Below are 57671 nucleotides of genomic sequence, written 5' to 3'. Positions count from 1 at the left end.
TGCGCCAATTGTTGAAAGACCGTAGAAGTTGTGCGCCCACAACCAGGACAAGCCGCAACAACAGGCAAAAATTGGCGAAACCCCATCACTTGCAAAAGTTCTTGCCCCACCTTTACTTCTCGTGTCCGATCACCACCAGGTTTTGGTGTTAAGGAAATTCGTATCGTATCGCCAATCCCTTGCTGTAATAAAATACCCAAAGCCACCGAAGAAGCAACAATGCCCTTTGTTCCCATCCCAGCTTCCGTTAATCCCAAATGAAGAGCATAATCACAACGCGCCGCCAAGGTGGTATAGACAGCAATAAGATCTTGGACATCACTCACTTTAGCAGAAAGAATAATTTTATCACGCCCCAATCCTAACTCTTCTGCTAAAGCAGCCGAAAGCAAAGCCGACTGAACAACAGTTTCCCGCATCACTTCAGCCACAGATAAGGGTTTTTCTTGCTGTGCATTTTCATCCATAAGCCGTGTTAACAACGCATTATCAAGAGAACCCCAATTCACGCCAATGCGAATAGGTTTATGATACCGACAAGCAATCTCTATAATTTCTGCAAATTGACGATCTTTTTTTGCGCCAAAACCAACATTTCCAGGATTGATGCGATATTTTGCAAGCGCCTCAGCACACGCAGGATGCTCAGATAAAAGCTTATGACCAATATAATGAAAATCCCCAACCAATGGTACAAAAAATCCTAACCTCTCCAATCGCTCCCGTATTTTTGGTACAGCCGCCGCCGCTTCATCGCGATCAACAGTAATTCGAACCAATTGTGAACCAGCTTGCCAAAGAGCAGCTACTTGAGAAACAGTTGCATCAACATCAGCGGTATCTGTATTAGTCATTGACTGTACAACTATCGGGCTCTGCCCCCCAATAATCACATCACCAACAACAACACCAACAGATCGACGACGCTCAAGTGGTTTAGATAAAAAATAGGTCGTACTCATCAAGTCCTCAAATTTTTAAAACCTGCGCTATCAATCATTATTTACATTGACTTCCTCCGCGCTTCAAAGGACGAAAATTACACCGCCCACCAATCTTAACAGATTGCTCTCAAAAGGTTCTACCTACTAACACTGATGCAATACAATTCATAGGTAGATTCATTCTATAGACGCACCGGATAAGTTCTACTACTTCTGTTCAAGTTTATACTTCTACACTTGGTTGCTTCAAAAAGAAACTGAAACAAAACAGAGACAATACTGTATTTTTAAGTTGCATGCCGATACCTTAATCAACGTCACCACAAAACAATGTTTTACAACACAACAGATAACGCCTATCAAAGCGCAATTTTTAAAAATGCATGAAAGACATCGCCAAATTAATCCAACATATTGATTTATAATAATCTATTTTTTACAAATTTGAATAGCAACCCCAAATATCGTAAGATTTCCTCATTTTAAATCTTCTTAATTGAATCAATCAATACCACTCCCTACAGCCACAAGAGAATAGATAGATAAAAACTCCTTATAAACTATTTCAAGTGCCAAAAGCTATCCCAACACTTTAAACAAACAAAAAAATGAAGACATCGCCCACCATCTTTATGAATGAATCTTACACCATTTTGTAAAAATTTTTACCTTACATCCTTAACAAACACCATCACGAAATGAACTCAAGTACATTAAGAAATGCCTCATTAAACCCAAACTTTTAATTCTCATCTCACCCACGCGCGGCATTATCAATGCAACCTTTCAATGTTCAAGCCGTTATAGCAAAACCCCAAACACCATCCCAACTGTCACACAACAATTTAACACATGAAGGAGTCAATAAATGTGTCTATTTTCACCCCATAGAAAAAATGCTAAAATTAAAAAACGTATAGCACAATTAAAAAGAGAGCTGGTCCCCGTAAATCATTGGAGTTTTCAAAATGATAGCTTTGAAAATATTTCTGAGCTGTTTAACACATGGAAACAAAAAGGCCGTCACGCACTTTATCACCTCAACGAACATGCTACAGAATTAAAGAAAAAAGCGAAAGAAAATCCTAAAAAAACCCTCGCATTAGCAGCAGGAGTCGTTTTAGTAAGCTTCTTACTGATCCGTAAAAATTAATAACACAACCAATAACCTTCCCTTTTAATGCCCGCCTTAAAACGGGCATTTTTATGGTTTACAAAATATAAACTTTACGTCTTCCTCCTAACTTTACGCCCTCACCCAAAAGGATAAGTTTCCCATCCGACCCAGTCTATAATCCAGTTTTTTATCTGGCATCCCCCCCTACCCCCATCTTCCAAACATGCGGTGACACCACACCTCAAAGGACAGTGTTGTGCAAAACCACAGGCAAAGCTTCCAATACTCCCCCCCCCTACTGAGTTAGTTCAAAAGAAATGGAAGTGAGTAAAGATGCATGCGCTTTAATATTCTAAGGAACATTATTTTACATCATGACATAAAAGTATAAGAAGCCTAAGAGCTTTAAAACATGTAGTATAGCAAACCAAACGAAATCTTCCAATGTAAACAACCACTTGCTATAAGTAAATGACGCAAAAATTAAACTGAAAAAACCCAAAATTTCATCCTCCAGAATCGACTCGCTGCGAAGTATCTACATAGGTAACTACGGACATGCCAGGAATGAGTTTTTCAATCCCTTCCTGCCCAGGATCTAAAGCAATCCGTACTGAAATACGTTGCGCAATTTTGATAAAATTACCAATTGTCGTATCCGTTTTTAACAATGAAAACTCTGAGCCTGTAGCAGGTGCAAAACGAACCACACGCCCTGTTAACTTTTTGTTGTTCAATGCATCAACAGAAAAAACAACCGGTTGTCCCACACGCATCTGAGAAAGTTGCGTTTCCTTATAATTAGCAATAATCCAAATATCATCAGAAATAACAGAGACCAATTGTGTCCCCGGCATAACATATTGCCCTACCCGCGCTCCAACTAATCCAATATAGCCTGTTCGAGGAGATAAAATCTTTGTGTGATCGAGATTAAGTTTTGCCAACTCAACACTCACCTTCGCTCCCGCAATTTCTGACTGTAAACTTTGCCGTTCAAGATCCAATTGTTTTTGCAATTGGCGTTTTGTTTCGAGAGCTGTCAAGAGTTGTGAAAGAGGACGAGAAACAGAACTTGCCGCATCACCAAAACCTAACTTTTTACTATCTGGAACAACATTGGAAAATGCTCGTGAACGCGCCAATTCCACCTCTGCTGTATTAATTTCGCCCTGCAAAAGCTGTGCTTGTAATTCAATACTTGCCAGTTTTGCATTTTTTGAATCGAGAACAGCCTGTGCCCGTGCAAGCTGCTGCCGAAAAAGAGAATCATCGAGCTCAAAAAGCAGCATTCCCTTTTCAACACGTTGATAATCTTGCACATAAATCCGTGCAATCACCCCAGAGATCTGTGAACTAACCAGAGTAACATTGCCCTTAATAGAAGCATTATCCGTTATTTGAATGTTACTCACAAAAGGAGGAAGCCTCCAAGCCCACAAAATCAGCAAAACACCCGTAATGCCCGATAGGAATGCAACAATCGTAGCTTTTGACCGTAATTTTTTTATCATTTTTTGCACCCCTCTTTCTATGACATTACTCTACTTTTCTAATGCACGCAAAGAGCATGACTTAACAATCATTGTGACAAGAAAAATAACGAATACAACCATTGAAATATAAAAATAAAGCCGAAAAACGTCATCATAAGCAAAAATATTTGCTGTTAACTTAAATTTCTCTATCAACATAGAAGTACCCTGCTCACTTCTCAAGCCATTGGGAACAGAAACACCATAAGAAGGCGAAAATAAAGTATTCATCTCACCAGAAATAAGCGGATCAGTAATAATAATATTTTGTGTTAAGGACTCAAAGTTCTTATGGGCAAAATAAAACTGAAGGCTGCCAAAAAAAGCCGACCCCATCAATCCCCCTGTCACTTGCGTTAGCAAAAAAACAGCAATAAAACTTAAAACGTAACGCGGTCCTCGCTCACCAGCGATCACAAACCCTTTGAAAAGAGCAGGAGGCAAAAAAAGTGCATAACTAAAACTCACCAACCCTTGGCTCAACATCATATCTTGTGGGCGCGTTAAATGGTTTACATGACTATCTAAATAAGCTCCTAACGCCAAACAACCCAAAGACAACAAATAAAAATAATCCTCACGCCCCGCCCGTAAAAAAAAGACACAAACAGCCCCCCCTAACAGAATCCCTAATGTCACCGCAAGATACATGGGCGCCATCTCACGATTGAGCAAACCAAAAAGATTAAAAAACCCTACGGGCAAATTTGACCGCTCCAATAAAAAAACATGAAAAATAAATAAAATAAAAACAGATTGGACCATTTCTTTACTGAAAATCCAACGGAGATCAATCAACGGTTTTTCTCTATTAAGCTCAATAATAATAGCAATAGCCAACGAGAAAATAGCAAGTGCGAGCCCCCAACCAATCCATGGTGCTTCATACCACCAATACAATATGCCAACAGACATGATCACAGCATTTAATCCAAGACCAAGAGCAATCAAACCATAGCTTATCCAATCTAATTTTTGAATAACCTTACTACGCACAACAGGAGTAAGAGGCAAAGTATAGATACAGACCAAGCTGATAAGAACCAACCCCATTTCCAGAGCGGAAAGACTGGAAAAACCACCATTTTCCAGCAAATCAGGAGAAATCAAACGTGATAAAGGTGCCGCTAAAGCCGCATTCATATAATTCAAACTAAGACCAACAGTAAACTTCTTTGCTGGAGCAAAAGCCTCCATCATATAAAGCAGCGCAAGCGAAGCCAAAGGAGCAGCAGCAATCCCAGCAAAAAAGCGAATAATCAATGCAGAACGCAAATCCGTAACAAAGAGCTGCAACACGCAAACCAAAACAAAGCCAAGAATTGATAATTCAGCAAAAGCGCGCAGCCCAAATTGATAGCGGATTTTGATCAACATAATCGCTACACTCACATTTGGCGCCATATAAGCCGCTACCAGCCATGTCGTCTCGGCCAAAGTTGCATGAAAATCACCCGTAAGATGGACAATGTTAGACTGAACAATATTAGCCCCTAAACCATAAGCCCATTGCAAAATAAGAGAAGCAAAAATATAAACAAAGCACTTTGGCAAAGGTCCCGCAAAGACACGACCAGGATGAGGAAAAGGTTTTGCACTCCTTTTAGCAGACACAACCGTACTCTTTTTTCCGCTCATGTCATCTTTTCCTGTATACTCTGCTACGCTTCTATCAACACAGCACCATCAGCTGACAACTGCTGGAAAAAAGCCTCTATTTTATGATTGTCCTCATCACTTGTCCCTCCTTCTAACGTCGCTTGAATCTGCAAAATCTGCTGTTCTAATACATCAAAAGAAAGATTCTCTACAGCCACAACGTGCTCTACCAATAAAGAGCAGCCTGAAAAGGTAATATTTGCAACACCCCCGCATACAGCAAATAATTTTTCACCCAAAGAGGTGCGAACACGAACACTGCCCAACACAATACTTGCCGCCAATGGCGCATGGTGCGCCATAACTGTCAAATAACCTGAGGCTGAAGGAAGAACAACAGACACTACCTGCTCTGAAAACACAATTTTTTCAGGCGATACAAGCTCAAATAAAAAATGCTCTTCTCTATTGTTTTCCACAAAAGTCTCCACAATACCCGATATAAGGACTCTCCGTTTTCTCCAACGACTCGTCCTTTTTAACGAAAAATACCCATGACAGTTTTCTCTTGAATAAGAAGCTTCTTACTAAGAAGCCTCTGCCATGAGACGCTTTCCTTTTTCAAGTGCTTCATCAATCGAACCAACCATATAAAAAGCAGCTTCTGGCAAATCATCATAATCGCCAGCACAAAGCCCCTTAAAGCCTTTGATTGTCTCTTCCAAAGGAACGAGTTTCCCCGGTGAACCAGTAAAGGCTTCCGCAACATGGAAAGGTTGCGAAAGGAAACGTTCAATTTTACGCGCCCGCCCCACCAGCAATTTGTCATCTTCAGAAAGTTCATCCATTCCAAGAATAGCAATAATATCCTGAAGCGCTCTATAACGTTGTAAAATGGTTTGCACTTGACAAGCAACAGTGTAATGCTCTTCCCCCACAATCAATGGATCCAACATACGCGAGAAAGAGTCAAGCGGATCAACCGCTGGATAAATCCCTTTTTCCGCAATAGAGCGCGAAAGAACAGTTGTTGCATCCAAATGAGCAAAAGACGCTGCCGGCGCCGGATCCGTCAAGTCATCTGCCGGAACATAAATTGCCTGAACGGAAGTAATAGAGCCTGTTTTTGTACTAGTAATACGTTCTTGCAACGCCCCCATATCTGTTGCCAAAGTTGGCTGATACCCCACAGCAGAAGGAATACGCCCTAAAAGAGCAGACACCTCAGCTCCTGCTTGCGTGAAACGGAAAATATTATCCACAAAGAAGAGAACATCTTGTCCTTCATCACGGAAACTTTCTGCAATTGTCAATCCTGAAAGAGCCACACGCGCACGCGCTCCTGGTGGTTCATTCATTTGCCCGTAAACAAGGGCACACTTTGACCCTTCCGTTGAACCATTATTCTCTTTTGGATTCACATTCACGCGGCTTTCGATCATTTCATAATAAAGATCATTTCCTTCACGTGTACGTTCTCCCACACCAGCAAATACAGAATAGCCACCATGTGCCTTTGCAATATTGTTTATAAGCTCCATAATGAGAACGGTTTTTCCAACACCAGCACCACCAAACAAGCCAATTTTACCTCCTTTAGAATAAGGGGCTAACAAATCCACGACTTTAATACCGGTGACAAGAATTTCCGAAACAGTCGATTGTTCAACATATTCAGGTGCCTCTTGGTGAATAGAACGTGTTTTGGTTGAAGCGATTGGTCCCACATTATCCACCGGTTCCCCAATCACATTCATAATACGTCCCAACGTTGCTTCTCCTACAGGAACGCTAATTTGTGTGCCTGTATCCACAACCTTTTGGCCCCGCATCAAACCATCAGTCGTATCCATAGCAATCGTACGCACAGTATTTTCACCCAAATGCTGCGCAACTTCTAATACTAAGCGATTACCTAAATTCTCTGTTTCCAAAGCGTTGAGAATATTTGGCAATTCACCTTCAAATTGCACATCAACGACAGCACCAATAATCTGCTTGATTTCACCAACAGCGCCTTTTGCACGCTCTTCTTTTTTTGCGGATGTATCTTTTTTTACAGGTGTATCTTTAGCTGCATCACGCGCAGGTACAGAGGAAGCCTTTACATCCACTTGAGATTTCGAAGCGGCTTTTTTCACGCTGGAACGAGCAGCTGGTTTCTTTTTTTCACCTTTTTCTGTTCCTTTGCTTGAGGTTACTGCTTTTACCATCAATCCTTACCTTCTCCATTTAAAGCGCTTCAGCGCCCGCAATAATTTCGATCAATTCTGTCGTAATCTGTGCTTGACGTTGACGATTATAAGCCACCGTCAATTTACTAATCATTTCACCCGCATTGCGCGATGCATTATCCATAGCTGTCATCTTGGCGCCCATTTCACCAGCAACATTTTCTAGCAAAGCCCGAAAGATTTGCACCGAAAGATTACGTGGTACAAGGGCCTCTAAAAGAGACGCAGCATCAGGTTCATATTCATAAACAATCGATTGTGAACCTTTGTTATGATCGGTTTGCTCCACAATATCTATTGCCCCAACAGCTGCTTTTGGAGCAACCATTGGAATCAAATCCAAAGCTGTTGGACGCTGATTAATTACGGAAACAAATTCAGAATAAAACAGCGTACAAACATCGAAAGCACCTTCATTGAATAAATCAACAATCCGTTGACTAATCATCACTGCTTCTGCAAAACCAATTCGCTTTACAGCATGCAAATCGATATGATCAATTATCAAGCCTTTGTAATCACGCGATAAAATATCCGCGCCTTTTTTACCCACAGTGATAATTTTTACTATTTTATCAGTCGCCAACAATGCCTTAATCTGTTCACGTGCGCGACGAGCAATTTGCACGTTAAAAGCACCACACAAACCGCGCTCAGCAGTACACACCACCAAAAGATGCACATCATCGCGCCCCGTACCACGCATAAGAGTAGGCGCATCAACACCATCTACATCAGCAGCAACACTGGTCAAAATATCAGCCATTCTCTTCGCATAAGGGCGTGCAGACTGCGCTGCCTCTTGAGCACGATGCAACCTTGCCGCTGCAACCATTTGCATAGCTTTGGTAATCTTTTGTGTTGCTTTAACCGAAGCGATACGGTCTCTAAGATCTTTTAGTGAAGCCATTCAAGCATTCCATCAATTCATCACGAGAAATTTTTCGCATAAGTATCAAGAACAGTTATCAACTTATCTTTCAGCTCATCTGTTATTTGCTTTTGCTCAGCAATTGCCTTTAAGAGATCTTGATAATCACTACGCAAAAGCACTAAAAGTCCCTGCTCAAACCGCGCAACATCAGAAACCGCCAAAGCATCAAGATAGCCATTCACACCCGCGAAAATAACCACCACCTGTTCTTCTGTTTTGAGCGGAGAAAATTGCGGCTGCTTCAACAGCTCTGTCAAGCGCGCACCCCGATTTAACAGACGCTGGGTTGACGCATCCAAATCAGAGCCAAACTGCGCAAAAGCTGCCATTTCACGATATTGCGCCAATTCACCTTTAATCGAGCCAGCAACTTGCTTCATTGCCTTAATTTGTGCAGCAGAACCAACACGCGATACAGAAAGACCAACATTTACAGCAGGACGAATTCCTTGATAAAACAAATTAGTCTCTAGAAAAATTTGCCCATCAGTAATCGAAATCACATTTGTAGGAATATAGGCAGAAACATCATTTGCTTGCGTTTCAATAACCGGCAAAGCTGTCAACGACCCAGATCCATTTTCCGCATTCAACTTCGCAGCCCGCTCTAAAAGACGCGAATGCAGATAGAAAACATCTCCCGGATAAGCTTCACGACCTGGAGGACGACGCAATAAAAGAGACATTTGACGATACGCCACCGCCTGTTTTGACAAGTCATCATAACCAATCAAAGCATGTTGCCCATTATCACGGAAATACTCACCCATAGCACACCCAGCAAGAGGTGCAATAAATTGCAGTGGTGCTGGATCAGAAGCAGTCGCTGCAACAATAATAGAATATTCCAGCGCTCCACGTTCTTCTAAAACTTTAACGAACTGTGCCACCGTCGAACGTTTTTGACCGATAGCCACATAAATACAATAAACTTTATCTTGCTCTCGTCCAGCCCCTTTTTCATGAAAAGGTTTTTGGTTTAAAAATGTATCGAGCAAAATTGCTGTTTTTCCTGTTTGGCGATCACCAATCACCAATTCACGCTGCCCCCGTCCAATAGGGATGAGTGCGTCAATCGCTTTCAATCCAGTCGACATCGGTTCATGGACAGACTGACGCGGAATAATTCCAGGAGCCTTAACATCGACACGACGACGCTCTGTTGCTTCAATGGGCCCCTTACCATCGATAGGGTTTCCCAACGCATCAACCACACGCCCAAGCAAAGCGGGACCCACAGGAACATCGACGATAGCACCTAACCGCTTTACACAATCACCTTCACGAATATCACGATCTGAGCCAAAAATGACCACACCAACATTATCAACTTCCAAATTGAGTGCCATACCACGCACACCGTTTGGAAAAGCGACCATTTCCCCTGCTTGGACATTATCCAAACCATAAACGCGAGCAATACCATCCCCTACAGAGAGAACCCAACCAATTTCTGAAACCTCAGCCTTTTGGTCAAAGTTTTTGATTTGCTCTTTTAGAATTTTTGAAATTTCAGATGGTCTAATATCCATCAGCTGACCTCTTTTTTCAATGCAAGCTTAAGTGAAGACAATTTTGTGAGAAGAGACGTATCAATTTGAGACGACCCCACACGAACGATTAATCCACCAAGAATTGTTGGATCCACAACGATGTGCAGCAAGACTTTTCCTCCAACAACACCTTCCAAAGCCTCACACAACTCTTGTCTTTGTTGAGAACTTAAGGGGCGCGCAGAAACAATTTGCGCAGTAACCTGCCTACGAGCGCGTGCAACACAATGCTGGAAAGCACGTAAAATACCAAATACAGCACTAAGCCTACGGTTTGTGGCAATAACGCGTAAAAAATTACCAATGACCTGCCCTGCATTTTTATCAGCAAATTTGATGTTTGCACAAACAGATTGCATCACCTTAATTTGCTCTTTAACTGAAAAGAATGGACTAAGCACAAAGCGTTTTAAATCCTTATGCTCCAAAACAAGCAAAAGATCCTCTACTGCCTTTTCAACCTTTTCAACGTTTCCGGCTTCTTGAACGCAATCAAAAAGCGCTTGCGCATAGCGTTGATCTACCAACGGCAGCGGTATGAGAGAAAATGAATCCGACACGAAATACCGCCTCTTTCCCTTGAGCGACTCTCTGATAGTTATCAGATGAAATGAAACAGACATTCTCAATCTTAAGAATCTTTTTCTTAAAACCTAGAACAAAAATCACTTGGTTTCTAGCATAGACATAGCCGACTCGCAACACCACAAATCGCTGCTTTTTAAAAATTTTAATAAAATATTCAAAATATTTTTGAAAAGCATTTTTTTTAGATATACAGGATGGCATCACAGTTTTTTTATGCCTCTTTTTGACATTCTCTGAGCGATTTTTTCACTCTCTTTGATTTTTCTTCAAATGCCCTTGCCACCATAATAAAATACTTCTTCTCCCAAAAACACTCCCTTTATCACCACAAGACCTTTAATGAGATGCAGCTGCGATTGAAAAAGTCTATTATTTCAAACTGATAAGAAAGAAAAAATAATGAATATCCTCCTAAAAATTAAAGAAAACATTGCTCTTTTTTCTTCAAATACCCACTCCTTTTAAAAAATTTCACCAAGTAATATTTTCTTGTAAGCACACTCTTTAAATATACAAAACATTGATTTATAATGATAATATATCATTTTTCATACCGGATAAGCTTCAAATATCGACAAATTCTCTCTTTTCAAATTTTTTTATCAAAATCACGCCCTTCATTAAGCCCGCGTAGCTTCACTTTATATGGCACTATATTGCACTGATTTTAGAAGAAACATAGATCAATATCAATTTGAACGCGAATAGAATTGGGTATTTTGGGTGTACAACTAAGCATTTTCAGCCCTTATAATCCGCCTATCAAAAGAATACTGTCCCTCATACAAAAAAGAAGTAAAAGCCGAAATGATAGTGCCCTCGAAGAAGAGAGGCCCTTCTGCTGGTTCTATAACAAAGATATTTTTTCCCGTGGCTCCACTTAATGCAATGGACATGTATCATATTTTGCTGCCTGGATGCTTATTCTGAATAATATAAGAGTTCAAGTAAAGCACCTTAAGCAAAGAGACCTTCACTTTATGCGATACTGGTTTTAGAAAAAACTTTGCGGATCAATATCAATTTGAACCCGAACGGAACTGGGCATTTTGGGTGTACCGCTAAGCATTGCACGTATAAACCCTTGTATATCAAAAGAACGCTGTCCTTGCAGCAAAAGCCGAAAACGATAACGCCCCCGAACCAAAGCCAAAGGCGCTTCTGCTGGTCCCATAACCGAGATATTTTTTTCCCGTGGCGCTGCCTGACGCAATGCGCGCGCATAATATTCTGCTGCTTGGCGCTGTTGTGCAGACACAATCAAAGAGGCAAGCCGCCCATAGGGGGGCAAATGATAATGCTGACGCGCTGCAATCTCACGTGTGTAAAAATCTTCTGGCTGGCATGCAAGTAAGGCTTTGATGACCGGATGATCTGGTTGATAAGTTTGCAATAATCCTAAACTTTTCAATCCCACACGCCCTGCTCTTCCGGTAACTTGAGAAAGCAGCTGATAGGTACGTTCACTTGCGCGTAAATCGCCATTGGCAAGACCAAGATCAGCATCAATAACACCAACCAGAGAGAGCTTGGGAAAATGATGTCCTTTAGCGACTAACTGTGTTCCAATAATAATGTCCACATCGCCATTTGCAATGGCTTGTAATTCGCTTCGCAACTTCCCAATCCCTCCTTTGAGATCTGTTGAAAGAATCAATGATCGCGCTTGAGGAAAAAGCATTTGTGTTTCTTCGGCAATTCTTTCCACACCCGGTCCGCAAGCCACAAGATGATCTAATGTCCCGCATTCAGGACAGGCTTCAGGAAGTGGTTCATGATATCCACAATGATGACATTTCAGTTGCCCTTGCGCACGATGTTCGACCAACCAACTTGAACAATCGGTACAATGAAAACGATGTCCGCAAATTCGGCATAAAGTCAAAGGTGCATAACCACGACGATTAAGAAAAAGAAGAGCTTGTTCGCCCTTATCAAGCGTTTGTTTTAAAGCCCTTTCAAGAGCAAAGGAAATAAAGCGCCCCTTTTGCACTCCTCCTTGGCGCATATCAATCACCCGCAACTGTGGAAGTGCAACTTCTTTAAAACGGGAAGGTAAATGCACCTTTTGATAACGCCCTTTTAAAACATTGGCTTGGCTTTCAATCGACGGTGTTGCTGAAGATAAAATAACAGGAAAATGCTCAAAAGAGCCCCGTGCAACAGCCATATCACGCGCATGATAAAAAATGCGCTCTTCTTGTTTATAAGCGCTATCGTGCTCTTCATCGACAACAATCAAGCCAAGCTCATGAAAGGGAAGAAAAAGTGCCGAACGAGCCCCCGCAACGACACGCACCCGCCCTTCTGCAACTTGCCGCCAGACGCGTTCTCTACGACGTGGCGTCAGATCAGAATGCCATTCTGCTGCCGCAGCGCCAAAACGTGCATAAAAACGATCTAAAAACTGCTGAGTTAAAGCAATTTCCGGCAATAAAATTAAAACCTGCTTGCCCCCTTTGAAAGCTTGAGCGACCGCTTCAAAATAAACTTCCGTCTTTCCTGATCCGGTAACACCATCAAGCAAAAAAACTTGAAACTGAGAAGATAAAACACCTTCCCGCAATAATGTTGCTGCTTCATTTTGCGCTCCCTGCAACTGAGGGGGACAAAAATCAGGATCAGGCATTGCCACAAGATCAGGAGCAGGAACCTTAACATCTTCAAAAATTCCTAGCGCTTTTAAACCTTCAACAACAGAAACCGAAGTTCCAGCCGCATGTGCCAGACCAGAACGTGTCCATATCTTCTCATTACGCAGCAATTCCAAAATCCGTGATCGCGCTGGTGTGAGACGTTCTACATTTCCACCACAATATCGCAAACCCAGCATCTGCGCTTCCGGCTCTAAAGCAGCCGGTACCGACAAAACCAATCGTGCTACAAGACCAAAAGGTGCCATTGTATAGCGACTAACAAAACGCAAAAATGTGATCATTTCTGCCTTTAATGGGGGACAATCAAAAACATGAAGCAGAGAGCGTAATTTTTCACGCGCCACAGGAGCAGACTTTTGCCCATCGGCTGTCTGCTCTCCAACGTCCACAACAAAACCGCAAAGCTCACGCCCCATCAACGGAACCCGAACAAAGGAACCAACGTTCACCTCCATAGAAGATGGAACTTTATAACTATAAGCGTGAGCAACAGGAAGAGGAACCAATACGGATACAATCTTTTCCTCTATCATGTTTGAATTCATCTTTTAAACCAATCTACGACCTATTGAACACCAACAGGCCTAAACCTTAATCTTTAAACACTCTTATAAAATTCATTGCAGGATTCAATCCCCCCGATTACAACACTTTTCTAACAAAAATTCTTTTTAATACTCATTTCATCACCAAAGTGCCAATAAAAGAACCAATCTCATCGTCTATAATAAAAAACTCTATAGCAAAAAAAACAGCGCCATTCTTCTGTGCAAATAAAGCGCATCACTATTAAGCATTCAACATGCTATCGGTTAAGTGCATCCTTCAACAAAGCGATCCCATAGTATGACTTCTTCCCAACGCACACTTTTATTTTTTTACCGCCTCATATCTCAATTTATCTTCAACAAACTGATTTATAAAGATATAATCATCATTTTACCTATTGTAATAAAACCCTCAATACGATGAATTTTTCTCATTTCAACCCCATCGAGGAACATTTGTAAATCCTTATTGATGAAAGAGTATCCCATGATTTTAATTATAGGGAGAATAATATTGCAAATGGAGCCGTTACAATATTCACTTTGGCTTTGTGCCAAAACGTGAAAACACGTGTATACATCTTTCAGCTTGATTGAGAATCAAGCAACAATACAAGCAGCACAAAAGCGTATTGTTGAAGAATGGAGAACACAGAATAAATCAATGTAATTGACCATAAAAAAACCCTTCATGCGTAAAATTTTACAGGCGTTCTTCAACAGTGTTTTACGACAAAATAAATCCATCCGCTTTCATCAAAAACAAAGTTAAACATACCCCCTAAAAAAGGAAGGTATCTTATGATGCACTCTCAAATATCAAGAGCAATCGCAAATAGGAAATGAGCAAAGTGTTTGATAATGCTAGCTTATTTCCATAAATATAAAAACACCGCTACGCAAAGATGCCAATACGCAAAAATGTTGGTACGCAATGAATTCTATACCTTATCACGAGTAACACTATGAAATGGGTGTGGAAACGATAAATCATATTTCTTTACCGAAAACGGGTACATGATTAACACCATAGCATTCTTGTTCTTTACACAGATATTAATTCTTTCTCTTGCTTTTGCAGTCAACAATAGCGCATAACAAAAAATAGGATAAAGCTAAAAAGAAGAGGTTAGAGATGAAATTTTTTGTGGATAGCGCCAATATTGAAGAAATTCAAGAGTTACAGAATTTAAGCCTTGTTGATGGTGTCACAACCAATCCCTCTCTTATCCTAAAATCAGGACGCAATATTCTTGATGTTACAAAAGAAATTTGTGCTCTCGTTAGCGGACCTGTTTCTGCTGAAGTTGCAGCAACGGAATTTGAAAGCATCATGAAAGAAGCAGCTGTTTTAGCAAAGATTGCCGACAATATTTGTATCAAGCTTCCTTTAACACTCGATGGATTAAAAGCCTGTAAAGCCCTCACAGCAGCAGGACTAAAAACAAATCTCACACTTTGTTTTTCTGCCAATCAAGCCTTATTAGCCGCCAAAGCAGGCGCAACATTCGTTTCACCTTTTATTGGTAGACTTGATGATTGTGGAAATGATGGAAGTGAACTGCTTCATGAAATTCGCACAATTTATGATAACTATAACTTTGAAACACAAATCTTGGCCGCTTCAATCCGCACCGTTAATCATGTCAAAGAAGCAGCACTCAGTGGTGCTGACATTGCAACAGTTCCACCAGCAATCTTAAAAGCACTGGTCAAACACCCTCTCACCGACAAAGGGTTGCAAATATTCCTCGACGACTGGAAAAAAACAGGACAAAATATTGCTTAATATCTAGAATTTTTATTGGAAAGATCTTTTGAAAGTAACAAAAAGATCTGTTCAGCCAACTCTTCCGCAACACGTTTTTTTGCATCTTCTTCTGCTTGCAGCGTTGCATATTCTTGACGAAGTCGCTCAAAAGATGCATTCATCATTGCTGTTCCTTTTGCAACAAGAGTATTTTTCATATCCTGCAAAGTGTAAGAAGCTCTGCTCATAACAGTTCCAACAGAAGGTCGTCCCTTTCTCTTTTTCTCGAAATCAACCTCTATCTGCATAGATTCTCTTGTAAAGACGGATATCTGTAATGCCAATTGATAAGCAGGTAGAGAAGGTTTAGCACCATTTCCATACAAAAGAAAAAGCAGATGGTTGCGCACCATTTGTCCAAAACGATCCGAAGGTTCTTCCACAACAATAGAAGCAAGCTTTTGCGCTAATCCCAAAGAAGCTTGTCCAGAAGGGTATCCAGAAGCAGGATTCCCATAAGAAGCAGAATCCATTGTCATTGCACTCTGCAACTCTTGACGGTAAAGCGGTTCAACTTTGCATCCACACAACAGTGTGAATACACCAGCTAAAATGACAAGAATAGAACTTCTAAAAAACGACATTCACAATCCTTTGTGGAACAACAATGATTTTTTTCACAGGCTTTTCAATTAGCTGCGCCTTTACAAAATCTAACGCCAAAACCGCTTCTTTAATCATCACCTCATCAGCAGTTGCTGCAACGCTCACCTCACCACGTTTTTTACCATTAATTTGTACTGGCAAAGTATAGCATTCCGCAACGGTTAACGTGGGATCATAAATAGGCCAAGCAAGCGCAGATATTAAATTTTTTCCCCCTAAAGCAGCATGACATTCTTCTGCTAAATGGGGCATCATGGGTGCAATCATAGCAAGAAAAAAATCCATAGCTTGACGTAAAGAAGCTTTCATTTCATCGTCAACACTTTCTATCCTATTTAACAACGGCGCCATAATATTCAAGAATTCATAAAGGCGTGCAATAGCCCGATTAAAAGCGAATTTTTCCAAATCATCTTCTACAGCGCAAAGCGTGCGATGTGCGACCTTTGAGAGTTCCAAAGCCGCCCCCTGATGCCCTGCACAAGGCGCCACATCCTTTAAAATAGAAGCACTCACAGCCACATGGCGCCAAACACGCTGTACAAAGCGATGTGCACCTTCAACACCAGATTCTGTCCAAATGACATCCCGCTCGGGAGGAGAATCTGACAACACAAACCAACGCACAGTATCAGCGCCATAAGATGCAATAATATCATCAGGATCAACGACATTCTTTTTTGATTTTGACATTTTCTCAATCAAACCAATCGTCACTTCACTTTGATCGGTTAATTTATAAGCACACCGCTTTCCATCTTTTTCAACAATCGAAATTTCTGCTGGAGAAACCCACCCTTGATCATCTCGATAGGTTTCATGCACCACCATCCCTTGGGTAAAAAGCCCCTTAAAAGGCTCATCTACCGTCACATGACCGACCAATTTCATGGCACGCATAAAAAAGCGCGCATAAAGAAGATGCAAAATGGCATGCTCAATTCCACCAATATATTGTTGCACAGGCAACCATTCAGCTGTTGCTTGTTTGTCAACAGGTTCCTGCGCAAAAGGAGCCGTAAAGCGTGCATAATACCAAGAAGAGTCAACAAATGTGTCCATGGTATCGGTTTCGCGTTTGGCAGGTTGACCACAGGAAGGACAAGTAACATTTTGCCATGTTTCATGTCGTGCAAGAGGATTTCCTGGTTGATCAAAAGTAACATCATCAGGCAACACAACCGGTAAATTGGCACGTGGAACAGGAACAACCCCACAAGTTGTACAATGGATCATCGGAATGGGACACCCCCAATAACGTTGACGTGAAATCCCCCAATCACGCAAACGAAATTGCACTGTTTTCTTCCCTTGCGGTTGCCCATTGAGCATTTGCTTTTCAAGCTTTTTAGCAGCTTCTTCAAAAGCTTGTCGGGGTGTCAAACCATCCAAAAAACTAGAATTGATCATCACCCCATCACCCGTATAAGGTGTTTCAGGTGTGACAAAATCTTCTGCTTGCTCTCCTTTTGGTAAAACCACCGGTTTTATTGGAAGATCATATTTACGCGCAAAATCGAAATCTCTCTGATCATGAGCTGGACAACCAAAAACAACCCCTGTTCCATAGTCCATAAGCACAAAATTCGCGATATAAACGGGAATATGTACTGTTGAATCGAAAGGATGAACAGCCAAAAGGGGCGTGAGAAACCCTTGTTTTTCAGCTGTTTCAAGTGCTGCCGTTGTCGTTCCACCACACCGACAATTTTCAATAAAAGCACTCAACGCTTTGTCTTTTTTTACCAAAGCTTGTGCAATAGGATGATCAACAGACAGAGCCAAAAAGGAGGCACCAAACAGTGTATCAGGACGCGTTGAATAACAAACAACCTCATCAAATTTCTCACAAACATCACCAGCATCACCCGCCGACTTTAAAGCCCAACGAATCAGCAAACCTTGTGATTTTCCAATCCAGTTTTTTTGCATGGTGCGAACTTTTTCCGGCCATTGGTTCAGCTCTTCAAGCCCTGCCAAGAGATCTTCACTAAAGTCGCTAATTTTGAAAAACCACTGCGTCAACTCACGTTGTTCAACCAACGCACCAGAACGCCATCCCCGCCCATCAACAACCTGTTCATTGGCCAAAACAGTATGATCAACAGGATCCCAATTCACCTTAGCCACTTTACGTGCTACCAACCCCTTTTGATAGAAATCAAGGAACAACATTTGTTGTCGGTGGTAATATTCCTCATCACAAGTCGCAAATTCCCGAGTCCAATCTATCGAGAGCCCTAATTGTTTTAATTGCCCACGCATCACCGCAATATTTTGATAGGTCCAAGTTTTAGGGTGCACTTTATTTTGCATAGCGGCATTTTCAGCCGGCATCCCAAAAGCATCCCACCCCATGGGATGAAGCACATTAAACCCCTTGGCGCGTTTATAGCGTGCAACCACATCCCCCATGGCATAATTGCGCACATGCCCCATGTGAATACGGCCAGAAGGATAAGGAAACATTTCTAAAACATAATATTTTTCACGAGCATCTTCTTGAAGAGTCTGAAAAATTTTCTTTTCATCCCAAATTTCTTGCCATTTTTTTTCTCTCGCACGTGGATTATAGCGTTCGCCTATATTATAATGTCCAATTGTCATTCCCATTATACTCTTTTAATAAAACAGAACCAAAAACTTGTTTTATTATGCTTGACCATGGATTAACCTCATCGTCAACATTTTCGTGAAATATTTCCCTAAGTATTTTATAAAACTTTAAAAAAAAACGACCAACTCTTGAACAAAAAAGGTAAAGCACAAAAACATGAATACACAAACGCCCCTCGATGCCCCTTCCGTTGAAGCATGGCAAAACCTTCAAAAAGACATTGCAGCAATATGCCAAGAGTTACAACGCCCTGTAGAAGAAATTGAACTTATCGCTGTTTCAAAAACTGTTTCTGCTGTTGATATACGCCCCATTTTACAAGCAGGCCAATTTTTGTTTGCAGAAAACCGCGTACAAGAAGCAGCACAAAAATGGCCTGCTTTACGTCAACAATTTGAAAATATTAAACTCCATCTCATCGGTCCCCTACAATCAAATAAAACGGCAGAGGCGGTAAAACTTTTTGATGTCATCCAAACGGTTGACCGTGAAAAAATAGCCAAAAGCCTAGCTGAAGAAATGGAAAAGCAAAAAAGGCATCTCCCCTGCTACGTTCAGGTTAACATTGGATTAGAACCGCAAAAAAGTGGTGTTGCACCCCAAGAAGTGATCCCTTTTGTTTCTCAATGCAAAAACAACTATGGACTCGATATCATCGGACTTATGGGCATCCCCCCTGTCGACGAAAACCCCGGCCCCTATTTCGCGCTCTTAGCAAAATTAGCAAAACAAGCAGGTCTTCCAAAGCTTTCCATGGGCATGTCCAGTGACTTCAAAACCGCTCTACAGTTTGGCTCTAATATCCTTCGCATTGGCTCCGCTTTATTTGGAAAACGCCCCGTGTAAAACAATTTTCCCTCATATAAATCTATTCCCCCTTCAATAAATTCCCATTGAAGATTCTACGAACAAACCAAAAACAGCAGAAATGAGAAAAAATATTTCCTTCAATATTAATAAAAGAACAATTCTAACAAAAAAGATTCCAGCCCCTCTTTCATCCTGTTAGCAAAATAAGTAAAAAAGCCGGTTTCTCAAATTTCTCACCGGCACATCCAAAACCCGTACAATAGCTTCAAAATAGCATTACAATTTTGCTCTCATATTCTCGCACATTGCTTCTACTTTACTCCCCTCTGACCGCCTCTCCAGCAAAAGCAACATAAAAAATAAATCCTTATATAAAAGCAAAATGATAAGAGGGGCGTTGCGCATGAATGAAAAAACTGTCGCGAAATAAATAATTGCAAAAGAATATTTAATACGATTATCGCAATGATTTCCATCAAAAACAACGAATTCTCTTAAACTTCTCCAACACGCGTAAACAATTTCCCCACATACCAATGGCATAAAGCAGACAAAAAGAGGTTTATGGTTGCATAATACAGTAACAAAACTCTTTCATGTAAGTCACTTGAGCAAAATAAACATCTCAAATACCCAATAGAGCGCCAAGAACCGCGCTAAACAACATGAATAGCAATCTATAAGGTCAACGATAGCATAGAGGCTTTCTATGCTCTACAAAGCGTAAATACAGTCAATATCCGCTTGAAAAATAAAAGAACGAATCCCATGCATGTGCGCATAATACATGCAAGAAAAACAATGGCAATGAGACCGATTTCAATAACGATATTTCTTTATCTTTCTCGTAAACAAAGAGAAAAACTTCAACTTTTCATATGCGCAATTTTTCTGATTTTAAACTTTAATTAAGAAAAACCATGGGGTATTTCTTATATTTTAAAATATTATAAATAATATTATTATCTTTTTAAGAAAAAAATTAATATATACATAACATATATATGATTTATATAGTATTTTTATTTCCATTTTTAAAATTTATCTTTGACAATGATCTAAAATACGTAATAACCATTTGAAATGTATCATTGTGATACTACTTTTAATGTGGATAATTAAGGAGAATTAATATGTTTGGTTCATTCAACACATTCGGTCATATGGCAACAAAGATATCTCTGAAGTTAAATAATTTTGTAAGTATATTTGTAAGAATATACCAAAATTAAATATCTACATCTGTGCATAAAATAATTTTCAGAGATATCTATTGTGGATCACATCTTATAATCAGGATTTTTTTATAATGAATATTTGTTATGAAATCGTAAGAATGTTTTGTATTCTCATTGTCTTTATCCCTATATATGCTATTGGTTTTTAAAAGTGGTAGTTACAGTTGGAAAGTAAATATAAAATAAACTTTATATACAGTAATTCTTTTCATTATTTCTGATATTTTGGTTTAATTAATTATTAATAAACTTATTCTTTTTTAAATAAGGGAATACAAAATAAAAAACATTTAAAGCGATAATCAATAAAGCACCTTCATCTCCCTTTTTATATGATATTTTTTAGTGCCTTTGTGCTTTTATAAAAAGCTCTATACCGCAATAGTCTTTGCCATATTTGAATATCCTAAAAGCATAAAATACCTTTTTAAGAAAAACGTATCAGATTTAAAAATTGACTATTCTAATCTTTGTCATTTAGTCTAACCTCATAATGAAAAGCTTTTGGGAAAACTCTGCCACAAATATAACCATACAAAAATACAGAGGCAGATTTTTCCAAACAATAAAAAGAGGGAAACATGACTGAAAAAATTTATCCAATATCAGAAGAGATCAAAAAAAATACTTTACTCGATGAGGAAACTTATCAACAATGGTATCGAGAAAGCATCAATGATCCAGAAAGCTTCTGGGCCAAACATGGTCAACGCATTGAATGGTTTAAACCTTTTACAAAAGTAAAAAACACTTCTTTTAACGGAGATGTCTCCATTCAATGGTACGAAGATGGGATAACAAATGTTACCTATAATTGCATTGATCGCCACCTGAAAACCCATGGAGACAAAATCGCGCTCATTTGGGAAGGAGATAATCCTTATCATGATAAAAAAATAACCTATAACGAGCTTTATGAACATGTTTGTCGTTTTGCTAATCTTTTGAAAAGTCGTGGCATTAAGAAAGGCGATAAAGTAACCATTTATCTTCCTATGATTCCCGAAGCAGCCTATGCCATGCTTGCTTGTGCTCGCATTGGAGCTATTCATTCGGTTATTTTTGCTGGCTTTTCTGCTGAAGCAATAGCAGGACGCCTTGTCGATTGTGAATCAACCTTTATGATTACCGCTGATCACGGCTTGCGTGGCGGCAAAAGGATCAACTTAAAAGACAACGTTGACCATGCCATTGAGATAGCCGCGCGCCAAAACGTGCAGGTGGACCAAGTCATGGTTATACGGCGGACTTGTGGACCCATTCAATGGGTAGAGGGGCGGGATTTTTGGTACCACGAAGAGATAGCTCATGCCAAAACAGCTTGTCCAGCAGAACCCATGAATGCTGAAGATCCGCTTTTTATTCTTTATACTTCAGGCTCCACCGGCAAACCTAAAGGTGTTTTGCATACCACAGCAGGCTATCTTGTTTTTGCCTCGATGACTCACCAATATGTTTTTGATTACCACCCCGATGAAGTTTACTGGTGTACGGCTGATATTGGTTGGATAACCGGCCATTCTTACTTGGTTTATGGACCTTTATGTAATGGTGCGACCACTTTAATGTTTGAAGGCACACCAACCTTTCCTGACAAAGGCAGATTCTGGGAAATTGTCGACAAGCATCAAGTCAATACACTCTACACCGCACCAACAGCTATCCGCGCCTTAATGGGAGCAGGAAATTCGTTTGTTGAACACTCAGACAGAACATCGTTGCGTCTTTTAGGCACAGTAGGAGAACCTATTAACCCAGAAGCATGGGAATGGTTTTATCATATAATTGGAAATGACCGTTGTCCGATTCTCGATACATGGTGGCAAACGGAAACAGGAGGGCATATGATCACACCCTTGCCTGGTGCAACCCCCCTCAAAGCAGGATCGGCCACACGTCCTTTCTTTGGTGTTCAACCCCAAATTGTTGATGCCCAAGGCAATGTTTTAGAAGGTGAAGCAGAAGGCACTCTTTGTATCAGTGATTCATGGCCAGGACAAATGCGCACACTTTATAAGGATCATGAACGCTTTATTCAAACTTATTTTTCCTCCTATAAAGGAAAATATTTTTCAGGCGATAGCTGTAGGCGCGATAGCGACGGTTATTATTGGATCACAGGACGAGTTGATGACATTCTCAATGTCTCGGGGCACAGATTAGGAACCGCTGAAATTGAATCAGCTCTTGTTTCTCATCCCTCTGTATCAGAAGCAGCTATTGTGGGTTACCCGCATCCCATTAAAGGACAAGGAATTTATAGTTTTGTGACCCTCATGGAAGGAACAGCGCCAAGTGAAGAATTGCAAAAAGACCTTATCAAGCATGTGAGACAAGAAATAGGCTCTATTGCCATATTGGATAAAATTCAGTTTGCTCCGCAGCTTCCCAAAACGCGATCAGGGAAAATTATGAGACGTATTTTACGAAAAATCGCTGAAAACGATTTTGATACTCTCGGAGATATTTCAACTCTTGCCGAACCACAAGTTGTTGAAGATCTGATTGCCAACCGACAAAACTAAAAAACACGACGAAATACAACATACGGTGGTTTTTGTTTTTTGCTAAAATTATCTCAGCATTATTACGAAAACCACCGAGGATAATAAAAAACAAAACAATTCATGAAAAGCTCAATCATTCTAACAACAAACGCTTTTCTTCATGAGAGGTAAGAAATAATTTAAGCCAAAACCTCAGGATTGGGATACGAACAAGAATAAGAAAGTAAGATAAAAAGAGCAACATAGCTTTTTAAAATCACCCAATGTCCACTCAGTGCAAAAAAAGCTTCTGAGTAAGAAGGAAAAATAGTTCTGATGTTTATGCTAGAATCCCTTTGAAATTCCTGCTAAAATCATAAATAAGGCTAAAAAAAGAAAGTATAAGTGATAATATTCTTGAGCAAAAATATTTATCTATAACGAGGGTGTATAAAAAATATTGAAAACCATGAAATCTAAAATAAACAAGCTTACAACAAAAATCTAAAGCAATGAAAGTAAGAGTTTTTAGAATAAATGATGCAATATAAAATCAGGAGTAATAATAAAAAGTGATTCATTTTGAAAATGTCGGCCTACGCTATGGAATGGGCCCTGAGGTCCTTCGTGATATTAGCTTTCATATTCCTCCTGGATCATTTCAATTTCTCACAGGTGCCTCTGGAGCAGGGAAAACGTCGCTGATGCGTCTTATGTTTTTGGCACTCAAACCCACCCGCGGTCATATTGATCTCTTTGGAACAGACACAGCATTACTCAAACGACAAGAGCTCCCTGCGCTGCGACAACGTATTGGGGTGGTTTTTCAAGATTTTCGTTTACTCGACCACATGACCACTTATGAAAATGTCTCCTTACCTTTACGCATTAAAGGACAAGAAGAAGCAACCTATCGCAGTGAAGTGGAAGATCTTCTCTGTTGGGTAGGTCTTGGAGATCATATTCATGTTTTACCACCGGTTCTTTCCGGTGGGGAAAAACAAAGGGTAGCCATTGCACGCGCACTCATTGATCAACCTGAAATTCTACTTGCCGATGAACCCACCGGAAATGTCGATCCGCCCTTGGCAAAACGCCTCCTCCGTTTGTTTATTGAATTAAACCGTTTTGGAACGGCTGTTATCATTGCCACCCATGATATTGCCTTAATGGAACAAGTTGCAGCACGGCGTATGCTTCTCCATAACGGACGGATGACGATTCATGAATAAGTCTTTCCCCATTTTTACAAGCAATAAAAAAAATACAACAGCGATTATTCCCAGTGGTAATATTTCTGGAAAAGCATTAGTTGCCGTGATTGCTATTATGACATTTCTTTCAAGCCTCACCTTAATCGGTGTTGATTTGGTCCAACGTGCCGCCCAAAATTGGAGTAATCAGATTAGCTATGAAGCAACAATACAAATACGCCCCATTGACAATGTTGATATCAACAAAGCACTCCGTGATGCCGTACAATTGGTTAAAACATTTTCTGGTGTACAAGATGCAAAAATTGTTGACCAAAAAGCTACAGAAAAGTTACTGGAGCCATGGCTTGGAACAGGCTTCAATGTCAATGAACTACCCCTTCCCCGCCTCATCATTGTGACCCTGAATGGGGATGAAAAAATCAATTTTGCAGCCATTAATCACGCCATTAAAACCCAAATTCCAGGAGGTCAATTTGATGATCACCGTGTTTGGGTTCATCGTTTTGCGACCATGGCACACACCACTGTTTTCATTGGTTTTTCAATTTTAGCATTGGTTTTAGGCTCTCTTATCCTCACCATCATTTTTGCCACCCGCAATGCATTGGCAGAAAATACACATATTATCAATGTCTTATATTTCCTTGGTACTGAAACTCTTTTCATTGCTCGCCAATTTGACTGGCATTTTTTTAAAACTGCGCTGCGTGGTGCTTTATATGGTGGTCTCACAAGCATATTTCTATTTTCAGCCTTTTGTCTCTGGACGAATTATAACTTGGGAAGAGTAGAAGCTAGCCAAGTAACAGCTTTGTTTGGACATCTTTCCATAAGTTCCATCCCCTACGGAAAAATCATTTTTCTTATTATTTTCGTTTCTTTTCTTACCACCCTTACAAACCGCATGACTATTTTAGCGCAACTGAAAAAAATTGATCAATGTGAAAACGGTTTATTTTAATTTTATGACTTACAATACTTTCAACTCATTGACGCAAAACAATTTAGAACGTCCTCTTCCAAAACGGACCCACTATAATAATTGGTCTCCCTGCTTTTTATTTCGCTATTTTCCACCGACAACCCTTACTCTTTCAATCATTGTTTTAATTTTCTGGGGCGGTTTTATTATTTTTTCTGAAAAAACTGAACGACTTTCTCCCCCAACACCTCTCCCCAAAGCGGATGCCATTATCGTGCTTACAGGCGGAGAAAACCGAATAGAGACAGGACTTAATCTCTTACAAAGGGGGTTTGGTTCACGTCTCCTCATCAGTGGCGTAAACACCACAACCAATCTGAAAAGTCTCATGCACAACATGCATATTACCCCACGGCTTATCTCCTGTTGTATTGACATCGGACATCAAGCGATTAACACCAGAGGAAATGCTAAAGAAAGCGCCGATTGGATCAAAAAACACCACTATAAAACCCTTTATATCGTCACCCATGATTACCATGTGTGGCGCTCAATGCGAGAACTTAAATATTTAATGCCTGATATCCATTTCATTGCCTATCCTGTTAAAAAGAACAATGCTGAAAGTGCAATACAACAGATCAATCAAATCCGCATTCTTATATTCCAATATATTAAAACGCTCCAAGTCTATATCAGAACCGCATTCTAATCTTTATCCTTCTGACTTTTTAAAAACCTTGCCATCTTCTGACCTCTTCATACCTTTCTTTCATACCCTTCCACACGAGTTGCCTCTATAAAAACTCGACAGAGCTTACCCTCATACAACGCAGAACATCCCAATGCACGTGTCACTGTATTTGCACGTTCACCCAAAACATCTCTTACATCCCAAACATATCTCACAGCGCGGATCTGTACATGCCATCCCAATATTATAAGCTCTTGTAAATAGAGTCCCCAGACAACTATAAGATCTCCCGACTTATTATAGGAGATCTATTGACACCACCCTCTTTACCCTTCATAAAAAATGCAAACCGCCTCACCCTATATTTTGCCACCTCCCAAGTATTACGATAGCTCTTAAACCTCTTGGGATGATTGGTAAGAGGCATGCATTACGCCTTTCTTAAACACGAACATACCAACCTCGTATGACATGCAAAGAAGTAATTTTAATAGATTTAAAATGAGAAAATTTATAATACTTAGATTTCTCATTCAACAGAGAGAATGTTAAACTATCATTATAAGTCAATATATTAGTAACAATCTCTTATTCTAAAAAGCATCTTCATAAGAGCATTTTAGATCACAGATAGAAATAAGCTCAAAACGCACACCGCGACAAATACCCTACGTTTTTTATCGCAATCTTTTTTGAAATCATTTCGCTCTCTAAGATCACCTTTTGTCTGGTTTCCTCTCCCAAAAAGAACGAAAACTTTTAAACTCTATTGATCTGTAAACAATAATAACTCAGCTTCTTGTCTAACGCGTTCCACCTGCTCACTTCAATATCAGAACACCTCAAAAGACAGATTTCATGAGAATTGTCATTTCCTCTCAACATCTCAAAAGGCGACGATTCTTATTAGCAACGATTTGTAAACAATCCACTTTCTCTGGACAGGTTCCACTCAGCTTCTCCATTTATATGGTTTACTCACATAAAGCTCGATAAGAAAACCCTGCCTGAGAATATTCATCACTGCCGCTAAAGCTCATGCGTCATAATTTTAGCGACCTCACTGCCTAAGGTGCTTTATCACATACAATATATTGATTTATAATGAAAATTTATTACGCTACAACTTGAATGAGAGCTCTCAATATCATCAGATTCTCTCATTTCAAATCTGTTCTCTATTGAATCAATCAAAACCATTTTCTTGCACATCACAAAGGAAGAGAGCCTGCGCAGCGTAAAACTGTACAAGAAAGACATGCCTCTTATGGACTTGTCTCAAGTGCCAAGGGCTGTCGCAATACCCACGAGCTGGCAAGGTGTATGATAGTGCCAGTTTGTTACGACTCAACACTTTTTTACCGCACAATGGATAATTTAACCTTTTCAGTTTCTCTCACTTCCAATTTTGGCAGGTTGCGCACAATTTTCATTGTTTCCAAGCTTACAGTAATAACCCGCTGAAACAATTCCAATGGATAAGCTGGATTACCCACCGTTTCAACAGCATAGCGATTGGCATCATTCACAATCCCACTCGCTTTATCCGTTTTGACAACCTGCCGCTCCATAACCCATTCAAGAGCAGGCCTGCCATTGATCACATACTCATAAGCTTCAAGAGGAATATTCTGCATCGTGATATGCGCATTATAAATCACTGTGCTTTTGTCAATAGCACCACGCTTACCAGCAAATTTCATTGCTTCAACACGATAAAAACTCTTCTCATCAGAAATCACCCAAGTTCTTGGATCACCCTGTTTATAGGTAACGGGATAGGGTTCAACTTCTTCATAATTCATATGCAAATCACCAAGCTTTCGCCCCGCTGTAACAAAAGCCCAAAAATCCTCTACCTTTTTAACTGTTGGAATACGCGGCAATTGTTTAGACAGATTATGCGCATAACGAGCACGATAATCTTCAGAATGCAAAATCCCATAAACATAATAAAACAAATCATCCTTTGTAATCATTTCACCAGGATAAGCTGCCTTAAAATAAGCCAACCCTTCATCCGTAAGAGCATCACGCCGCTGTAAACCAGTTTCTTTGCTTTCCTCTGCAAAATTTGCAAACAAATGAACCTGATTCCCTTTTTTAGCTCCTAAGGGTGCAACATCTTCATAAACATACCGTGGAAAACATTGACCAGTATCCATTGCATGAAGATTAGATAAATTCTTAGTCATCAGAACAGAAAATCCACTGCTTGCTCCAACTCCCGTAACTTGTATTACTCTGTTTTCAACCGCTTGCTTCATAGGGAATATACGCGGCATTTGATATACTCTTTCGTTAAAAGTACGGTTATAATAAAGCCATTGTTGTGTAAAAGGACGATAAAGACTTTGAACTAAGCAATTACTTTCAAATTCAGAAAACTTTCCTCTTACCAATTCCTCTTTAAGACTACTGCTCCAACTGATTTTTTGGGTATCTGTATCAACAAAATCGTTCACAGCATTTGCACGTGCTTTGCGGTCAGAATGCGCATAAACATTATTAAAACGTTCCACTTCATTGTTATAGAAAGTTATCGTGTTACGCATATTCTTCGCTAGATTTTCACGGCTTGAATTATATGCCCAGGCATCGCGAGTAGTTATAATCCCACGAGAAAACGTTTCAAAGAGCTTTTTATCACTGCCTTTCTTATCACCTAAGGCCAGAAATTTTTTAAAATCACTGTTGCGCTGATTCAGCCAATCGCCATATTCATCTGGCGTAATCATCTGCCAGCCGTGTTCACGCTTGATACCGCCAACACTACCCAACCGCTGAAGTTGAGATAATTTCTCCTTTGTCGTGAGATTATCACCAATATTGTAATAGTGAATTTTGCAATGCTCCGTGACATTTGGATTTTTAATAAATAGTGTCACAGCGATTCCTGCCATACTTCCACTTCCGAAAACATTTTGCCCTTCTCGAGCAGCTCCTTTGCTCATCATATTTTTGCGAATATCACCACGCAAATTGAAAACATAAATGCTCGAAAATTCTTCATTCAATTCTTTTCGTAATCCACTCGTAGAATATCCATTGATAAAACCTGAATTTGTCACAAAACCAATAACACCACAGTCTTTTATGCGATCACTTGCCCAACGAATGGCACGAATATAACTGTCATAAAGTCCATTAACATTGCTTGCTTTGGATTGAGCAGCATAAGTTTCACGAATGCGACGATCCAATTTAGGATAGCCAATATTCTGCGCATTGTCGTTTTCACTTTTTTGTCCAGAAGAATAAGGGGGGTTGCCAACAATAACACGAATATCCAGTTCCTTCTGGTGCGCCCGACGTGTACTGTTATCCACCAGCAAATCACTGATCAGGTCTTTTTCTTGCTCATAAAGCTGGAATGTATCGGTCAAACAAATTCCCTCAAACGGAACATAATCGCCCCCCATCAGACCATGATAGGTCGTCTCAATATTAATGGCTGCAATATAATAGGCTAAAAGCACGATTTCATTGGCATGAATTTCACGACAAAATTTGTGTTTCATCTCCTCTAGTTTTATCAAACCCGATTGTAAAAGCCGTGTGATAAAAGTCCCCGTTCCAGTAAAGGGATCCATGATGTGCACACCCGATGAGCCAAGCGTTTGCCCAAATTCTTGCTCTAATACATCATTGACAGAGTGCAAAATAAAATCCACAACCTCGACGGGGGTATAAACAATGCCTAATTTTTCTACAGTGCGTGGAAAAGCATAACGAAAAAACTTATCATAAAGCTCTACAATCAACCTCTGTTTTGCTTTTGGATCCGTAATGCCACTGGCTCGTAATTTTACACTTGCGTAAAATTTTTCCAGATCTTTGGATTCCTTATCAAGATTTGCCTCATCAAGCACATCAAGCATACGCTGCATAGCACGCGAGACAGGATTCTCACGTGTGAACTGATAGCCTTCAAACAACACCTGAAAGACAGGACGCGTGATAATATGCTGTGCCAACATCTCAATCGCATCAGCTTCTGTAACAGCATCATTTAAGTCATCACGCAGTTCTGCCACAAACCTGTCAAAGGCTTGACGCGCCTCAGTATTTGGCTCTGCCAGAATGCCTGTTAAGCGCGTGATATGATTCTTAGCAATTTCAGCAATATTGCTCGCCCAATCCTCCCAATAATCACGTGTCCCACATTTCTTAACGATCTTTGCCAAAATCGCACGAGAAAGTTCATCTACGCAGAAAGAAAGCTCCTCGTTTACCTGCTCTGTAAGAAAGCAATCATGCTCCAGACTTCCAATTCCCGCTCGTGCAGGCTGTGAGCGAACCGGAAGATTGTCTACAACAGCCGTAACAGCCTGTAACTCAGTGCTCTGCGTGACACCAATAATCTCAATCACATTGCTGATATCTTGCCCGAGGGATGCCTTATTAATCGTCGCATCAAAACGATCATCATGCGCACGCAAAGCATTTAAAATTTGCCAGATAACCCGATATTTATCATTGTTGTTCAAAGCCTGTTCCACTGGAGTATCAGGAGGAATACCAATTGGCAAAATGACATATCCCATCTTTTTACCTTCAGAGCGACGCATCACCCGCCCAACCGCTTGCACAACATCAATCTGGCTTTTGCGTGGATTTAAAAACATGATCGCATCAAGAGCCGGAACATCCACCCCCTCAGACAAACACCGAGCATTGGTCAAAATACGACAAACATCCTCACCACTATCAGCTTTCAACCAGTCAAGTAATGCACCACGATCCTTCGCATTAAAAGTGCCATCAACATGCTCAATTTCACACTTCAGAAAATGCTCATTTTCTGTATCCTCTTTCGTATAATCAAGATATTCTCTAACAACCGTAGAAAACTCATCACGCACAAGTTCAGAACTTTTAATAGTTTTACAAAACGCTAAAGCACGATGCATAGGATATAAATCCGCACCAACATCAGCCTTCATATTTTGTTTTGTCAAAGCCTTATAACAGCCAATAATCTTTGTTGCATCATCAAGAATAAGCTCAGTATCGCTATCACTAAGGCGCTTCTGAACAGCGGAACTGACCAATTTTTCGTCCATTGCTAAGACAATAACCTTATAATCTGTTAAAAGATCATTTTGTACTGCCCATGAAAAACCCCGATAAAAAAGTGTTTTACCAAAAAGCTTTTCATCATCCATAGAAGCAAGAACAGCATTAACTTCATTCGCGCGACTTTTTGCGTTATCACCAAAAATACGTGGTGTCGCTGTCATATAAAGGCGTTTCTTGGCACGAATAACATCATTGGAATGCACCTTAACAAAATTGGATTCATCCTCGCCCACCAGCGTTGCCCCTGTTGTACGGTGCGCTTCATCACAAATGATAAGATCAAATGTTGGCAAACCATAGTTTTTCTGAGCATCAGCAATCACCTGAATAGATTGATAGGTTGCAAACACCACGATCATCTTATCTGCAACACTCTTCGCCACCTGTTCTGCAAGTTTAGCAGCATCGGTTGTCGCCGGAAAAGCAAGATCAAACACATCAATTTCAGCAACATCATCACTATTTTTACGACGCTTTCCCACTTGTGTATCGGAACAAACAGCAAAAGATCTCAATCCGATTCCTGCATCCGTTGTCCATTCACGAACCGTCTGTGACATCAGTGCCAAGGAAGGAACAAGAAACAAAACAAACTTGCCTTCACCCGCCAAATCCTCAGCAATTTTAAGACTGGTAAATGTCTTACCAGTACCACAAGCCATAATAAGCTTCCCCCGATCTGCTTGAGCAAGCCCAGCACGCACATCACGCAATGCTTCCAATTGATGTGGACGGATTTTCTTTTTATCCTCCAAAACAACTTTGCCCTGGGCTGCAAAAGTTTCCCAACGGATCGGACTTTGTTGTATATCGGAAAGATTAATCCGTATAACAGGAATATCCTGCCCCCGTATCATTGTTTCAGCGTTATCACTCCAAGTACTTTCAGTACTATCTATAATAACACGCCGCTTGAATGGAGCTTTCCCTGATGCCGAAATAAAACTATCAATATCTGCTTTTTTAATTCGATAGGCTGCATCATAAAATTTACATTGGATTGCCGCAAAACCCCCTCCATCACGAAGCTTTGCCACAAGATCGATACCAGTATCACGACCATCCCAATCATTTTCATGAGCCCAATCTTTAAAGGTTTGAACCTTCTCATAACACCCAGACTGAAGAGGATCATGTGTCAGATAAGCAAGAGCAAAACGCTCAAAATATGTACCTTTATCTCGTTCGGTACGCGCTTCATCACGATAGCTCTGTAAAAGCGATTGCAGCGTCATGCTTCTCCCCAATGAAAAATACCTTCAACTATCGAATCTAAACCAATTCATTAATGCCTCTTGTTCTACCCAAAAAACTTAAAAAAAGCTTAAAATTGCTTGATTTTAAGATATTTCTTCTATGCTTAATTAAACAAGAGAGAATCTTTTGATCTTTTTGAGTATCCCCCAAATCATATGACGCATTTATTGATGTCTATATCCCTATGGAAATAAACGGTAAGGCGTGATGATTTTGAAAATATTTTTTGCCTTTTGTTAAGAATACACAATAAAGTGCGCAATAATTTTAGGATTTAGCTTAAGAATGAGAGGAGGAAATGGATAGGACACCTGCGAACACACAAGACACCAAGGAAGAAACTCCACACACAAAACAGCGCATTTTACGAACGATCATGCATATAAGTTCACTATAATACGCAAAATATTAGTCGTGATATTCAAAATATTGATTTTTGAAATATTTCTTTGTCTTTTGTTCTTTCGTAGACTAATTATTCGCTTCTTATACTTTATAGCGGGTGGTTTTAGAATTCTTTTTATATGTACAATATATTGATTTATAATGATAATATAGCGTCATTCATATTAAATTAGAACTCTGAATAACGTAAGATTTTCTCATTTCAAATCTGTTTGTCTTGAATCAATCAAAACCACCCGCTTGCACATCACAAGCGGGATGAGTGTGTGGAGAAAAACTGTACAAGAAATGACTAAAAATGGCTCTTATGAACCGCCGCCTTAATGCAAGGTCTATCGCAACACCCACGAGCTGGCAAATATAATGATGGTGCCGGCTTATTACTTCATAAGCGTAAAGATGGAGGTGCTCAATAGATTTACCATGAACAGCGTCGCAAAATAGGCTTGGATACCTTGAAAAATGTTTCTTTAAAACAAGAGTGTTAATGTGCAACACAATGGCGCTCTGTATCGAACTTGTAGCAGGAGGAAGAATACCATACCAACTAGACATACCATTGCTCATCACTAGCGCCATTATGTTCTTTAGCAGCATAACTGCAGCTTGGTATTACGATGCTCTTACTTCATCTCACATCTGCTGAATATGAGCTTATTCTTTTTCAATAAATGAAAGCCCCTTTCATTCATACATCATTCAAAATAAGAAGCTATCCGCCTCTCAAACTTTTTGTTGTCCTCACCAAACTCATGAAATCAAACCCGCATCTCACGGTATTAGTTCTTAAGATCACGCCCCCTACCGAGTATCTGACGGCATCCTTACCCTAGAAACTCAAATGGCTTGTTTATCCTTCAGCTCCAAAATCATGAGATAAGGCAGAAAAAAGCGATGCCTTAAACAAAATATTCTAAAGAAAGCTAAGTTACTCGCATAAAGGAACAGAAAATGGCTGTGTCTTAGGTCACATTTTAAAACTTGAGCACGATCATAATTTATTTGCATAAACCTAAACACCTATAATTTGCACCACCTTCTGCAAAACTAAAAGTGAGAAATCCTCATAACCTCTTTTCCGAAAATCTTAAAAAGACTAAACGAAACCTCTTAAACTGCTCAACTATCTCGATACCAGTTCATTTTTTTGGAAGAACGGAGGTTTAAGCTGTTTTTGGCATCAACCTTCTTTTTTGTTCTTTTGTTTGTTAGCAGATATACTATTCACTTCCCCCGCCTCTTTTTAGGTTAAATCTTAAGAATCGTCGCGCAGTATATTTTATTTGTCCTCCTCTTCACATCTCAGAAGACGAGAATTTTTAACAAAATTCAGTCTGCAAGCAATCTCATTCTAACGGGTTCTATTTAATTTCTCCTTAATAGGATTTACTTCCATAAGACTCGACAAGAAAGATTTAAAATATTCATCATGCATTCTCAAAACATTTAATGCCTCAAGAAGGCTTATATGCCTACCATATCTCACATGATGGGGTGCCCTATAAAACGTTCACCTCTAGTGGTACGCTCCACTTAATGAACAAAGCGTTTTCTAAAATAGAGCAGCAAATAATGCTAAACTTTTTCCATTCATGTTTCGCTTCATAAATGCTTCATCCAAGTGGAAAGCATCACGAACAAACATGCCCCAATTGATAAAGCTTAATCGCGTGAAAGAGCGACAACAGGGTCAAGCCGTGAAGCTTGCCGCGCTGGAGAAAAGCCAAAACATATTCCTATGAGGGTTGAAAAAGTAAGAGACATAATGATCGATTCAATAGTATAAACCAAATGAATAGGTGCCTTAAACAGAAGAAACAAGCCACCTATAGAAAGTCCAAGCAAGATTCCCAAACCACCACCAATCACACAAACCAAAATCGCTTCAATGAGAAATTGCTGTAAAATATCACTTTGCCGTGCACCAACTGCCATACGCACGCCGATTTCATTGATCCGCTCAGAAACAGTGACCAACATAATATTCATCACCCCTATACCCCCCACAACCAGGGAAATAGCTGCAATTGAAGAAATTAAAAGTGTTAAAATATTTGTACTCTCCATAACACGTTCACGGAAAAATTCAGAATTTCTAATGAAAAAATCCTCCCCGCCATGCCGCATAATGAGAAAACGTTTTATCATGGTCTCCGCTAAATATGAATCAATATCATCAGCAATCCTAACAATAATTGCACGAACTTCTGTTGTACCAAGAAAACGCGTCTGCACTGTTGTATAGGGTAAATAAAGCTGTAAAGTATTTGATGTATCTCCACTTGCATTATTTTGCGAATCAACAACACCAATAATACGCGCAGGAACATTACCCACATTCACCACCTTTCCAAGGGGGCTTTCATGGCTATGGGGGAAAAGAACAGACAATGCTTCTTTCTCGATCACGAGATCAACCGCCCGATCATGGACACTTTTTTGATCAAAAAACTGTCCTTTGAAAACTTTGAGCCCCTGTGTCTGAAAAAATTGTTCTCCCACCCCCGCAATAATGGCATTGACTTCAACTGCACCAAAACGCACTTTCGAGCTTGCTGAAATCTGTGGTGTCACACCAGAAACATAAGGTAATCCAGACAAGGCTTCTGCATCAGCTTCAACCAAACTGGTTATTTTTTCTGCTTGTGGATCAGAAAAACTTTTACCAGGAAAAATGGTTAATGTATTAGTACCCAAACTTTTAAAATTTTCCAGAATTTTCTCTCGTGTACCATTCCCTAAAGCCACCATAGCAATAATCGCCCCAATACCGATAATCACCCCAAGCATTGTTAGAAAAGTCCGCATGCGATGTGCATTCATTGCCAACAGAGCCATCACAAACGCCTCACGGAATCGCTCAACAAAAGAACGAAAAAAGCCCAGTTTTTGTTGGCCTTTTAGATTTTGTTGTTCCTGAAAAGATTTTCCACCAACTTTTGTTTTTGCAACCCTTGACTGCTTATCAGCAATAATTTCCCCATCACTGATTTCGATAATACGCTCTGCTCTTTCAGCCACCTGCATATCATGGGTTACAATGATAATGGTACGCCCCTCTTGATGAAGTTCATCCAAAATATGCAATACTTCTTGCCCACTCTTTTTGTCCAATGCACCAGTTGGTTCATCTGCAAGAATGACCTCCGCATTATTCATGAGCGCCCGAGCAATAGAAACACGTTGTTGCTGACCACCAGAAAGCTGATTTGGACGATGATTTATCCGATCACCCATGCCCAAACGCGTTAAAAGATCCTGTGCCCGCTGTTTCCTTGCTTCCACGGCACATCCCGCATAAATAGCCGGAATTTCAACATTACCAAGAGCTGTCAATTCATTCAACAAATGGTAACGCTGAAAAATAAAACCAAAATGATTACGTCGCAAAGCCGACAATTCATCCGCAGAAAGGGAAGCTGTTTCTTTACCAGAGATCCAATAACGACCAGAAGTTGGACGATCAAGACAGCCTAAAATATTCATCAAGGTCGATTTACCTGAACCGGAAGCACCTACAATTGCCACCATTTCACCACGTTTAATGGTAAGATTGATGTTTTTCAAAACGGTAACAAACGCTTCGCCCGCAGGAAATTTGCGCACAATATTTTCCAAGACGAAGACAGCATCTGCTTGATTTGTGCTCATGCTTTAACTCTCGTCTTCGCTGTGCATGTGAGAAGACTCTGGCATCACTCCATCAGACGAACTAGTGACGACGACATCACCCTCGTTAAGTCCTGAAACAATCTCTGCCATAACCTTATTATTCAACCCAACGCTCACCTGTTTAGTAACCACCTTATTTTCCCCCACCAAAACAGAAACCCATGCTTTACGCTCTCTTGTCTCATCGCGTAAAGCATCACTTGGAACCAACAAGACATTCTGCGCGCGCCCTAAGATAATATGAACTTGAGCAGTCATATAGGTTCGCAAAAAATTGTCCGCATTATCAACATGTAGAATTCCATTGTAATAGATAGCCGATGATATTAAAGCACTAGAACCACTCACCATACCAGGATTAATACTCACATCAGCACGAATTGCTTCAGGAGCCGGCTCTACTTTTTCTAAAACGCCTTCATAACGACGCTGTGAATTACCTAGAACTGTAAAATAAAGTGGTTGTCCAGCTCGGACTTTAAGAACATCTGCTTCTGAGATTTGCGCCTTGATCGTCATCTTTGATAAATCACCCAAAATAACAATCGTTGGCGCCGACTGAACCGCATTCACATTCTGCCCTTCTTCCACAACTGTTGCCAAAACCGTTCCCGCTGAAGGGGCAGTGATGCGTGTATAACCTAAATTAACCTCTGCACTCTCCACATCAATTTGTGCTTGCACAATCTGCTGACGAAGTTGTTCAATTTGCGCCTCGCGTATTTTCACCTGTGTCGTAGCCTCATCGAGGTTCGCACGTGAAACCGCACGTGTTTCAATCATTTTTTTCTGACGCTCTAAATTTTTCTGTGCAAGAGAAAGATAGGCTTCTTGTTCTATCAAACTCGCATAATAATGCGATAATGCTGCTTTTTTTCTTTTTAAATCATTTTCCTGATCTGTAGGATCAATTTCTGCCAAGAGATCGCCTTCTTTCACAACACTCCCAGGGGAAACATGCATTGACACCACACGCCCTGTTGCTCGCGCACCAACAGCCACCAACCGGTAAGGACGTACAAGACCAGAAGCTAAAACACTTTCCTCAATATCCCCACGTTTCACCACCGCTGTTATATAAGTTGGAGTAGATGTTCCAAAAAAAACAGAACGTAACCATAACAACAAGAGAATGAGAAATATAGCAGTTAAAAAGAAGGAAAGTTTTTTGTGTTTTGTAATGAAATTTTTGAGTAAGTTTTTTTTCATTTCCCTACCTTTGCACGCGAACGAGGTGCATTATCAACGACTTCTGGACGCGATACATCAACAACGCCATCCCAGCCCCCCCCCAATGCTTTCATCAACGTGATATATTGCGTAACCAAAGAAACACGGCTATCTTTAAGCGCCATTTGTGCAGAATAATAAGAGCGATCAGCATTTAACAATTCAAGAAAACTAGTATTTCCATTCTCAAAAAGGTTCCGTGAAAGTTTTAAGGAATGAAGAGAAGCTTTATTCGCAACGATTAGCTTTTCTAAGCGTTGATGTTCCTTCGTTAATCTTACAAGCGCATTTTCTACATCTTCTAAAGCTTCCAACACAGCAGCTCGATAAGTAATAAAAGCTTGATCACGCTGCGCGCGCGCTACCGCAATAGAAGCCTCGACCTGACCTCCATTAAAAAGAGGAAAACGAAGACCAGGTCCAAAAGACCAGCCAATCGTTGAATTTTTCCATAATTGATCAATTGCCGTTGCTGCTGTCGAAATATTACCTGTTAAAGTAAGTGATGGATAACGATCTGCTTCACGTTGACCAATCCGTGCTGTCGCTTGCGCATATTGACGCTCTGCCCGTCGTAAATCCGGACGTGTTAACAAAATATCGGCTGGAATTCCTGCTGGTATCGGCCAGCGTGGTTGTGGAATCTTTGCATGCTTAGCATTTTTTTGTAAAAGATCCTTCAATGCCGTAGGCACACGACCAGTTAAGACAGAAAGGCGATGAACGCTCATTGCTAAATTCGCTTCCATCTGTGATATATCTGCTTCTGTATTTGCCATTTGTGCTTGCGCATTTGAAACATCAAGCTCAGAAACATCACCAGCTGTTAATCTAGCGCGCATCAGTTCATAAGTTTTACGTTGTGATACAGCAATTTGCCGCACAATAAACAACTTTTGTTGCCAACCACGCATTTGCACATAATTTGTTGCCACATCTCCTAGTAATGTCACCATGGTAGCGCGCATATCTTCCACAGCCGCATCAAGGCCATAACGCGCCGCTTCAACCGCACGTTTATGCCCACCAAAAAAATCAAGCTCCCAGCTTGCATCAAAACCACTACTATACTGGTTGAACAATGCATCAGACTGTCCAGAACGACTACGGGTTCCTGAAATTGAATTGGACACATTTGGCAAAAGAGTTCCCACAACCTGTCCTAAACCCGCACGCGCCTCACGTACCCGAGCTTTGGCAACAGCAACATTATTATTTCCAGAAATCGCGTAATCCATTAACGCATCTAGAACAGGATCATTCAAATGCCGCCACCATCCGGCAAGCGCAACGGGCTGCCCAGCAGTCTGTGCAGATTTTTCTCCCCAAACTGCTGGAACACGAAAAGATGTTTTCTGGTAATTAGGACCAACCATACATCCTGACAAAAGCAAACACAACAAGACACTAAAAAATAATCCACGAGAAGCGCCCCATTTGAGATTTCTGATATACATCCAGTCTCCCGCATTCTTTCAGAATCATTATTTAATATTAATACTTTATTTACCTCTTATTTCAAACTTGACGTGAAAAATCAAATACAGTTTGCACAGGAATATGATCTGAAGGACGTTCCCATCCGCGCGCATCACGAAAAATCGAAAGATCTACAACAAAAGGGGCTAAATCTTGAGAAGACCAAACATGGTCAAGCCGCCGCCCATAATCGGTAAATGCCCAATCGCGAGCACGATAACTCCACCATGTGTAAAGCTTGGTAGGAACAGGAATATGCAACCGCATCAGATCAACCCATCCACCTTGACAACACAAATCCTGTAAACGCTCGGTTTCAATGGGAGTATGGCTTACAACCTTCAACAATTGCTGATGAGACCAAACATCCTCTGCCAAAGGAGCAATATTTAAATCTCCCACCAAAAGAGAAGAAAGACCATCGCCTTGATCCGCACGAATGGAGGACATTTCTTCTAAAAAATCAAGCTTATGACGAAACTTTTCATTCACATCAGCATCAGGGATATCTCCCCCAGCAGGAACATAAAAATTATGAATCCGCAAGCTTCTCCCATGGGCTTCCACAATAACTGAGATATAACGGCAATCTTGGTTTTGGCAAAAAAAACGCTTTTCTACCTTTTTAAAAGGCAAACGAGAAACAATAGCCACCCCGTTATAAGATTTTTGTCCACTCAATGCGATATGCTTATAACCCGCTGCTTCAAAAGCCTCCACTGGAAATAAAGCATCTGGACATTTTGTTTCCTGTAGACACAAAACATCTGCGGAAAAGAGTTCCAAATACTGAAAAACCTGTGCAAGACGCAAACGAATAGAATTAATATTCCAAGTCGCAATACGAAAGAACATTTGTTTTAATCCCAATGACGTAACACTCTTTCTTCATTTCTTCGAAGGAAGTGTGAACATCCCATTAGCGAACCGGACGTCTGTCCGCACATTCATAATCTGCACAGTAGTTTCCAAATTTTGTTGGTCAACAATTGTCCACTGTCGCAAAGCAGAGCCTTTAGAATCAAAAACCATCCTTATTTGCCCTGCCCCAATCGTCTGATCACGCAGAACAATCGTCACGGCCCCTGGATCTTCGCGAAATGCGAACAAGCGCCCAGAAGATACATCAATTTTATCATCCAACAGAAATTTCATTGGCGTTTGCGAAAGTTGTGAAAAGTTCCAAGTATTCAAAGCCCGATTGTTAATGCCCACAAATTGACCATCTGCAATAATCTGTAAAGGCATTTTCTTGTAAATAAAACGAATTTTCCCTGGACGCTCTAGATAAAACGTTCCTTGAGACATCTTTCCCTTTGGACTAAATTGAATAAAATCACCTGTCATTGTTTTGATTGCCGCAAAATGGTTCACAACATTCTGCGCCTTTGCCACTTTATTAGAGGCTTGCGAAAAAGCAGGAACAGTTAAACACCAAAAGATAATAATTCCCACCAACCCAAAGACTCTTCTTTGCAGTAAAAAAGACGTTTTCATAAAAAATGCTCCCAAGCAATACTTAATTGACTTTATAATTCATAACTTAAGTGATCAACGACGAATAAATACCCTTCTTTATAAGATAAAGATATTGTTTGAAAAAAATATCAAAAGATTTTTAAAAGTATTCTTCTTCGACAGTCTCCAAAACTTTTCGCTTACCCATATCATTAGCTGGACTAATGGTGCCTTCTTCTTCCATCCTTTCGATCAATGTGGCGGCACGATTATAACCAATGCCTAAACAACATTGAATATAAGAAGTTGAAGCCTTACGATCACGAAGCATAATAGCAACAGCTTGACAATAGGAATCATCTGCTAAAGAAAAAACTAAAGAAACATCCTTTTTTATTTCTTGCGGTATCGTTTCCAAATAACCAGTCTGCGTTTAAGTTTCCGAAATCATCAAATTTTCCTGCTTTTCTGCTGATTTTCTAAACGCATAATATATTCTTTCCCACCCCTAATCTATGAAGCAACATAAATTATAGTCAATACATAATGGATTAAGGACTAAACATATTACTCGCGAACCTGAAAGCTCTTTTAAGTGTCAAAAATGCTTTTTTGACTTCCTTCCCACCCAAAAGAATAAAAATCTTCATCCGAACCACTCTGTAAACAGTTTGGAGTTTAGCAAATTTCACTTAGCTTCCCACCCCATATAATTCATTTATATTAAGACTCGACAGATCAGCCTTGCCCTAAATATTTAGAACGCACTTAAAAAGACACTAAAATATCAAGTCTTACATGCTTTTACACCCCTATACTCGCAATAACATTATTTTATACCAAGATATTGATTTATAATAATTTATCTTTTTAACTTAAATCATAACGCCAAAGACAATAAGATTCTCTCATCACATACTCTCTCATATTGAATCAATTCAAATCATTTGCTTGCACGTTACAAACAAGGTTGGTGTATGGATAAAAGTTATATAAGATAAAGAATCCCCTTATAAGGAGTCTCAAGTACCAAAGAGCTATCGCAAATTGAGAGCTGGTATATGAAAATGCAGACTTTCTACGATACAATAGGATAAACACTTGTTTTACAAGGTATTATAAAAAACAACTATAAAGATTTTTCAAAAGCGCTCTTCTTCAGCAGGCACTAAAATTTCTCGTTTCCCTGCGTGATTTGCTGGACTAATAATACCTTCTTCTTCCATCCTCTCAATCAATGTCGCAGCGCGGTTATAACCAATGCCTAAACGGCGTTGAATATAAGAGGTCGAAGCCTTACGATCACGAAGCACAATAGCAACAGCTTGACTATAGGGATCATCTTCTGAAGGAGAAGACAAAGAAACATCAGCACCATCCTCTTCAACTTCTTGCGTAATTGTTTCTAAATAATCCGGTCGTGCTTGCGCTTTGAGATGCGCAACAACCTGCTCCACTTCATCATCCGCAACAAAAGGCCCATGCACACGCTGAATACGTCCTCCTCCCATCATAAAGAGCATATCTCCTTGTCCCAATAATTGCTCGGCCCCCTGTTCGCCTAAAATTGTTCGGCTATCAATTTTTGAACTCACAGAAAAAGAAATACGTGTAGGAAAATTGGCTTTGATCGTCCCAGTAATAACATCGACAGAAGGACGCTGTGTCGCCATAATTACATGGATACCGGCAGCACGTGCCATTTGTGCTAAACGTTGAACCGCTCCTTCAATATCTTTACCAGCAACCATCATCAAATCAGCCATTTCATCAATAATGACAACAATATAGGGCATAGGACTAAAATCAAGTGTTTCCGTTTCATAAAGAGGCTCACCAGTCTCGCGATCAAATCCAACTTGAATTGTCCGCACCATTGTCTCTCCCTGACTTGCAGCTTCCCTAAGACGTGCATTAAACCCATCAATATTACGAACGCCTAGTTTTGACATTTTACTATAGCGTTCTTCCATTTCACGAACAGCCCACTTTAAAGCAATCACGGCTTTTTTAGGATCTGTCACCACGGGTGTTAATAAATGGGGAATGCCATCATAAACCGAAAGCTCAAGCATTTTCGGGTCCACCATAATGAGACGACATTGTTCAGGTGTCATACGATAAAGCAATGATAAAATCATTGTATTGATAGCAACAGACTTTCCCGATCCTGTTGTACCAGCAACCAAAAGATGGGGCATTTTTGCTAAATCTGCAACAACAGCTTCCCCCCCGATTGTCTTACCCAAAGCAAGTCCTAGCTTTGCTTTGCTGTCAATAAATTCTTGCGCCTGCAACATTTCTCGTAAATAAACCATCTCACGCTTTGCATTGGGCAATTCTATTCCAATAACATTACGTCCTGGAACCACCGCAACACGCGCCGAAATCGCACGCATCGAGCGTGCAATATCATCTGCCAAACCAATGATACGGGAAGACTTAATGCCTGCAGCCGGTTCAAATTCATACAAAGTTACCACCGGTCCAGGACAAGCATCTATAATTTTGCCTTTGACCCCAAAATCTAACAAAACCCCTTCAAGCTCCTGAGAATTTGCTCTTAAAACAGCAGGAGAAAGTTTTGCATCCTTAACAGACGGTGGTGGAACCGAAAGATAATCTACAAGAGGAAGAACAAAACCACCCTTTGAAGAAGCTGTTAAAGACTTTCGATTTTTAACAGGAGAAACATAGGCTTTATTTTGATTTTCCTCACACTTTACTTTTTCACCTAAAAAAGTTGGCTCAATCCGATCAAATGGCTTTCCTTGCCCTTTACTCTGAAAACGCCTTTTGAAACAGAATAAACGAAAAAAACGCGCTTGTAAAAAATAAAAAAGATGCAAAAGAGCGCCACAAGTTGTCGCAAAAAAACCATGATTTTCACGATCCTCCTCTGCGGCATATTCCGTATCTTCTTCCAACTCAAAGACTGGATTAACGATTTCGTCTTTTGGAATGCTTTTTTCTTTTCTTTTCTTTGTTCGACGCCGCCATATCACATTACCAGCAAAAGCAGCGGTGAAAAAACCTAAAAGAATAAAAACAACACTGAAAAACACCGTGTAAGGAGGAGAAAGAAAAAGAGGAAAGACTGAAGAAGCAACACTTAAAACTTTATCTCCTAAAACCCCTCCCAATCCCATTGGCAATGGCCAATAAGTAAAAGAAGCAACAGGTGACATAAGGGCAAAAGCAATTAAAAAACAAATCGTTGATAGCACCCATAAAAAAAAGCGCAAAGTCAAATTGTAGATATTCTTTTGCGCCAACAAGAGAAAAGACCAAAATAACGGTGGCAACAAAACAGAAAGACTTGCCAAGCCAAAAAACTGCATAATAAAATCTGAAAAAATTGCCCCCATCCACCCCATAAGGTTTGTAACCTCATTTGTACTTGCATGGGTTAAAGATGGATCCGCAACATTCCACGTCGCCAAAGCAAACACACAAAAAATAATAAAGCCCAAAAGCCCGAGCCCAATAAATACTCCTATCTGACGTAAAAACATCTCAATAAGACGCGAACCTTGAGAATTTCGCACTTCTAATGAATCATAAGGAGAAGAACTTCGGTGCATCTATCAATTCCAAATACAAAACTTTCATATTTTAAAGAGTTATAACTCCCTCTCTCTCTTAAAAAAGAATGAAGCTTAAACTCTGTGCCGATTTGTAAACAAATCGCCTGTAAACAATCCGACTTCTTATCTAGCGCGTTCTACCTTCTAACCACTTCATATCATTCATATACCCACCACCCTAAGAGACAATCGTTCATAAGGCGCACAAAAAGCTCTCCCTGAATATTTATCAAACGATCAACCAAAAAACACCTCATGTGTAAAGTGTTACATGGGTGCTATAAGCACCTTCCTAAACAAATAATATTTTTTACGCTACACCATGATAACAGCAAAATATGAATACTGTTTTAACCATCACGAATGACCACAATTTTTTATCTATTTTTATCTATCATACTAACGAAATGGTCCCCTTCAGGACAAGCATACTGAAGTAACTCACACAACTTAAAAAATACACGACCATCTTTGTTTATTTTTAGTTTTCTTTTTTATCAACCAAGTGTAAAAAGAATTGGAGAAGATATTTAAAAAAGCTTATCCGATAAATCTGTAAGATGAATCACATAAATGATTAAGCAGAAAAACTCTGAAAAACCAATCTGTCATCAGATTGGCGCTAAAAAGAAACCTCGTTTTTGTAAAGCAGAGAGAAAAGTAAAGGTTAAGATATTTTAAGCAATGTAAAAAGATATTCTTTTTAAAAGAAAGCAAACTATAAACAATGGAAGAAGTATTGTGTGTTCTAATCGCAATAAAAACGTACAACCCAATAAAAAAATTAAATCTCATAAAACTAAACAATGTGATCTGCTCATTGCAGGGGGGGCAGCTGTCGGTTTAACCCTAGCGATAGCACTCAAGCAAACAGCCCCTAATCTGAAAATAAAAATCGTTGATGCTGCTCCACAAGGAGATACCCCTGCTTCTAACATACGAACCATTGCCCTTGCTGCTGCTTCTATTCGTATGTTAAAACAATTACAATGTTGGAAATCTATAAAACCCTATGCGCAACCCATTCATTCAATGATCATCACAGATACAAGCACAAATGATCCTGTCAAACCCACTCTTTTAACCTTTGAAGGCGACATTAATCCCGGCGAGCCCTTTGCTGCTATGGTAGAGCATAGAGAACTCATCAACACTTTAAAAAAACGTGTCAAAGGTCTCAATATCCCTGTTATTACAAACACCCGTGTCATTGATTTTCATCAAGAAGATCAACATACAACCGTCACTTTAAATAATGAAGAGGTTTGGCAAACAAAATTGCTTATTGCAGCTGACGGAGCCCATTCGAAATTACGCCAAAAAGCTGGTCTGAAAAATTTTTCTCATCCCTATAAACAAACAGCAATCATCTGCACAGTTGAACATGAAAAACCCCATAATGGTCAAGCAATTCAACATTTTTTACCTGCCGGTCCTTTTGCTCTTCTCCCTCTCAAAGGCAACCGATCCGCCATTGTGTGGAATGAAGATCATAAAACTGCGCAATATTATCTCAAAGCTGATACACTTATTTTTGAAACAGAACTCGAAAGACGCATTGGCCATCGATTAGGCAAACTCTCTTGGGATGGCGAACGTCAAGCTTTTCCTTTGAGTCTTTCTTTAACACGTCAATGCGTTAAACCACGTTTTGCTCTCGTTGGCGATGCCGCCCATACCATCCACCCCATTGCAGGACAAGGACTCAATTTAGGATTACGCGATAGCGCTGCGCTGGCTGAAGTGATTATTGAAACAGCACGACTAGGTCTTGACATTGGCTCCCTCACGGCTTTAGAGCGCTATCAAAGCTGGAGACGTTTTGAAATTGTCCGTATGGCTTTAAGCAATGATTGGCTTAATAAACTCTTTTCTAATGATAGCCTTCTTTTACGGATGCTCCGCGATACCGGCCTTGGAATCATTAATCAAGCACCAAAAATAAAAAAATACTTCATTCAAGAAGCTGCCGGACTCTCTCCAAATGCCCCACGTCTTCTACGCGGCTTCCCACTTTAAGCAAAAATTCATACTATTTCACTTTTTTTACAACCTTTGCCTTCCTCCTTCAAAGAACAAAAAATTCCTATCTCATCCAATCTGTTTACAAACCGGATTCCTGTCGAGTAATTTTTTCTTGACTTCCTCCTCCCATATTTCACTTAACATTAAACTCGACAAGCAAGCTACATTCTAAGAATATTCACCATACACTGAAAAAACGTTTAATATCTCAGAGAGGTTGTTGCTTTATATCACCACACCTTAAAAGAAGCCATTTCACGGCATAATAAAATAAACAAGACTTTTTAGCACACAACACTTTTATTTATAATAATAAGTTCATTGTTCTCATATTGAGTGAGAAATCTAAAGATCATAAAATACCCTTATTTCAAATCTCTCTCATGTTGAAGCAATCAAAATCATTCGCTTGCACATCACAAGCGAAAGTGTCGTATAAATAAAACAATTAAACAAAGCGACAAAAGCCTCCCTCTCTCAAGAACTAAGGACTTTAGCAATATTGGAGGCGAGTAAAGTGTATAAGGACGCCGGCTTATACTTTTTATTGAAGTAAAAATGGTGGTGTACAATGAATTTTATATGATCATAGGGGCTTTTACGTTATACTATTCATGAGAAGCGCCATAAAATAAGCTTAGTTGCATTGAAAAATTTTCTTTTAAAAAAGCGCGTAAATTGGAAACATAAATGTATTCCGTTTGGGGCATTCTGCTTCTCAGACAAACTCTTTAACTTATTGTGGAATACCACACGACTTTAGAAAAAATATTCCAATATATAACAAAGTATTCCGTACTCTATACCATCACACACAATTGTAAACCTGCATACCCCCTATTTCACACCATAAAAGAAGATAAACCGCAATAGAAATGATCCAATCCTTTTATTTTCAAATACACTCTTTATTCATTATTCATAAACGCTCATAAATGAATTTTAATCACAAACGCTCAGAAATATGTCATAAATTCTATAAAACCCATAACAGCCATAGAAATTTTCCATTTTTCTACATACTCACTCATCTCAACTAAACGAACGATAAATAAAGTAAATGCCTCATATATAATCTCACAGAAAAAAGACCAAACAAAATCTATAACATCAGGCTTGTTCTACAGAACAGTATTTCAAAAATATAAGTATGCTAATTTATTAACATATTAATTGATAAAATTATCATTTTACATATTGAGTTAAAATCCCTATGCAATAAATTATTCTCATTTCGACCATTTTTGTAAATAATCAATAAAACTATTTATTTACATAGACTAAAAAGAGCAACGTTAATGAAACGATAAAAAGAAGTAAAATATCCCCCCTCTCTCACATGCCAAAAGCAATTACAATATTCCAATCTGGCATCATCATTATGCTTGCCAGATTATGACAACAAGACCTTTTGCATTTAAATAAATTGTTCACGCTCCCTATCATTGTATTTGGTAACTCAATACTTTAATATATTCGTTCAGTATGTTTATACAATTAAATTACCCAAAAGAGCATACTTCTTGCATTTACATTCCTTGGTATTCCCTTATCTTGTAAAGATCGCACACGTGTTACGTTACTTCGAGTTCATCAAGTGTATACCCATTCTCCAACCACTCTTTAATCCACTTAGGTCTACGTCCACGCCCATTCCATAATTCCCATTGGTTATTGGGATTTCTATAATGGCGCTCTTTGCTCACAAGATCAGCGATATCAATTCCATGGGCATTAGCAATTTCAAGAATTTTTCGTCGCGCATTTTGCTTTTCCTTTGCTTGCCGTTTTTTTAATTCCACATCGATTTGTGTACGCATCTCTTGTAGCTCATCAAAATTCATATTTTTGAGATCATTCACCTTAATTACTCCCCTTGCAAAAAAGAATCTTTTCTTGCCATATTTTAAACACAATTATAGACAATTTCTGTCTATTTATTATCGAAATTAAAATTACGATACATATATCACTTTGACGGAGATGTGCTTTGGACCACAAAGAGCTGTTTATTGGTATATCAGTTACCACCACTGCATCTTTTTTCAGTTCAATTGCTGAAACTACTAAATGCAGTGCTCAAGCGCCATCACACCTCTCTGAATCTTATGAATCAGTAGTCAAAAGTAAATATAAATCGTCACTCTATAAGTTATGGCAATACGCAACAAAGAACAAGCCCTCTCTGTATAATGATAGTGTAGTTCATTATGACAAGAAAACCTCCCCTCATACACAACGGCTTTTTACTTCGTATAAATTTTTTTTGAAAAGATTTTTGCAACTAGAGGATTATATAAAACAAGCAGCTTCAATACAGTATCAAAGATTATTATTTTTTAAAAGCAGCGCCTTTCTTCGTGATTCGAATAATATTGGTTGGCGTAATGTGCTCTATTTTATTCCACACTTTTATCTTGTTGGTTGGATATTCGCATATATTAGAAATATTCTTAGAAGAAAACAAAGCAATAATCACAAGGAATATTCTAAGCTAAACAATCTCATTCTGCAAATTTATAAAATCAAAAGACAACGAGAAAAAGCACAACACAGAATTAGCATTTGTATTAATAAAATTCTTCGTAATAAGGTGTATTGCTAATGATTGTTCCAGATTTCACATTTTTTGCTGCTGCATACATATCCAATACGCCCCCCATAGCATTTTCAGTTATCGCCAAACAAGAAGCGCGGGACAATGTCTATGTAACAGATGATAAAGATAACTTCTTCTATCAATCATCTCAGCTTAAGGAAACAATCGCAACAGCTGAACAGAGTGAACATAATTTTAACATAATTTTAGGGCAAATTGGTGTTGGAAATGTGAAATTGTTTTCTCTTTTTGATGCATTTGATTTTTGCAGAAATCTTACAGCTGCACAAAGCGCTTTAACTTACTGCTATGAACAAACAACATCAAAGTGCGTCTTTGAAAAAGCGACTTTGCAGTCTGTGCTGAATTTTTACAATACAGAAAACTCAAGCCACACCCGTATGCAAAAAGTTACTTCATATATTGGAGTAAAAGCTGCTGTACGAGGAAATGAAGACTTGCAGGAGCCTGTAAAGCTTAAAAAAGAAGAACCAGAACAGACAACTAAAGTAGATTCTCTTTCTCTCTCTTCAAAAGGAGAAGAAGATGCATTTACACATAAAGAAAGTAGCGCCAGAGATGCTTTTTCAGCTGAAGATTTTTCTTCATCGAGAAGATCACTGAGTGATGACTGATATTTTCACGAAAACCTAGAATTTTGATAGGATATTATAATGAAAGGTAGATAAGAAAATGTTAAAGCTCTAATTAGTAAGATTGAACAAAATCTCTTCTAATTGAGGGCAAAGATAATGAAAATGATAGAACAAAACAGCGTTGATATGGCATTTAGTCAAAAAGCAGCACGTGAGATTACAGTCGTGATGCTTTCAGAAAGAGAATGGTATTTCACATTTATTTCTGATGATCCAATTACCGGAAAGCCAAATAAATATACATTACTTACACAAAGAGGAAAACTAAGAACTTGGGCTGATCCAAAATATCTCTTTAAGTTTCTTCATGAAAGAGGGGTCATTTGTGGGAGTTTTAATCTTAATCAGGATAAAGAACATGAAACAATTAAATATTCTTCACACAACAGCTCGTAATAAAATTGCTGCATTTTCTGCAGCTTTAACTGTATTTTTTATGACCGCTCCTGTATCCACCCAAGCAGCGGGTTTAGAGCCTGCAAAAAAAGCTTTAGGACTGCTTCAAACAGATTTAAAAACGATTATCCCTATCGCTGCTGCCGTAATACTTTTGTGCTTAGCAATTGGTTATGCAGGGCGCTATATCGGAAAAGACACATTTGTACGGTGGGCAATCGGTGTTGTTATCGCTGGTTCAGCAACTGAACTTGCTAGTTTATTATTTAAACCCAACTAATAAATCTTTTGAAACATGAAATGCTTCTTTCATGAAAAAAGAATTTTAGACTTTAATACTTTTATTCCACATCAATTCAATGAAATTATCCCTTATTTCATGGAAAAAATACTTGCGCCAAATACAATTTGATAAGGTTGAACAATATGAAAAAATTAATCAATTTTCAATTGAATGATAATAATAAAATTACCGCAACCTCTGCAGTTTTAACTGTATTTTTTATGAACAATCCCGTATGGGCTCAAGCAGCAAAAGGTTTGAAAAACGCAGATACAGCTTTAAACGCGCTCCAAAAAGACTTGAAAGAAATTATTCCTATTGCTGCAGCCGTGATACTTCTGTGCTTAGCGATTGCTTATGCAGGGCGCTATATCGGAAGAGATACATTCGTACGATGGGCAATTGGTGTCGTTATCGCTGGTTCAGCAACTGAACTTGCTAATTTGTTATTTAAAAACCCCTGATAAATCTTATTAAACACTAAGTGTATCTATTATAAAAAACTTAGATTTCTGTATTTTATTTAGTGAAATAACAAACTATATCAAAAAAAGAGATTATTTATACCAACTGTAATCTAAATTGGAATAAGCAATATGAAACAATTAAAAACTCTTCAAACAATAATTTGGAATAAAGCTACTAAAACCTCTGCAGCTTTAACTGTATTTTTTATGGCCAATCCTGTGTTAGCCCAAGCAGTAGTTTTAGATCCTGCCAACAAAGCTTTAACTGCTCTCCAAACAGACTTGAAAGCGATTATCCCTCTTGCTGCTGCCGTGATACTTTTGTGCTTAGCAATTGCTTATGCAGGACGCTACATCGGAAAAGATACATTCGTACGATGGGCAATCGGTGTTGTTATCGCTGGTTCAGCAACCCAACTTGCAAATATGTTATTCACAGGCGCGTAATGAGAATGAATATTAAAGTCATTCAGTATAAAATATCTTTTTATTCTAAAGAGAAATCTAAATTGAGACAAACAATATGAGACAACCAAATACCCTTCAAACAATAGTTAGAAATAGAAATATTAAAATTTCTGCAACTTTAATTATATTTTTTATGAGCAATTCTGTATATGCTCAAGTAAAATTAGCAAATGCAAAAACTGCTTTGGAGGCTTTACAGAACGACCTCATTGGAAACATTATCCCTATTGCTGCTGCTGTTATACTTTTATGCTTAGCCATTCTCTATGCAGGGCGCTACATCGAAAAGGATACATTTATACGATGGGCAATCGGTGTTATCATTGCTGGATCAGCAACCCAACTTGCTAAAATGCTATTTACAGGTGTTGTGTGAATAAGTATAATACAAAATGTTTTTAAGATAAAATTGTATCTAATAATTATTAATATGGCAAAATTCTATTCCATTTATGATAGAAATACAAAGCATTCATGAAACTTTAATAAGAGTAAAATATGCAAAAACTAATCAACCTTCAATCAAAAAATAACAACAGAATCATTGTAATTTCTGCGACTATAGCTGCGTTTTTTATAACGTATCCCGCATATGCAGAAATAAAGAATGCTAAAGACGCTTTAACAGCTCTACAAACAGACCTTATTAGCAATATTATTCCTGTTGCTGCTGCCGTTATACTTTTATGCTTAGCAATTGGTTACGCAGGACGTTACATTGAAAGAGATACATTTATACGATGGGCAATCGGTGTTATCATCGCTGGATCAGCAACCCAACTTGCGAAGCTGTTATTCACAGGTACAGTTAGTTAAAACTAAAGATAGTAACTATGATACAAAATGTTATCTATAACCTTCAATGAGAGAAATATGCGAAAATTAATTAGCTTCCAATCAAAGAACAATAACAAAATCATCACACTTTCTGCAGCTATAACTATATTTTTTATGATACATCCCGTATGGGCCCAAGCAAAGGGTTTAGCTCCTGCAAAAAAAGCTTTAGAAGAACTCCAAAAAGATCTTAATACTAATATTATTCCTGTCGCTGCTGCTGTTATACTTTTATGCTTAGCAATTGGTTATGCTGGACGCTACATCGGAAAAGATACATTTATACGATGGGCAATCGGCGTTGTCGTCGCTGGCTCAGCAACCCAACTTGCGAGCCTGTTATTCAAGGGGCAAGTGTGAGTCTTTATAATACATAATGTTTTTAAATTAAGAGTTTATATTTGCTAATTGTAACATATAAAGATAGTAATTTGTTTATGTTAAAAAATATAAAATATTCATGAAAATTTAATGAAAGCAAAATATGCGAAAATTAATTAATGTCCAAACACAAAATAACAACAGAATCATAGTAATTTCTACAGCTATAATTGCATTTTTTATAACACAGTCTACATATGCAAATGCAAAATTAGCTCCTGCTGAAAAAGCTCTAGATGCTCTAAAAAAAGATCTTATTGATCACATTATTCCTGTTGCTGCTGCCGTGATACTTTTGTGCTTAGCAATTGGTTACGCAGGCCGCTATATAGGAAAAGATACATTTGTACGGTGGGCAATCGGCGTTGTCATTGCTGGCTCGGCAACCCAACTTGCTAAACTGCTATTTACAGGTCAAGCATAAATTAGTATAATACGTAATGTTTTTAATGTTCGTTGATTATAGATTTGTACCAGTAATAATATCGCTCATACTACGAAAAAAGGAATATTATTTATAGCAACTTTAATTAAAAGGGGATAAAAGATATGAAAAAATTAAATACGCTTCAATCAAAAATATGTAAGATTAGTGCTATTTTTATAACTTTGATTATGTTATTAATAACTCAATCTGCATATGCTCAGACGGAAACAAAGAGTTTAGATGTTTTCATAGGGATGCAATATGGATTAAGTATAATTATTCCTATCGTTGCTGCTATCATTCTTTTATTACTTTTGCTTATTTATATATTTCGCATTATCGCAAGAGCTACATTTATGCGATGGGCATTCAGTGTCATTATTGCTGGTGCAGCTTTTTATATTAGCCACATATTATTTCACCTCCAGTGACGAGAACATTCCATGAAATCGCAAGAAAAAAAAGAATTCCCCCTATTCAAGGGAGCAACACGTGTTCCAACGATATGGGGTGTCCCCATGATGCCATTTATCGTTATGGTTATGGGGGTTGCTGTTATTGCTATGACAGTAAGTATCTTTTTGTGGATTATAGCACCTCCATTATGGTTTATTATGGTGCAAATTACTAAAAACGATGATAAGGCGTTTCGTATCTGGTGGTTATGGATCGATACTAAATTTCGCAATCGTAACAAAGGTTTTTGGGGCGCATCAAGTTATAGTCCCTCTGATTATAGTAAAAGGAGATAAACATGACAGCTGTTGAAAGCAGCAAACGCCTTGCATCAGAGACACCTGTAAGCCTGTTTCTGCCTTATTCACATCATATTACAGATACGATTATTTCTACTAAAAATGCGGAATATTTGTCAATTTGGAAAATTGACGGGCGTTCGCATCAAAGCGCTTCAGAAGAAGATATTTTTCAATGGATAAAAGAGCTTAACAATACTCTACGGGGTCTTGCATCAGCCAATTTATCATTTTGGACGCATATTGTGCGCCGCCGTGTTTATGAATATCCTGATTCAACATTTGATCAAATGTTTTGCTATCAACTTGATGAAAAATATCGACAAAGCTTTACTGGTTATAATTTAATGGTCAATGATTTATATCTGACTGTCATTTTTCAACCGATAGCGGATAAAATTATGTCGTTCTTTTCTAAACATGAACGTGAAACGCTTGATCAAAAAAAGATGCGACAAGACACATGTATCAAAGAACTCAATGACATCAATCGTACTTTAGGCCAATCTTTAAACCGTTACGGTGCAGAACTTCTTGGTGCTTATGAAAAAAATGGGCATGCTTATTCTTCTGCACTTGAATTCCTTGGAATGCTTGTCAATGGTGAATATCGCCCTATGCCAATTTGCCATGACCGTTTTGCTGACTATATGTCTGTCAATCGACCTTTTTTCTCAAAATGGGGCGCTCTTGGTGAACTGCGAACAACCAGTGGAATGCGTCGATTTGGAATGCTGGAAATTAAAGAATATGATGCAACAACCAAACCAGGACAATTGAATGTTTTGTTGGAAAGTGACTTCGAGTTCGTATTGACGCAGAGCTTTTCAGTTCTCTCCCGACATGCTGCTAAAGATTATTTACAACGGCATCAGCGTAATCTTATTGATGCACGAGATGTGGCAACGAGCCAAATTGAACAAATTGACGAAGCACTAAACCAGCTTATCAGTGGGCATTTTGTCATGGGAGAACATCACTGCACATTGACGATCTATGGTGATACAATTCAACAAGTTCGCGACCATATGGCCAAAGCAAGTGCAGCATTACTAGACGTTGCGGTACTGCCCAAACCTGTAGACTTAGCAATAGAGGCTGGCTATTGGGCACAACTTCCTGGCAATTGGAAATGGAGACCACGTCCTGCTCCGATTACATCATTGAACTTTTTATCATTTTCATCTTTTCATAACTTTATGTCAGGAAAACCCACTGGCAACCCATGGGGACCAGCCGTCACAATTCTTAAAACAACCAGTAAAACGCCGCTTTATTTCAATTTTCATGCCTCCAAACTTGAAGAGGACTCGACAGATAAACGTTTACTTGGTAATACCGCGCTTATCGGACAATCTGGTTCGGGTAAAACCGTGTTACTCGGCTTTTTGTTAGCACAAGCACAAAAATTTAAGCCGACAACTGTTGTTTTTGATAAAGATCGTGGTATGGAAATTGCCATTCGGGCGATGGGTGGAAAATATTTAACATTCAAGCCAGGCAGAAAAAGTGGTTTCAATCCTTTCCAACTCCCACCCACACAAGAAAATCTTATTTTTCTGAAACAATTTGTTAAAAAATTGGCAGAAGCTGGTGGTGAAGTCACGCACCACGACGAAGAAGAAATTAATAAAGCAGTTATGTCTGTTATGAGTGCTAACATTGACCGATCACTCCGTCGTTTGTCCTTTCTAGTACAATTTTTACCAAATCCACGTTTAAGTGATTATAATGCTCACCCATCTGTTCATGCTCGCTTACTAAAATGGTGTGAAGGTGGTGATTATGGGTGGTTGTTTGATAATCCCCATGATGCTCTTGATCTCTCAACACATCAAATTTACGGCTTTGATATCACGGAATTTTTAGATAATTTTGAAACTCGCACTCCAGTGATGATGTATTTGCTTTACCGCACAGAAGGCATGATTAGCGGACAGCGATTTATGTATATCTTTGACGAGTTTTGGAAGCCTTTGCAAGATCCGTACTTTGAAGATTTAGCGAAAAATAAACAAAAGACTATCCGTAAACAAAATGGTATTTTTGTTTATGCAACACAAGAACCTAGCGATGCCTTGGAAAGTAATATTGCCAAAACACTCATTCAACAGTGTGCAACTTACATTTTTCTAGCCAATCCCAAAGCAAATTATGAAGATTATACAAAAGGCTTTAAACTAACAGATGCCGAATTTGAACTCGTTAAAGGACTTGGTGAATTTAGTCGCCAATTCCTCATTAAGCAGGGTGATCAATCTGCGCTTGCAGAACTGAATCTTGGTAAATTCCATCTGACACGCGATGGAAAAACCATCGAACACGACTTTAGTGACGAGCTCTTAGTGTTATCAGGAACGCCTGATAACGCAGAGTTAGCTGAAAGCATTATCGCAGAAGTTGGTGATGATCCGGCAATATGGTTACCAATTTTCTTACAGCACGCAAAAAATGACAGGAGGGAAACATGAAAAAAAAGGTCATTTCAATAGTAGTTGTAATAACTTTAGGGATTTCAAACCCAGCGATGGCTTGGGTTTGGGGCGCTGGGGCGGCGGATTTATCGGCATCCGTTCCAACGAAGTGGCCCAATTTTTTTGGAAGTTCATCTTCAAATACATCAAAGTCTAAAAAAACTCCACAGCAAAAGAAAGCGCCACCTGATGCCCAACTTCTCGATATGCTAAAAAAACACCTTGAGGAAGTAAAAAAGATACACGAATCTATAACGGGAAGCCAAAAATTCGATACTAAAAAACTTAAAAATGTACAAACAGATCACAGTAGCTTTTTTCTCAAAAATCCAGAGAATCTCTACAATAGAAATAAAACTTCTGCTCTATCTACATCACTTGAAAATATTTTAAAAGAAGAAGAAATTCCTGTCACTATCCATGAATCTAGCAGTTTTATCAACAAGCGTATCCAATATGCAGCCATCACTGATAAAGCCGTAAGTTTAAAAACTTTTCAAGAAGCAAACAATCGTTTTCAGCAAATTGAAGAACTATTAAACGAGATCACGACAACAAAAGATCTAAAAAGTATTGCCGAGTTACAAGCACATATAATTGGAATGCTTGCTATGCTACAAAATGAAACAGCAAAACTACAAATGGTTACACATTTACGCAATGCTGAACATACACTTATCAAACAACAGAAAGATAAACATAACATAAAAATTTTGAATAGTAAAAACACGAACATGCCTACCATAAGATTCATTAGGTAAAGCTTTTTGTAGCAATATTTTGTATATTATTTTTCCTGTATGCTCGTAAAAAGAAAAAGTTAATGCGTAATACTCAATTCTCTCTCATAGATCGAAAAGGTCTACGAAGTTTCATTTTATCCTTAAAAAAATTCAACGAAAAATGCTTAAAAAGCATATAAAAAATTGAAAATTCGTTAAAGAGAAATTCCATGAATTTTACAGTGTTCACGCAACTTTTCAGTAAAATTGATCAGATAACAAAAACATATGTCACGGATGTTTCCTCAAAAGCAATTGTTACAATTACACCCTTTGTTTCAATTGGAATCACAATCGCTTTCATCATCTACGGATGGCTCATCATTCGTGGCGCTATAGATATGCCTCTCTCCGGATTCGTAAACCGTTTCCTACGGATAAGTATTATTACTTCAATAGCTCTTACCACAGGACTTTATCAACCAAAAATCACAAATTTAATAACACAAATCAAAAGCGCTCATAACAAATCCACTCGATGATAAACAATTAATGAATTTACTGGACACAGCAGCAACCAAAGGATTTCAATATGCAGGCCGCCTTTTCGAAGAAACCGTCTTCTTCGAGTCCAATGGACTGCTTTACAGTCTCTTAGGCATCCTCATCTTGCTAGCAACAAGCTTCGTCGTAGCAATCGGTGGTGGCCTCGTTCTACTGACAAAAATCGCTATTACACTTCTTGTAGGATGGGGACCATTCTTCATCATTGCTTTGCTCTGGCAACCAACTCATCGCCTTTTCGAGCAATGGATAATCCAAGTCGTGAATTATATAATCCTCTTTCTACTCTTAGCAACTGTATTTAATCTAATGATGAATATCTTTGCAAACTATTTGAG

Annotated in this window: 41 protein-coding genes and 3 pseudogenes (1 of these 44 running past the window's edge); 24 read left to right on the top strand and 20 right to left on the bottom strand. The window is 39.1% G+C overall.

Annotation, left to right across the window (positions count from 1 at the left end):
* Nucleotides 1-962, bottom strand: partial view of a flavodoxin-dependent (E)-4-hydroxy-3-methylbut-2-enyl-diphosphate synthase gene (gene ispG, locus ACFIMP_RS03760; RefSeq protein ID WP_375686007.1) — the 5' portion only. It extends 280 nt beyond the left edge of the window; only the first 962 of its 1242 coding nucleotides appear in the window; it begins with the start codon at nt 960-962; the stop codon falls past the left edge of the window.
* A gap of 850 nt (nt 963-1812) precedes the next feature.
* Between ispG and ACFIMP_RS03755 the strand changes: the two genes are divergently transcribed.
* Entirely contained in the window at nt 1813-2097 is a 285-nt protein-coding gene (locus ACFIMP_RS03755) for a hypothetical protein (RefSeq protein WP_375611728.1), read from the top strand.
* Nucleotides 2098-2567: 470 nt separating this feature from the next.
* Here the strand turns inward: ACFIMP_RS03755 and ACFIMP_RS03750 are convergent, their stop codons facing one another.
* The 8 genes from ACFIMP_RS03750 to ACFIMP_RS03715 form a co-directional block, all read right to left on the bottom strand.
* The gene (locus tag ACFIMP_RS03750) at nt 2568-3575 is read right to left on the bottom strand and encodes an HlyD family secretion protein (protein WP_375611727.1); all 1008 of its coding nucleotides are present in this window, start codon (nt 3573-3575) and stop codon (nt 2568-2570) included.
* 30 nt (nt 3576-3605) lie between these two features.
* The gene (locus ACFIMP_RS03745; protein WP_375638260.1) at nt 3606-5234 is read right to left on the bottom strand and encodes an MFS transporter; all 1629 of its coding nucleotides are present in this window, start codon (nt 5232-5234) and stop codon (nt 3606-3608) included.
* A 23-nt stretch (nt 5235-5257) separates the two neighbouring features.
* Nucleotides 5258-5674 carry an ATP synthase F1 subunit epsilon gene (gene atpC / locus ACFIMP_RS03740; RefSeq protein WP_375686006.1) on the bottom strand — a complete coding sequence of 139 codons (417 nt, stop codon included), beginning with the start codon at nt 5672-5674 and terminating at the stop codon, nt 5258-5260.
* Nucleotides 5675-5782: 108 nt separating this feature from the next.
* The gene (gene atpD, locus ACFIMP_RS03735; RefSeq protein ID WP_375611724.1) at nt 5783-7408 is read right to left on the bottom strand and encodes a F0F1 ATP synthase subunit beta; all 1626 of its coding nucleotides are present in this window, start codon (nt 7406-7408) and stop codon (nt 5783-5785) included.
* A gap of 19 nt (nt 7409-7427) precedes the next feature.
* Complete coding sequence (locus ACFIMP_RS03730) at nt 7428-8339, bottom strand: F0F1 ATP synthase subunit gamma (RefSeq protein WP_375613175.1); 912 nt, start codon at nt 8337-8339, stop codon at nt 7428-7430.
* 20 nt (nt 8340-8359) lie between these two features.
* Nucleotides 8360-9895 carry a F0F1 ATP synthase subunit alpha gene (atpA, locus tag ACFIMP_RS03725; protein WP_375686005.1) on the bottom strand — a complete coding sequence of 512 codons (1536 nt, stop codon included), beginning with the start codon at nt 9893-9895 and terminating at the stop codon, nt 8360-8362.
* The gene (atpH, locus tag ACFIMP_RS03720) at nt 9895-10476 is read right to left on the bottom strand and encodes an ATP synthase F1 subunit delta (protein WP_375686004.1); all 582 of its coding nucleotides are present in this window, start codon (nt 10474-10476) and stop codon (nt 9895-9897) included. Before atpH ends, atpA begins: the two co-directional genes overlap by 1 nt.
* A gap of 1022 nt (nt 10477-11498) precedes the next feature.
* A complete protein-coding gene (locus tag ACFIMP_RS03715) occupies nt 11499-13694 on the bottom strand; it encodes a primosomal protein N' (protein WP_375686003.1) in 2196 nt (731 codons plus the stop codon).
* Nucleotides 13695-14844: 1150 nt separating this feature from the next.
* On the opposite strand from ACFIMP_RS03715, the gene fsa reads away from it, so the two are divergent.
* Nucleotides 14845-15498 (top strand): fructose-6-phosphate aldolase, encoded by a 654-nt coding sequence (gene fsa / locus ACFIMP_RS03710; RefSeq protein WP_375613172.1) that lies wholly within the window; start codon nt 14845-14847, stop codon nt 15496-15498.
* Here fsa and lptE read toward each other — a convergent pair.
* A complete protein-coding gene (gene lptE, locus ACFIMP_RS03705) occupies nt 15495-16103 on the bottom strand; it encodes an LPS assembly lipoprotein LptE (protein ID WP_375628707.1) in 609 nt (202 codons plus the stop codon). The two genes, fsa and lptE, sit on opposite strands and share 4 nt — an antisense overlap.
* Complete coding sequence (gene leuS / locus ACFIMP_RS03700) at nt 16090-18732, bottom strand: leucine--tRNA ligase (RefSeq protein WP_375686037.1); 2643 nt, start codon at nt 18730-18732, stop codon at nt 16090-16092. Before leuS ends, lptE begins: the two co-directional genes overlap by 14 nt.
* Before the next feature lie 166 nt (nt 18733-18898).
* On the opposite strand from leuS, the gene ACFIMP_RS03695 reads away from it, so the two are divergent.
* From ACFIMP_RS03695 to ACFIMP_RS03675, 5 genes are all read left to right on the top strand, one after another.
* On the top strand, nt 18899-19588 hold the full coding sequence (locus tag ACFIMP_RS03695; protein WP_375686002.1) for a YggS family pyridoxal phosphate-dependent enzyme: 690 nt from the start codon (nt 18899-18901) through the stop codon (nt 19586-19588).
* Nucleotides 19589-21371: 1783 nt separating this feature from the next.
* Entirely contained in the window at nt 21372-23315 is a 1944-nt protein-coding gene (gene acs / locus ACFIMP_RS03690) for an acetate--CoA ligase (RefSeq protein ID WP_375686001.1), read from the top strand.
* Nucleotides 23316-23848: 533 nt separating this feature from the next.
* A complete protein-coding gene (gene ftsE / locus ACFIMP_RS03685; RefSeq protein WP_273723097.1) occupies nt 23849-24508 on the top strand; it encodes a cell division ATP-binding protein FtsE in 660 nt (219 codons plus the stop codon).
* Complete coding sequence (locus tag ACFIMP_RS03680) at nt 24501-25454, top strand: cell division protein FtsX (protein WP_375613168.1); 954 nt, start codon at nt 24501-24503, stop codon at nt 25452-25454. Before ftsE ends, ACFIMP_RS03680 begins: the two co-directional genes overlap by 8 nt.
* 4 nt (nt 25455-25458) lie before the next feature.
* Nucleotides 25459-26127, top strand: a complete 669-nt coding sequence (locus ACFIMP_RS03675; protein ID WP_375677816.1) for a YdcF family protein — start codon at nt 25459-25461, stop codon at nt 26125-26127.
* A 1340-nt stretch (nt 26128-27467) separates the two neighbouring features.
* Here the strand turns inward: ACFIMP_RS03675 and ACFIMP_RS03670 are convergent.
* Entirely contained in the window at nt 27468-32426 is a 4959-nt protein-coding gene (locus tag ACFIMP_RS03670) for a DEAD/DEAH box helicase (RefSeq protein WP_375686000.1), read from the bottom strand.
* A gap of 725 nt (nt 32427-33151) precedes the next feature.
* Between ACFIMP_RS03670 and ACFIMP_RS03665 the strand changes: the two are divergent.
* Nucleotides 33152-33338: pseudogene (locus ACFIMP_RS03665) on the top strand (integrase); the annotation flags it as partial.
* A gap of 1177 nt (nt 33339-34515) precedes the next feature.
* Here ACFIMP_RS03665 and ACFIMP_RS03660 read toward each other — a convergent pair.
* The 7 genes and pseudogenes from ACFIMP_RS03660 to ACFIMP_RS03630 all read right to left on the bottom strand — a co-directional run bounded on the left by ACFIMP_RS03660 (nt 34516) and on the right by ACFIMP_RS03630 (nt 44276).
* Complete coding sequence (locus ACFIMP_RS03660) at nt 34516-36504, bottom strand: MacB family efflux pump subunit (protein ID WP_375674775.1); 1989 nt, start codon at nt 36502-36504, stop codon at nt 34516-34518.
* Between the two features lie 3 nt (nt 36505-36507).
* Nucleotides 36508-37734 (bottom strand): efflux RND transporter periplasmic adaptor subunit, encoded by a 1227-nt coding sequence (locus tag ACFIMP_RS03655; protein ID WP_375638250.1) that lies wholly within the window; start codon nt 37732-37734, stop codon nt 36508-36510.
* Nucleotides 37731-39212, bottom strand: coding sequence for an efflux transporter outer membrane subunit (locus ACFIMP_RS03650; RefSeq protein ID WP_375613163.1), 1482 nt, complete (start codon nt 39210-39212; stop codon nt 37731-37733). Before ACFIMP_RS03650 ends, ACFIMP_RS03655 begins: the two co-directional genes overlap by 4 nt.
* Nucleotides 39213-39273: 61 nt before the next feature.
* Nucleotides 39274-40089 (bottom strand): exodeoxyribonuclease III, encoded by an 816-nt coding sequence (locus tag ACFIMP_RS03645; RefSeq protein ID WP_375611707.1) that lies wholly within the window; start codon nt 40087-40089, stop codon nt 39274-39276.
* Between the two features lie 33 nt (nt 40090-40122).
* The gene (locus ACFIMP_RS03640; protein ID WP_375649754.1) at nt 40123-40731 is read right to left on the bottom strand and encodes a LolA family protein; all 609 of its coding nucleotides are present in this window, start codon (nt 40729-40731) and stop codon (nt 40123-40125) included.
* Nucleotides 40732-40852: 121 nt separating this feature from the next.
* A pseudogene (locus ACFIMP_RS03635) lies at nt 40853-41113 on the bottom strand (DNA translocase FtsK); the annotation flags it as partial.
* Nucleotides 41114-41834: 721 nt separating this feature from the next.
* Nucleotides 41835-44276 (bottom strand): FtsK/SpoIIIE family DNA translocase, encoded by a 2442-nt coding sequence (locus ACFIMP_RS03630; RefSeq protein ID WP_375649746.1) that lies wholly within the window; start codon nt 44274-44276, stop codon nt 41835-41837.
* 744 nt (nt 44277-45020) lie between these two features.
* On the opposite strand from ACFIMP_RS03630, the gene ACFIMP_RS03625 reads away from it, so the two are divergent.
* On the top strand, nt 45021-46298 hold the full coding sequence (locus ACFIMP_RS03625; RefSeq protein ID WP_375685999.1) for a ubiquinone biosynthesis hydroxylase: 1278 nt from the start codon (nt 45021-45023) through the stop codon (nt 46296-46298).
* A 1580-nt stretch (nt 46299-47878) separates the two neighbouring features.
* Here ACFIMP_RS03625 and ACFIMP_RS03620 read toward each other — a convergent pair.
* Nucleotides 47879-48166, bottom strand: a complete 288-nt coding sequence (locus tag ACFIMP_RS03620; RefSeq protein ID WP_015857007.1) for an H-NS histone family protein — start codon at nt 48164-48166, stop codon at nt 47879-47881.
* Nucleotides 48167-48294: 128 nt separating this feature from the next.
* Between ACFIMP_RS03620 and ACFIMP_RS03615 the strand changes: the two genes are divergently transcribed.
* The 15 genes and pseudogenes from ACFIMP_RS03615 to ACFIMP_RS03545 all read left to right on the top strand — a co-directional run.
* The gene (locus ACFIMP_RS03615) at nt 48295-48909 is read left to right on the top strand and encodes a hypothetical protein (protein WP_375638245.1); all 615 of its coding nucleotides are present in this window, start codon (nt 48295-48297) and stop codon (nt 48907-48909) included.
* Nucleotides 48909-49538: a lysozyme family protein gene (locus ACFIMP_RS03610; protein WP_375613159.1), complete on the top strand. Its 630-nt coding sequence runs from the start codon at nt 48909-48911 to the stop codon at nt 49536-49538. Before ACFIMP_RS03615 ends, ACFIMP_RS03610 begins: the two co-directional genes overlap by 1 nt.
* Nucleotides 49539-49655: 117 nt before the next feature.
* Complete coding sequence (gene korA, locus ACFIMP_RS03605) at nt 49656-49955, top strand: KorA family transcriptional regulator (RefSeq protein ID WP_375613158.1); 300 nt, start codon at nt 49656-49658, stop codon at nt 49953-49955.
* Entirely contained in the window at nt 49918-50235 is a 318-nt protein-coding gene (trwL, locus tag ACFIMP_RS03600; RefSeq protein ID WP_375681257.1) for a VirB2 family type IV secretion system major pilin TrwL, read from the top strand. Before korA ends, trwL (ACFIMP_RS03600) begins: the two co-directional genes overlap by 38 nt.
* Before the next feature lie 146 nt (nt 50236-50381).
* Nucleotides 50382-50702, top strand: coding sequence for a VirB2 family type IV secretion system major pilin TrwL (gene trwL, locus ACFIMP_RS03595; RefSeq protein WP_375621038.1), 321 nt, complete (start codon nt 50382-50384; stop codon nt 50700-50702).
* A 132-nt stretch (nt 50703-50834) separates the two neighbouring features.
* Complete coding sequence (trwL, locus tag ACFIMP_RS03590) at nt 50835-51152, top strand: VirB2 family type IV secretion system major pilin TrwL (RefSeq protein WP_375685998.1); 318 nt, start codon at nt 50835-50837, stop codon at nt 51150-51152.
* Between the two features lie 76 nt (nt 51153-51228).
* Complete coding sequence (gene trwL, locus ACFIMP_RS03585; RefSeq protein WP_375681254.1) at nt 51229-51549, top strand: VirB2 family type IV secretion system major pilin TrwL; 321 nt, start codon at nt 51229-51231, stop codon at nt 51547-51549.
* 122 nt (nt 51550-51671) lie between these two features.
* The gene (gene trwL, locus ACFIMP_RS03580) at nt 51672-51989 is read left to right on the top strand and encodes a VirB2 family type IV secretion system major pilin TrwL (protein WP_375685997.1); all 318 of its coding nucleotides are present in this window, start codon (nt 51672-51674) and stop codon (nt 51987-51989) included.
* A 57-nt stretch (nt 51990-52046) separates the two neighbouring features.
* Complete coding sequence (trwL, locus tag ACFIMP_RS03575) at nt 52047-52370, top strand: VirB2 family type IV secretion system major pilin TrwL (protein ID WP_375685996.1); 324 nt, start codon at nt 52047-52049, stop codon at nt 52368-52370.
* A 124-nt stretch (nt 52371-52494) separates the two neighbouring features.
* Nucleotides 52495-52815, top strand: coding sequence for a VirB2 family type IV secretion system major pilin TrwL (gene trwL, locus ACFIMP_RS03570; RefSeq protein WP_375652480.1), 321 nt, complete (start codon nt 52495-52497; stop codon nt 52813-52815).
* A gap of 125 nt (nt 52816-52940) precedes the next feature.
* Entirely contained in the window at nt 52941-53249 is a 309-nt protein-coding gene (locus ACFIMP_RS03565; RefSeq protein ID WP_375681252.1) for a conjugal transfer protein, read from the top strand.
* Nucleotides 53250-53261: 12 nt separating this feature from the next.
* Nucleotides 53262-53570 (top strand): VirB3 family type IV secretion system protein, encoded by a 309-nt coding sequence (locus ACFIMP_RS03560; protein ID WP_375613868.1) that lies wholly within the window; start codon nt 53262-53264, stop codon nt 53568-53570.
* 2 nt (nt 53571-53572) lie between these two features.
* On the top strand, nt 53573-56044 hold the full coding sequence (locus ACFIMP_RS03555; protein ID WP_375613869.1) for a VirB4 family type IV secretion/conjugal transfer ATPase: 2472 nt from the start codon (nt 53573-53575) through the stop codon (nt 56042-56044).
* Nucleotides 56041-56808 (top strand): TrbJ/VirB5 family protein, encoded by a 768-nt coding sequence (locus tag ACFIMP_RS03550; RefSeq protein WP_375652483.1) that lies wholly within the window; start codon nt 56041-56043, stop codon nt 56806-56808. The genes ACFIMP_RS03555 and ACFIMP_RS03550 overlap by 4 nt, the downstream gene beginning before the upstream one ends.
* Before the next feature lie 191 nt (nt 56809-56999).
* A pseudogene (locus ACFIMP_RS03545) lies at nt 57000-57671 on the top strand (type IV secretion system protein); the annotation flags it as partial.

Origin of the sequence: Bartonella sp. AP65SXKL (assembly GCF_042195725.1) — a bacterium.
GTDB lineage: Bacteria > Pseudomonadota > Alphaproteobacteria > Rhizobiales > Rhizobiaceae > Bartonella.
Note: the sequence above shows the minus strand (reverse complement) of the source record. Positions and strands in the feature narration are given on the sequence as shown.

Bases quoted from the DNA above. Each gene is read 5' to 3' on its own strand.
- ACFIMP_RS03755 (WP_375611728.1), top strand. From the start codon at position 1,813: ATGTGTCTATTTTCACCCCATAGAAAAAATGCTAAAATTAAAAAACGT.
- ACFIMP_RS03750 (WP_375611727.1), bottom strand. From the start codon at position 3,575: ATGATAAAAAAATTACGGTCAAAAGCTACGATTGTTGCATTCCTATCG.
- ACFIMP_RS03745 (WP_375638260.1), bottom strand. From the start codon at position 5,234: ATGAGCGGAAAAAAGAGTACGGTTGTGTCTGCTAAAAGGAGTGCAAAA.
- atpD (WP_375611724.1), bottom strand. From the start codon at position 7,408: ATGGTAAAAGCAGTAACCTCAAGCAAAGGAACAGAAAAAGGTGAAAAA.
- ACFIMP_RS03730 (WP_375613175.1), bottom strand. From the start codon at position 8,339: ATGGCTTCACTAAAAGATCTTAGAGACCGTATCGCTTCGGTTAAAGCA.
- atpA (WP_375686005.1), bottom strand. From the start codon at position 9,895: ATGGATATTAGACCATCTGAAATTTCAAAAATTCTAAAAGAGCAAATC.
- ACFIMP_RS03715 (WP_375686003.1), bottom strand. From the start codon at position 13,694: ATGATAGAGGAAAAGATTGTATCCGTATTGGTTCCTCTTCCTGTTGCT.
- fsa (WP_375613172.1), top strand. From the start codon at position 14,845: ATGAAATTTTTTGTGGATAGCGCCAATATTGAAGAAATTCAAGAGTTA.
- lptE (WP_375628707.1), bottom strand. From the start codon at position 16,103: ATGTCGTTTTTTAGAAGTTCTATTCTTGTCATTTTAGCTGGTGTATTC.
- leuS (WP_375686037.1), bottom strand. From the start codon at position 18,732: ATGACAATTGGACATTATAATATAGGCGAACGCTATAATCCACGTGCG.
- ACFIMP_RS03695 (WP_375686002.1), top strand. From the start codon at position 18,899: ATGAATACACAAACGCCCCTCGATGCCCCTTCCGTTGAAGCATGGCAA.
- acs (WP_375686001.1), top strand. From the start codon at position 21,372: ATGACTGAAAAAATTTATCCAATATCAGAAGAGATCAAAAAAAATACT.
- ACFIMP_RS03680 (WP_375613168.1), top strand. From the start codon at position 24,501: ATGAATAAGTCTTTCCCCATTTTTACAAGCAATAAAAAAAATACAACA.
- ACFIMP_RS03675 (WP_375677816.1), top strand. From the start codon at position 25,459: ATGACTTACAATACTTTCAACTCATTGACGCAAAACAATTTAGAACGT.
- ACFIMP_RS03670 (WP_375686000.1), bottom strand. From the start codon at position 32,426: ATGACGCTGCAATCGCTTTTACAGAGCTATCGTGATGAAGCGCGTACC.
- ACFIMP_RS03660 (WP_375674775.1), bottom strand. From the start codon at position 36,504: ATGAGCACAAATCAAGCAGATGCTGTCTTCGTCTTGGAAAATATTGTG.
- ACFIMP_RS03655 (WP_375638250.1), bottom strand. From the start codon at position 37,734: ATGAAAAAAAACTTACTCAAAAATTTCATTACAAAACACAAAAAACTT.
- ACFIMP_RS03650 (WP_375613163.1), bottom strand. From the start codon at position 39,212: ATGTATATCAGAAATCTCAAATGGGGCGCTTCTCGTGGATTATTTTTT.
- ACFIMP_RS03645 (WP_375611707.1), bottom strand. From the start codon at position 40,089: ATGTTCTTTCGTATTGCGACTTGGAATATTAATTCTATTCGTTTGCGT.
- ACFIMP_RS03640 (WP_375649754.1), bottom strand. From the start codon at position 40,731: ATGAAAACGTCTTTTTTACTGCAAAGAAGAGTCTTTGGGTTGGTGGGA.
- ACFIMP_RS03630 (WP_375649746.1), bottom strand. From the start codon at position 44,276: ATGCACCGAAGTTCTTCTCCTTATGATTCATTAGAAGTGCGAAATTCT.
- ACFIMP_RS03610 (WP_375613159.1), top strand. From the start codon at position 48,909: ATGATTGTTCCAGATTTCACATTTTTTGCTGCTGCATACATATCCAAT.
- korA (WP_375613158.1), top strand. From the start codon at position 49,656: ATGAAAATGATAGAACAAAACAGCGTTGATATGGCATTTAGTCAAAAA.
- trwL (WP_375681257.1), top strand. From the start codon at position 49,918: ATGAAACAATTAAATATTCTTCACACAACAGCTCGTAATAAAATTGCT.
- trwL (WP_375621038.1), top strand. From the start codon at position 50,382: ATGAAAAAATTAATCAATTTTCAATTGAATGATAATAATAAAATTACC.
- trwL (WP_375685998.1), top strand. From the start codon at position 50,835: ATGAAACAATTAAAAACTCTTCAAACAATAATTTGGAATAAAGCTACT.
- trwL (WP_375681254.1), top strand. From the start codon at position 51,229: ATGAGACAACCAAATACCCTTCAAACAATAGTTAGAAATAGAAATATT.
- trwL (WP_375685997.1), top strand. From the start codon at position 51,672: ATGCAAAAACTAATCAACCTTCAATCAAAAAATAACAACAGAATCATT.
- trwL (WP_375685996.1), top strand. From the start codon at position 52,047: ATGCGAAAATTAATTAGCTTCCAATCAAAGAACAATAACAAAATCATC.
- trwL (WP_375652480.1), top strand. From the start codon at position 52,495: ATGCGAAAATTAATTAATGTCCAAACACAAAATAACAACAGAATCATA.
- ACFIMP_RS03565 (WP_375681252.1), top strand. From the start codon at position 52,941: ATGAAAAAATTAAATACGCTTCAATCAAAAATATGTAAGATTAGTGCT.
- ACFIMP_RS03560 (WP_375613868.1), top strand. From the start codon at position 53,262: ATGAAATCGCAAGAAAAAAAAGAATTCCCCCTATTCAAGGGAGCAACA.
- ACFIMP_RS03555 (WP_375613869.1), top strand. From the start codon at position 53,573: ATGACAGCTGTTGAAAGCAGCAAACGCCTTGCATCAGAGACACCTGTA.
- ACFIMP_RS03550 (WP_375652483.1), top strand. From the start codon at position 56,041: ATGAAAAAAAAGGTCATTTCAATAGTAGTTGTAATAACTTTAGGGATT.